At 67.6% G+C, this 56,483-nt stretch carries 54 protein-coding genes, 1 tRNA gene and 3 pseudogenes (1 of these 58 running past the window's edge); 37 read left to right on the top strand and 21 right to left on the bottom strand.

All coding sequences use genetic code 11. The features are described 5' to 3' along the window. The 8 genes from E3T34_RS13225 to E3T34_RS13185 form a co-directional block, all read right to left on the bottom strand. A protein-coding gene (locus tag E3T34_RS13225) for an SDR family NAD(P)-dependent oxidoreductase (protein WP_134343252.1) crosses the window boundary here: on the bottom strand, positions 1-156 show its beginning. The gene continues 687 nt to the left of window position 1, outside the view; the window shows 156 of its 843 coding nt (coding positions 1-156); the start codon lies at positions 154-156; the stop codon falls past the left edge of the window. A gap of 15 nt (positions 157-171) precedes the next feature. Further along, entirely contained in the window at positions 172-555 is a 384-nt protein-coding gene (locus E3T34_RS13220; RefSeq protein ID WP_134343251.1) for a Fe-S oxidoreductase, read from the bottom strand. A gap of 125 nt (positions 556-680) precedes the next feature. Continuing rightward, positions 681-2,153, bottom strand: a complete 1,473-nt coding sequence (locus E3T34_RS13215; RefSeq protein WP_104099673.1) for an NAD(P)/FAD-dependent oxidoreductase — start codon at positions 2,151-2,153, stop codon at positions 681-683. A 67-nt stretch (positions 2,154-2,220) separates the two neighbouring features. Continuing rightward, positions 2,221-3,027 (bottom strand): crotonase/enoyl-CoA hydratase family protein, encoded by an 807-nt coding sequence (locus E3T34_RS13210; protein WP_233191189.1) that lies wholly within the window; start codon positions 3,025-3,027, stop codon positions 2,221-2,223. Positions 3,028-3,071: 44 nt separating this feature from the next. After that, positions 3,072-3,917 carry an arginase family protein gene (locus E3T34_RS13205; protein ID WP_104099674.1) on the bottom strand — a complete coding sequence of 282 codons (846 nt, stop codon included), beginning with the start codon at positions 3,915-3,917 and terminating at the stop codon, positions 3,072-3,074. A 73-nt stretch (positions 3,918-3,990) separates the two neighbouring features. Continuing rightward, positions 3,991-4,638, bottom strand: a complete 648-nt coding sequence (locus E3T34_RS13200; RefSeq protein ID WP_134343250.1) for an NADPH-dependent F420 reductase — start codon at positions 4,636-4,638, stop codon at positions 3,991-3,993. A gap of 67 nt (positions 4,639-4,705) precedes the next feature. Further along, a complete protein-coding gene (locus E3T34_RS13195) occupies positions 4,706-5,437 on the bottom strand; it encodes a PspA/IM30 family protein (protein WP_134343249.1) in 732 nt (243 codons plus the stop codon). Positions 5,438-5,606: 169 nt separating this feature from the next. Then, positions 5,607-7,673, bottom strand: coding sequence for a TPM domain-containing protein (locus E3T34_RS13185; RefSeq protein WP_134343247.1), 2,067 nt, complete (start codon positions 7,671-7,673; stop codon positions 5,607-5,609). Positions 7,674-7,772: 99 nt separating this feature from the next. On the opposite strand from E3T34_RS13185, the gene E3T34_RS15915 reads away from it, so the two are divergent. The 7 genes from E3T34_RS15915 (at position 7,773) to E3T34_RS13155 (ending at position 13,037) form a co-directional block, all read left to right on the top strand. Next, positions 7,773-7,943: a hypothetical protein gene (locus E3T34_RS15915; RefSeq protein WP_166784753.1), complete on the top strand. Its 171-nt coding sequence runs from the start codon at positions 7,773-7,775 to the stop codon at positions 7,941-7,943. A 59-nt stretch (positions 7,944-8,002) separates the two neighbouring features. Next, positions 8,003-8,851: an aldo/keto reductase gene (locus tag E3T34_RS13180; RefSeq protein WP_134343246.1), complete on the top strand. Its 849-nt coding sequence runs from the start codon at positions 8,003-8,005 to the stop codon at positions 8,849-8,851. 35 nt (positions 8,852-8,886) lie between these two features. After that, a complete protein-coding gene (locus E3T34_RS13175; protein ID WP_104099679.1) occupies positions 8,887-9,459 on the top strand; it encodes a GNAT family N-acetyltransferase in 573 nt (190 codons plus the stop codon). Between the two features lie 76 nt (positions 9,460-9,535). Next, positions 9,536-10,867 carry a M20/M25/M40 family metallo-hydrolase gene (locus E3T34_RS13170; protein WP_134343245.1) on the top strand — a complete coding sequence of 444 codons (1,332 nt, stop codon included), beginning with the start codon at positions 9,536-9,538 and terminating at the stop codon, positions 10,865-10,867. A 23-nt stretch (positions 10,868-10,890) separates the two neighbouring features. Beyond that, positions 10,891-11,334 carry a DUF1294 domain-containing protein gene (locus E3T34_RS13165; RefSeq protein ID WP_104099680.1) on the top strand — a complete coding sequence of 148 codons (444 nt, stop codon included), beginning with the start codon at positions 10,891-10,893 and terminating at the stop codon, positions 11,332-11,334. A gap of 402 nt (positions 11,335-11,736) precedes the next feature. Beyond that, positions 11,737-12,684 (top strand): hypothetical protein, encoded by a 948-nt coding sequence (locus E3T34_RS13160; RefSeq protein WP_134343244.1) that lies wholly within the window; start codon positions 11,737-11,739, stop codon positions 12,682-12,684. After that, a complete protein-coding gene (locus E3T34_RS13155) occupies positions 12,681-13,037 on the top strand; it encodes a GntR family transcriptional regulator (protein WP_347232367.1) in 357 nt (118 codons plus the stop codon). The genes E3T34_RS13160 and E3T34_RS13155 overlap by 4 nt, the downstream gene beginning before the upstream one ends. Before the next feature lie 60 nt (positions 13,038-13,097). Here the strand turns inward: E3T34_RS13155 and E3T34_RS13150 are convergent, their stop codons facing one another. The 3 genes from E3T34_RS13150 to E3T34_RS13140 form a co-directional block, all read right to left on the bottom strand. Further along, positions 13,098-13,451 (bottom strand): hypothetical protein, encoded by a 354-nt coding sequence (locus E3T34_RS13150; protein WP_134343243.1) that lies wholly within the window; start codon positions 13,449-13,451, stop codon positions 13,098-13,100. A gap of 409 nt (positions 13,452-13,860) precedes the next feature. Then, on the bottom strand, positions 13,861-14,535 hold the full coding sequence (locus E3T34_RS13145; protein WP_134343242.1) for a hypothetical protein: 675 nt from the start codon (positions 14,533-14,535) through the stop codon (positions 13,861-13,863). Between the two features lie 715 nt (positions 14,536-15,250). Next, positions 15,251-15,484 carry a GYD domain-containing protein gene (locus tag E3T34_RS13140; protein WP_134343241.1) on the bottom strand — a complete coding sequence of 78 codons (234 nt, stop codon included), beginning with the start codon at positions 15,482-15,484 and terminating at the stop codon, positions 15,251-15,253. A 319-nt stretch (positions 15,485-15,803) separates the two neighbouring features. Here E3T34_RS13140 and E3T34_RS13135 point away from each other — a divergent pair, with 319 nt between their 5' ends. Next, on the top strand, positions 15,804-17,369 hold the full coding sequence (locus tag E3T34_RS13135) for a DUF222 domain-containing protein (RefSeq protein ID WP_166785902.1): 1,566 nt from the start codon (positions 15,804-15,806) through the stop codon (positions 17,367-17,369). A 900-nt stretch (positions 17,370-18,269) separates the two neighbouring features. Here the strand turns inward: E3T34_RS13135 and E3T34_RS13130 are convergent. Together E3T34_RS13130 and E3T34_RS13125 are read right to left on the bottom strand one after the other, a co-directional pair. Then, a tRNA-Arg gene (locus E3T34_RS13130) sits at positions 18,270-18,341 on the bottom strand. A 168-nt stretch (positions 18,342-18,509) separates the two neighbouring features. Next, the gene (locus E3T34_RS13125) at positions 18,510-19,163 is read right to left on the bottom strand and encodes an iron ABC transporter ATP-binding protein (RefSeq protein WP_134343239.1); all 654 of its coding nucleotides are present in this window, start codon (positions 19,161-19,163) and stop codon (positions 18,510-18,512) included. A gap of 53 nt (positions 19,164-19,216) precedes the next feature. On the opposite strand from E3T34_RS13125, the gene argS reads away from it, so the two are divergent. The 10 genes from argS (at position 19,217) to pdxH (ending at position 32,122) form a co-directional block, all read left to right on the top strand. Next, positions 19,217-20,893: an arginine--tRNA ligase gene (gene argS / locus E3T34_RS13120; RefSeq protein WP_134343238.1), complete on the top strand. Its 1,677-nt coding sequence runs from the start codon at positions 19,217-19,219 to the stop codon at positions 20,891-20,893. 2 nt (positions 20,894-20,895) lie between these two features. Further along, positions 20,896-21,675, top strand: coding sequence for a DUF2993 domain-containing protein (locus E3T34_RS13115; protein ID WP_134343237.1), 780 nt, complete (start codon positions 20,896-20,898; stop codon positions 21,673-21,675). A 143-nt stretch (positions 21,676-21,818) separates the two neighbouring features. Continuing rightward, positions 21,819-22,106, top strand: a complete 288-nt coding sequence (locus tag E3T34_RS13110; RefSeq protein WP_104099688.1) for a hypothetical protein — start codon at positions 21,819-21,821, stop codon at positions 22,104-22,106. 207 nt (positions 22,107-22,313) lie between these two features. Next, positions 22,314-23,762, top strand: coding sequence for a diaminopimelate decarboxylase (gene lysA / locus E3T34_RS13105; protein WP_134343236.1), 1,449 nt, complete (start codon positions 22,314-22,316; stop codon positions 23,760-23,762). Then, the gene (locus E3T34_RS13100) at positions 23,759-25,096 is read left to right on the top strand and encodes a homoserine dehydrogenase (RefSeq protein ID WP_104099690.1); all 1,338 of its coding nucleotides are present in this window, start codon (positions 23,759-23,761) and stop codon (positions 25,094-25,096) included. The genes lysA and E3T34_RS13100 overlap by 4 nt, the downstream gene beginning before the upstream one ends. Then, entirely contained in the window at positions 25,096-26,217 is a 1,122-nt protein-coding gene (gene thrC / locus E3T34_RS13095; RefSeq protein ID WP_134343235.1) for a threonine synthase, read from the top strand. The genes E3T34_RS13100 and thrC overlap by 1 nt, the downstream gene beginning before the upstream one ends. Continuing rightward, on the top strand, positions 26,214-27,167 hold the full coding sequence (thrB, locus tag E3T34_RS13090) for a homoserine kinase (RefSeq protein ID WP_104099692.1): 954 nt from the start codon (positions 26,214-26,216) through the stop codon (positions 27,165-27,167). The genes thrC and thrB overlap by 4 nt, the downstream gene beginning before the upstream one ends. Before the next feature lie 545 nt (positions 27,168-27,712). Continuing rightward, the gene (rho, locus tag E3T34_RS13085; RefSeq protein WP_370327620.1) at positions 27,713-30,295 is read left to right on the top strand and encodes a transcription termination factor Rho; all 2,583 of its coding nucleotides are present in this window, start codon (positions 27,713-27,715) and stop codon (positions 30,293-30,295) included. Next, a complete protein-coding gene (gene prfA / locus E3T34_RS13080) occupies positions 30,295-31,374 on the top strand; it encodes a peptide chain release factor 1 (protein ID WP_134343233.1) in 1,080 nt (359 codons plus the stop codon). The genes rho and prfA overlap by 1 nt, the downstream gene beginning before the upstream one ends. Positions 31,375-31,480: 106 nt before the next feature. Then, positions 31,481-32,122, top strand: coding sequence for a pyridoxamine 5'-phosphate oxidase (gene pdxH / locus E3T34_RS13075; protein ID WP_174720176.1), 642 nt, complete (start codon positions 31,481-31,483; stop codon positions 32,120-32,122). Between the two features lie 51 nt (positions 32,123-32,173). Here the strand turns inward: pdxH and E3T34_RS13070 are convergent, their stop codons facing one another. From E3T34_RS13070 to cysK, 3 genes are read right to left on the bottom strand one after another with little or no spacing between them, the layout of a single operon-like run. Next, a complete protein-coding gene (locus E3T34_RS13070; protein WP_134343232.1) occupies positions 32,174-33,184 on the bottom strand; it encodes an isopenicillin N synthase family oxygenase in 1,011 nt (336 codons plus the stop codon). Between the two features lie 13 nt (positions 33,185-33,197). Continuing rightward, complete coding sequence (gene epsC, locus E3T34_RS13065; protein WP_134343231.1) at positions 33,198-33,776, bottom strand: serine O-acetyltransferase EpsC; 579 nt, start codon at positions 33,774-33,776, stop codon at positions 33,198-33,200. A gap of 29 nt (positions 33,777-33,805) precedes the next feature. After that, positions 33,806-34,744: a cysteine synthase A gene (cysK, locus tag E3T34_RS13060; RefSeq protein WP_104099697.1), complete on the bottom strand. Its 939-nt coding sequence runs from the start codon at positions 34,742-34,744 to the stop codon at positions 33,806-33,808. A 128-nt stretch (positions 34,745-34,872) separates the two neighbouring features. On the opposite strand from cysK, the gene prmC reads away from it, so the two are divergent. From prmC to E3T34_RS12990, 14 genes are all read left to right on the top strand, one after another. Continuing rightward, entirely contained in the window at positions 34,873-35,766 is an 894-nt protein-coding gene (prmC, locus tag E3T34_RS13055; protein WP_134343292.1) for a peptide chain release factor N(5)-glutamine methyltransferase, read from the top strand. Between the two features lie 40 nt (positions 35,767-35,806). Next, a complete protein-coding gene (locus tag E3T34_RS13050) occupies positions 35,807-36,610 on the top strand; it encodes an L-threonylcarbamoyladenylate synthase (RefSeq protein ID WP_104099698.1) in 804 nt (267 codons plus the stop codon). Positions 36,611-36,612: 2 nt separating this feature from the next. Beyond that, on the top strand, positions 36,613-37,836 hold the full coding sequence (locus E3T34_RS13045; RefSeq protein WP_134343230.1) for an MraY family glycosyltransferase: 1,224 nt from the start codon (positions 36,613-36,615) through the stop codon (positions 37,834-37,836). Then, complete coding sequence (locus tag E3T34_RS13040; RefSeq protein ID WP_134343229.1) at positions 37,833-38,318, top strand: hypothetical protein; 486 nt, start codon at positions 37,833-37,835, stop codon at positions 38,316-38,318. The genes E3T34_RS13045 and E3T34_RS13040 overlap by 4 nt, the downstream gene beginning before the upstream one ends. Positions 38,319-38,497: 179 nt before the next feature. Beyond that, entirely contained in the window at positions 38,498-39,280 is a 783-nt protein-coding gene (gene atpB, locus E3T34_RS13035; RefSeq protein WP_104099701.1) for a F0F1 ATP synthase subunit A, read from the top strand. A gap of 51 nt (positions 39,281-39,331) precedes the next feature. Next, positions 39,332-39,562, top strand: a complete 231-nt coding sequence (gene atpE / locus E3T34_RS13030; protein WP_174720104.1) for an ATP synthase F0 subunit C — start codon at positions 39,332-39,334, stop codon at positions 39,560-39,562. Positions 39,563-39,573: 11 nt separating this feature from the next. Then, positions 39,574-40,116, top strand: a complete 543-nt coding sequence (locus E3T34_RS13025) for a F0F1 ATP synthase subunit B (RefSeq protein WP_134343228.1) — start codon at positions 39,574-39,576, stop codon at positions 40,114-40,116. Then, a complete protein-coding gene (locus E3T34_RS13020; RefSeq protein ID WP_104099704.1) occupies positions 40,116-40,913 on the top strand; it encodes a F0F1 ATP synthase subunit delta in 798 nt (265 codons plus the stop codon). Before E3T34_RS13025 ends, E3T34_RS13020 begins: the two co-directional genes overlap by 1 nt. A gap of 86 nt (positions 40,914-40,999) precedes the next feature. Further along, positions 41,000-42,637: a F0F1 ATP synthase subunit alpha gene (gene atpA, locus E3T34_RS13015; RefSeq protein ID WP_104099721.1), complete on the top strand. Its 1,638-nt coding sequence runs from the start codon at positions 41,000-41,002 to the stop codon at positions 42,635-42,637. Between the two features lie 103 nt (positions 42,638-42,740). Further along, positions 42,741-43,643, top strand: a complete 903-nt coding sequence (locus tag E3T34_RS13010; RefSeq protein WP_104099705.1) for a F0F1 ATP synthase subunit gamma — start codon at positions 42,741-42,743, stop codon at positions 43,641-43,643. 18 nt (positions 43,644-43,661) lie between these two features. Continuing rightward, positions 43,662-45,125: a F0F1 ATP synthase subunit beta gene (atpD, locus tag E3T34_RS13005; protein WP_104099706.1), complete on the top strand. Its 1,464-nt coding sequence runs from the start codon at positions 43,662-43,664 to the stop codon at positions 45,123-45,125. A gap of 2 nt (positions 45,126-45,127) precedes the next feature. Then, the gene (locus E3T34_RS13000) at positions 45,128-45,394 is read left to right on the top strand and encodes a F0F1 ATP synthase subunit epsilon (protein WP_104099707.1); all 267 of its coding nucleotides are present in this window, start codon (positions 45,128-45,130) and stop codon (positions 45,392-45,394) included. 5 nt (positions 45,395-45,399) lie between these two features. Beyond that, positions 45,400-46,170 (top strand): YaaA family protein, encoded by a 771-nt coding sequence (locus E3T34_RS12995; protein WP_134343227.1) that lies wholly within the window; start codon positions 45,400-45,402, stop codon positions 46,168-46,170. Between the two features lie 44 nt (positions 46,171-46,214). Beyond that, positions 46,215-47,195, top strand: a complete 981-nt coding sequence (locus E3T34_RS12990; protein WP_134343291.1) for a malate dehydrogenase — start codon at positions 46,215-46,217, stop codon at positions 47,193-47,195. Positions 47,196-47,585: 390 nt separating this feature from the next. Here E3T34_RS12990 and E3T34_RS12985 read toward each other — a convergent pair whose 3' ends face one another. From E3T34_RS12985 to E3T34_RS12975, 3 genes are all read right to left on the bottom strand, one after another. Continuing rightward, positions 47,586-48,206, bottom strand: coding sequence for a DNA-3-methyladenine glycosylase I (locus E3T34_RS12985; RefSeq protein WP_134343226.1), 621 nt, complete (start codon positions 48,204-48,206; stop codon positions 47,586-47,588). Then, positions 48,203-48,703 carry a methylated-DNA--[protein]-cysteine S-methyltransferase gene (locus tag E3T34_RS12980; RefSeq protein ID WP_134343225.1) on the bottom strand — a complete coding sequence of 167 codons (501 nt, stop codon included), beginning with the start codon at positions 48,701-48,703 and terminating at the stop codon, positions 48,203-48,205. The genes E3T34_RS12985 and E3T34_RS12980 overlap by 4 nt, the downstream gene beginning before the upstream one ends. Before the next feature lie 96 nt (positions 48,704-48,799). Further along, positions 48,800-49,918: a N(5)-(carboxyethyl)ornithine synthase gene (locus E3T34_RS12975; RefSeq protein WP_166785906.1), complete on the bottom strand. Its 1,119-nt coding sequence runs from the start codon at positions 49,916-49,918 to the stop codon at positions 48,800-48,802. An 83-nt stretch (positions 49,919-50,001) separates the two neighbouring features. Between E3T34_RS12975 and E3T34_RS12970 the strand changes: the two genes are divergently transcribed. The 5 genes and pseudogenes from E3T34_RS12970 to E3T34_RS12955 form a co-directional block, all read left to right on the top strand. Then, positions 50,002-50,964 carry an aldo/keto reductase gene (locus E3T34_RS12970; RefSeq protein ID WP_104099713.1) on the top strand — a complete coding sequence of 321 codons (963 nt, stop codon included), beginning with the start codon at positions 50,002-50,004 and terminating at the stop codon, positions 50,962-50,964. Between the two features lie 180 nt (positions 50,965-51,144). Beyond that, positions 51,145-51,216, top strand: a pseudogene (locus E3T34_RS16995) (TetR family transcriptional regulator); the annotation flags it as partial. Positions 51,217-51,228: 12 nt separating this feature from the next. Next, positions 51,229-51,624 (top strand): hypothetical protein, encoded by a 396-nt coding sequence (locus E3T34_RS12965; protein WP_241977412.1) that lies wholly within the window; start codon positions 51,229-51,231, stop codon positions 51,622-51,624. A gap of 8 nt (positions 51,625-51,632) precedes the next feature. Beyond that, a pseudogene (locus E3T34_RS12960) lies at positions 51,633-53,216 on the top strand (ABC transporter ATP-binding protein); the annotation flags it as partial. Continuing rightward, a pseudogene (locus tag E3T34_RS12955) lies at positions 53,215-54,330 on the top strand (ABC transporter ATP-binding protein); the annotation flags it as partial. The pseudogenes E3T34_RS12960 and E3T34_RS12955, both read left to right, overlap by 2 nt. 79 nt (positions 54,331-54,409) lie before the next feature. On the opposite strand, the gene E3T34_RS16990 reads toward E3T34_RS12955, so the two are convergent. Both E3T34_RS16990 and E3T34_RS12945 read right to left on the bottom strand, forming a co-directional pair. After that, on the bottom strand, positions 54,410-54,619 hold the full coding sequence (locus E3T34_RS16990) for a TraR/DksA family transcriptional regulator (protein ID WP_370327646.1): 210 nt from the start codon (positions 54,617-54,619) through the stop codon (positions 54,410-54,412). Positions 54,620-54,985: 366 nt separating this feature from the next. Further along, positions 54,986-56,483: molybdopterin-dependent oxidoreductase (locus E3T34_RS12945; RefSeq protein WP_241977411.1), on the bottom strand; the 1,498-nt coding region annotated here is incomplete at its 5' end.

Genomic DNA, 56,483 nt, shown 5'->3' with positions numbered 1-56,483 from the left:
GAGAAATTCGGCACCCAGTGCCTCGGCGACCGCGGCGGTCTTGGCTGGCGAGCGGCCCACGATCACGACTCGGTCGCCGGACTGGCTGAGGGCGCGGGCGGCGGCGGCGCCGATCCCGTCGCTGGCGCCGGTGATCACGATGGTGCGTGCGGTCATTCTGGGTCCTCCGGGTTATTTGACATAGCCGCCCTTTTTGAGGCCGGCCTCGATCTCGAAGCGGTTCTGCAGCGGATTGCGGCCGGCCGCCAGGTAGAGCAGCGGGAAAACCATCCCGAAGCGCTGCCACTGATGTTTGTGCACGGCCTCGTGTTCGAGGATGGCCATCGACACGTTCTGGTTGGTCAGGTAGCAGCCGCCGACACAGGCTCCGCCGCGTCCGAATGCCCAGGAGGGCATGCCGCGAAAAACGATGAGGCCGCCTCGGCGCTCGACCTTGCCCGTGCTCCAGATGGAACCCCAGATCACGCCGACCGTGGTGGCGTACAGGTAGCCGGCCCGGCTGATGGGGGAGTCGAAGAAGATGCGGCGCACTCCTCCAGCGTAGGTGGCCCCCACGATAGAAGCCTGGGTTTCCCATGATCGATTCACAGCGGAGGTGGCGCGGGGCAGGTGGTGGAAGGTGGCGCGGGTTGGAAAGTGCGCCAGCCTCCACCGGGTGCGCCGCGAGGGCGAAAGCGCGGCTACGGGCGACCGTACTCCTCGAGCAGCCGCAGCCAGACCTCGCTCAGGGTGGGGTAGCTCGGCACCGCGTGCCACAGCCTGCGGATCGGCACCTCGCCGACCACGGCGATGGTCGCCGCGTGCAGCAGCTCCGCGACATCCGGCCCCACGAAGGTGACCCCGATCAGAACCTCACGGTCGAGGTCCACGATCGCGCGCGCCGACCCGGTGTAGCCGTCGGCGTGCACGGATGCCCCGGCCACCTGGCCCAAGTTGTAGTCCAGTACCCGGGTGCGGAACCCGGCCTTCTCGGCAGCAGCCTGGGTCAGTCCCACAGATGCCACTTCGGGGTCGGTGAAGGTGACCTGCGGCACGGCGGCATGGTCGGCTGTGGCGACGTGCGATCCCCACGGGGCGTCGTCGACGGGCGTGCCGGCGGCCCGGGCCGCGATCACGTCACCGGCCGCGCGGGCCTGGTACTTGCCCTGGTGGGTGAGGAGGGCCCGGTGGTTGATGTCGCCGACGGCATACAGCCAGTCCCCGGTCAGGTCCGGCGCGGTGCCCCGCACCAGCAGGGTGTCGTCGACCTCGAGCCAGTCGCCCGGTGTGAGGCCCACGGTCTCGAGCCCGACATCCGCGCTGCGGGGAACCCGGCCGGTGGCCACGAGTACCTCGGTCGCGGTGACCCCGCTGCCGTTGGAGAGGGTGAGTGTCACATCGCCGTCGGCGGTGCGGGCCGCCCCGGTGGTCGACACCCCGGTCAGCACGGTGACGCCCGCCCCGCGGAGGGCCGCGAGCACGAGTTCACCGGCGAAGGGCTCCTGACCGCCGAGCAAATCGCTCCGAACGATCATCGTGACCTCGGCGCCGAGCCCGGCGTAGGCGGTGGCCATCTCGGCGGCGACCACGCCGCCGCCGATGATCGCCAGACTGTCCGGGATTCCGGGGGCACTGGTGGCCTCGCGGCTGGTCCACGGCGACACGGCTGCCAAACCGGGAATATCGGGCAGCAGCGCCGCCGACCCGGTGCTGACGACCACGGCGTGCGCCGCGACCAGTACGGTCGTGGTGCCGTCGTCAGCGGTCACGGTCACTTCCCGCACGCCGGTGAGGCGGGCGTGGCCGCGCACCAGGGTGATCCCGGTCTTCTCCAGCCAGCGCACCTGGCCCTCGTCGGACCAATTGCTCGTGAAGGAGTCGCGGCGGCGCAGAACGGCCGCGATGTCCAGGTCGCCGGTCACGGCCTCGGCCGCACCGCCGACGCGCCGGGCTGCGTCGAGGGCCGCTCCGCTGCGCAGGAGCGCCTTCGACGGCATGCAGGCCCAGTAGGAGCACTCGCCGCCGACCAGCTCGGCCTCGACGATCACGGTGCGGAGGCCTGCCTGCGTCGTGCGGTCGGCGACGTTCTCACCCGCCGCGCCGGCGCCGATCACGATGACGTCGTAGCTCGTGGCGGAAGGGTCAGGTGGGGTGGTGCTGGCGGCGGCAGACATCCGTCTCTCCTTTGGTCAGTGGTGCAGATGAATGGTGCTGTAGTTCCGATGAGGTGGTGATGCCAGCCTAACGACCCACGAAAGTAGCCGGCCGGCGGCTGACGAATGCCTCCATGCCGATGCGGGAATCTTCGGTCGCGGCCAGGCGGGCCAGGGCCGGCTGCAGCCCCGCCTCGGCGGCCGCGGCACCCTCCCGCGCGGCCGTGCGGGCGTTGGCCAGCGTGGCCTGCACGGCCAGCGGGGCCTGGGCGGCGATCCGCTCGGCCAATTCCAGCGCGCGCTCGAACTGGGTGCCGTCCGGCACGACCTCCTGCACGAGCCCGATGCGGTGGGCCTCGCGGGCGTCGAACATGTCGCCGGTGAGCATCCAGCGCATGGCGTTGCCCCAGCCGGCCGCGCGCGGGAAGCGGATGGTCGCGCCGCCGAACGGCAGGATGCCGCGCGCCACCTCGATCTGGCCGAAGCGGGTGGACTCTGACGCCACGGAGATGTCGCTCGCGAGCATCAGCTCGATGCCGAGGGTGAGGCAGGTGCCCTGCACGGCCATCACCACGGGCTTGGACACGCTTGGCCCGTCGACCTGCCACGGATGGATGCCGCCGGGCGGCACCATGTCGAGGCCGTCGGGGCCAAGCCGGGGGCCGATGTCGGCCAGGTCGAGGCCGGCGGTGAAGTGGTCGCCGACCGCGTAGACGAGGCCGACCCGCAGCTCAGGGTCGCGGTCGAGTTCACCGTAGGCGAGGGCCAACTGCGTCAGCAGCGCCAGATCGGCGGCGTTGCGCTTCTCCGGACGGTTGAACCCGATCAGCAGCACGTGCCCGCGCCTCTCGGTGATGATCCTCGACGGATCGGAAACGGAGTGCTGCTCGTTCACGGATGCCTCCCTTGGCCTCGTGACGCTGGCGCGTCGGTCCCATGCTATGGCTGAGCAGGTCGGGTCAGCGCGCCGATGATGCGCAGGATGCTCGGCAGGTCGTCGGTGGCGGCCTCCGGCGAGGCCGGGGCGAAGCCGGCGATGGTGGCGCCGGCCAGTTCGAATTCGGCGCGCAGGGCGGTGATCAGCCGGTTCAGGGTGTCGACGCTCAGCCCGAACGGGTAGAGGTCGGCCAGGCCGGCCAGCGCCGACGGGTCGAGCACGTCCAGGTCGAGGTGTAGGTAGAAGGTGCCCACGCCCGTGGCGCGCAGGGCCGCGACGAGCGCGTCGGGAGGGTCGAGGTCCTCGACCGGAAGACTCACTATTCCGCGGTCCTGGATCAGGGCGTCCTCGGCCGGGTCGATGGCGCGCGCGCCGCCGATCACGACGCGTTCCAGAGGAACGCGCTCACCCGGGTCGAGGGTCAGGCCGTCGGCACCCTCGCCGGTGATGGCGCGCAGCACCATCCCCGTGAAACCTCCGGACGGTGAGGTGTCGGGGGTGTGCAGGTCGGGGTGGGCGTCGAGCCAGACCACGGCCAGGTCATCAGGATGCTGCCGCGACGCATGCTCGACGGCCGCCAGGGACACCCCGTTGTCGCCGCCGATCGTGACCACCGGGCCAGCGCCGCCGTGCAGTGCAGCCGTGAGGCGTTCGCGCACCATCATCAGGGTGGAGAAGCGGTCGATGCCGGTGTCGAGAGAATCGCCGGCCTCGACCGGCACCGGCACTTCACGGGTGACGGAGTAGGGAAGATCACCTCGGATCGCCTCCGCCCCGTCACTCAGGCGCATCGCGCGCGGAGAAACCGAACCCTGCCACTGTGGCACGACAACGAAGGAGGGAGCCATACTTCAGTATGCTCCCAGAGCTTCCCCGCGCGCGGGATTTTCGTGCTGGATCGGGCCGATCTACGCGCAGCGCCTATTGGTCGCGGTAGCGCGCAGCGGCGTCCGTCGCGTCCCGCAACTCGGCCGCGTTCAAGCGCGGGCCGTAGCCGGGGGTGTCCCGCTGGATGCGCCAGCCCTCGCTGAGCGCGCCGACGTTGACGGTGTCGTAGCCGAAGCGGTCCAGCAGTGCGGTCACGGTAGCGGCGGCGGAGGCGTCGTCGCTGGCGATGACCAGGGCGCGCCGGTTGACGGACCCGGCCGGCTGACCGTGCTCGGTGAGATCGGCGGCATAGATGTGGTTGAACGCCTTCACGATCGTGGACTCCGGCAGGCGATCGCGGAGCAGCTCGGCCGTGGTGGTGCTCTCGTCGTCGAGTGCGGCGATGTCGCCGTCGCGCTGCGGGTAGTAGTTGTTCGTATCGATCACGAGCTTGCCGGCCAGCTCCGTCGTGGGCAGGGTGTGGATCTGGTTCAGCGGGATGGTCACGACCACGAGGTCGCCGGCCGCGGCGGCCTCGGCGGGGGTCGCGGCGCGGGAGTGCGGGCCGAGCTCGCCGATCAGATCAGTGAGGGTTTCGGGGCCACGCGAATTGCTCACGACCACGTCGTATCCGTTGGCCACGCCGAGTCGTGCGAGCTGACTGCCGATGTTGCCGGCGCCGATGATTCCGAGAGTTGTCATGCTAGGGACAACGCCGGGCGCCGACGGGATGTTCCCGTCGGCGCCCGGTTGCGCTGGAGGCTCAGGGCTACTGCGTGATGGAGCCGGCGCCGCCGGATTTGAGCGCGGCGAGGCGGGCGTCGACCTCGGTGAGCTCGCCGAGGTCCTCGAGGCTCTCGAACTGGGCGTCCAGGCTCGACGCGGCCAGCTCGCTGGCGCCCCGAACGCGGGCCTCCTCGCGGCGGATCTTGTCCTCGAAGCGGCTGACCTCGCTGGTGGGGTCCATCAGGTCGATGCTCTTGACGGCATCCATCACCTTGGTCTGCGCCTCGGCGGTCTTCGACCGGGCGATCAGTTCGCTGCGCTTGGCGGAGAGCTGGTCTAGCTTCTCCTTCATCTTGTTGAGGCCGTCCTTGAGCTGGGCCACGACGGCCGTCTGCGAGGCAATCTGAGGCTCGGCCAGCTTCGCCTCTTTCTCCGACTGCATCTGACGGCCGAGGGCGACCTTGGCGAGGTTGTCGAAACGGTCGGCGTCGGCCGCGTTTCCGGCGGTGCGCAGCTGGTCGGCCTTGCGGCTCGCGGCCAGGGCCTTGCCACCCCACTCGGTCGCGGCCTCGACGTCTTCCCGGTAGTCGTCCTCGAGCAGGCGCAGATTGCCGATCGTCTCGGCGATCGCGCTCTCCGCGTCGGCGATGCTGTTGGTGTAGTCGCGAACCATCTGGTCGAGCATCTTCTGCGGGTCCTCGGCGGAGTCCAGAAGCGCGTTGATGTTCGCTTTCGCCAACTGGGAGATACGGCCAAAGATGGACTGTTTCGTCATTGTGCGGTGTCCTTTCGAGTTCCGGAGCATCGGCTGACCTCCAGTGTGTCGGTTTGTGCTGGTCAAGACGTGTGGACCGCCGTGCAGGCTGCGACGGCTGCGACGGCTGCGACGGCTGAAACGGCTGAAACGGCTGCGACGGCTGCGACGGCTGCGACGGCGCCGGTTTCTAGAACCGCCCGCCCCCGCCCCGGCGTGAGCGGGAACCGGCACCGCCGAAGCCGCCGGGCATGCCGAAGCCGCCGCCGCGCCGGCCGCCGCCGCCGCCACTGAACATGCCACCCCCGCCGCCGGAGAGGATTGTGTTGATCAGGATGCCGCCGAGCACGGCCCCCATGACCCCGTTCCCGCCGCTACCGCCGGCTCGGTAGCCGGGACCGTGGCCGCCCGGAACCTGGCCGGCGAACCCGTCCACGTCGTTCCGGGCGCCGGCGATGGAGGCCGCGGCCAGGGAGTTGGCCCGTTGCGAGGCGGCGAGAGCGGCACCCGGGTCGGTGGCGGCCAGCGATTCGGCCTCCACGAGAACCCTGCCGGCCTCGGCGACCCGGGTGCGCGCCTCCGCGCCCACCGCCCCGCGCCGGGTGCTGATGAAGTCTTCCGCGGCCGACACCTGCCCGCGCGCGGCGAGCAGGTTCTGGTTGAGGGTGGCCCGGGCGCGCTGGACGTGCGCCTCGGCGTCCCGCACGCCCTGCAGCGCGGCATCCATCGCGGTGTTGGCGGCGTCGAGCATCGCCATCACCTCGAGCGGGTTGATCCGGCCGGCCGCGGAGCGAGCGCGCACCTCGGCGAGGGTCTGTTCGGTCTGGCTGATCACTCCCGGCAACGCGGCGGCGGCCTCGGTCGACGTGGGCAGGCCGCGCGCGGTCACCAGATCGGTCTGCAGCTCGGCGACCGTGGCCGCCATCTGCCGGGTCGCGCCGGCGAGGTCGGTGCCCAGGCGGTCCACGGCGTCCAGGAGCAACCGCGCCTGGTCGACCGATACCTCGGCCGCACGGATGTCCACGGCCGCGGCCGCCGTATCGCCGGCACCCAGCCGGGTGGTGGCCCGGGCCAGAGCGGTCTCCGTGAAGGCGAGACGCTCGCGGGCCTCGGCCGGGTTGTCGGCAACCGTGCCGAGCGCCACGTCGGTGTACCGGGCGGCCAGGGCCGCCAGGCTCTCCTCGCTGCCGGCGAGCCGGGCCCGCACGGCCTCGGCGCCCTGGGACACGGCAGCGGCGACCTCAGGCGCGTTCTTCTCCAGCTGGCGCAGTTCGTCGAAGTCGTCGGCCTGCGCATCGAGGGTGAGGTTGGCCTGGCTGCAGAGGTCGATGATCGCGGCGTGCCAGGCGCGCGCCTGCTCTTCGGAGTCGGGTTCGGCGTCGTCGAGCTTCTGCTGCAGGGTGAACGCCTGGCTGAGCTGCTTCTGCGCCGTTTCGAGCGCGGCCCGGAAGGCGGTGGTGACCTCCGTGCCGTACTGGGCGATCGCGAAGCCGAGCTCCTGCTCACTGGAACGGATCGCGTCGTCGGTCTGCACGAGGGTACTCGAGGCGCGCCGCTTGAGCTCGGGCGTCGGCAGGGACTGTAGCCCGGTCGGCGCTCCGGCTCCGGCTGGCAGGGCACGCCCCCGCCCGCGTCGGGCGAGCAGGATGACCGCTCCGGCGACCAGAAGCACCAGCACGGCGATGATCACGAACACGACGATGAGAAACCCGCCGGCACCGCCGCCGGGGCTTTCGTCCCCGGGGGTGATCTCGCCGGCCGAGACCGGCTCGCCCCGCAGAGCCGCGGAGAAACCCTCGGCTGCGGCGATCGCGGCGCCGGCCCAGTCGTTCTGGCGCAGAGCCGGCTCGATGGCGACGGTCTCGATCTCCTGGAGCTGGGCATCCGTCAGGGCGGAGTCGGGGGCCACGGAAAGTTGGTACTGGCGGTCATCCGTCGCTACGGCCAGCAGCACGTCGTTGGTGCCGAGGCCGTTGTTGTCAGCCGTCTGGTCGGCCCACTGCTCGCGGTCCTCGACCCCTGTGAAACTGTCGACATAGGCCACGAAGAGGTCGGCTCCGGTCTCGGAATAGAGCTCGTCGAACGCGGCCGTGACCTCGTCGGCGCGGGCGGTGACGGCGTCGACCGTGTCGACGATGTGGCTGGCGCCGAAGTCGACCGGGTTTTGCGCCCAAGCCGCCGTGGGCGCCGACGCGCTGGACATCGCAAAGCTCAGAACCGCCGCAACCGCGACCGGAATCAACCACCGTGACCGCATGGACCCCATCCTCACACCACCATCGACACTCGGGCGTTCCCAGGTCGAGCATAGGACGGCGACACAGGCCCGTCCACCGCCCAGGCAGGAGTATCACTGTTGCCCACTGTCACGGCGGCTGGCTGGCTGGGCATCTGCCGCGGGCTGCAGATCATCGACGACACCCCTGATGGTCAGGTCGAGGTCGTCCAGCACCTCGCCGGCGCCCGCCGGGTCTCGAGCCTGTCGATCGGCCCTGAACGGGAATTCGCTTCACCGTGCGCCGTTTAGGTCAGGGTGGGGCGCGCAGTCTTCTCCGTGCGCCTCGTCGACAAAAGGAGCTCTACGACATGACCGCAGCACCGACGACATCCATTCCCCGCATCACCCTCAACAACGGAGAGACGATCCCGCAGCTCGGGTTCGGCGTGTACCAGATTGAGCCGGCCGACACCAGGCGGTCGACGCTCGCCGCCCTCGAGGTGGGCTACCGCCACATCGACACCGCCGAGATGTACGGCAACGAGCAGGGCGTCGGCGAGGCCGTGCGCGAATCCGGCCTGGATCGGACTGACGTCTTCGTCACGAGCAAGCTCAACAACGGCTTCCACTCCCGAACTGATGCCCTGGCCGCCTTCGAGCAGACGCTCGAGACCCTCGGCTTCGACTACCTCGACCTCTTCCTGATCCACTGGCCGCTGCCGGCCGTCGGAGACTTCGTCGAGACCTGGAAGGCGTTGGAGGAGATGCACGCCTCCGGGCGGGTGAAGACCATCGGCGTCTCCAACTTCCAGCCGCAGCACCTGCGGCGTCTCCTCGACGAGACCGGCACAGTGCCGGCCGTCAACCAGATCGAGGTGCACCCGTACCTGACCCAGGACAACGTGCGCGCGTTCAACACGCAGCACGGCATCGTGACCGAAGCGTGGTCGCCCATCGCACAGGGCAGGGTGCTCGGCGACCCCGTGATCACGGCCATCGCCGGCCGCCTGGGCCGCTCTGCCGCTCAGGTCACCCTGCGCTGGCACCTGCAGCGTGGCGACATCGTGTTCCCGAAGTCCGTCACCCGCAGCCGGGTCGAGGAGAACTTCGCGCTCTTCGACTTCGAATTGACTGCCGACGACCTGGCTGCGATCACAGCGTTGAACCGCGACGAGCGCACCGGCCCCGACCCGGACCAGTTCAACTGGATTCCCTGACCACCCGCAGGGGTCCGGGTCACTAGTCTGGACGGATGCCGCTCGAGACCCGCACCGCCCGCCTCCTGCTGCGCCGTTGGCGTGAGTCAGACCTGGCGCCGTTCGCCGCGATGGGGGAGGACCCGGAGGTGATGCGGTACTTCCCGTCTCGGCTGACCCGGACCCAGAGCGACGAGCTCGCCGGCCGGGCCGACCGGCTCTTCGAGACGCACGGCTACGGACTCTGGGCGCTCGAGAAACAGTCGACGGGCGACTTCATCGGCTTCACCGGGCTCGCTCCCGTGCCCGCGTTCATCCCCGGACCCGGCGGGCTCGAGGTCGGCTGGCGGCTGGCCCGCTCCTTCTGGGGCCAGGGCTACGCCACCGAAGCCGCCCGGGCGGCCCTCGATGTCGCTTTTGGGCGGCTCGATCTCGAACAGGTGCAGGCGATCACGGCGGTCATCAACGAACCGTCGCGGGCCGTGATGGAACGACTCGGGATGACCGCGACCGCCGAGTTCCAGCATCCGAAAATTCCCGTCGGCTCACCGCTCCGGGTTCACATCCGCTACGCGGTTTCCCGGGCGGCCGCCGCCCAGGCGTGCGCCGCGGCCGATCTCACCCGGTAGAGTTCAGGCACTTTACAAAAGGACTGGCCGCCACCATGGAATCGACTGTCGCGCACCATCTCCGTCCAGCGTGCGCATGAGCGACCATGAAGCCCTGACCCGCCAGACGGTGGACCTGCTGCGCGACCTCATCCGCAACGCCTGCGTCAACGACGGCACTCCCGATTCGGGCGGCGAGATTCGCAGCGTGCGTACGCTCGAGGGGTTCTTCGCCGGGTCGGGACTCGACCTCGAGGTGGTCGAACCGCATCCGGGCCGCGCCTCCCTGATCGCTCGAATCCGGGGCACCGATCCCACGGCGCCCACGCTCGCCCTGGTCGGCCACCTCGACGTGGTGCCGGTCGACGACGGCGGCTGGAGCCGCGACCCCTTCGGCGCCGAGATCATCGACGGCGAGATCTGGGGACGCGGCGCCCTCGACATGCTCTACCTGACCGCCAGTTACGCGGTCGTCACCCGGGCCATTGCGACCGGACCGTTCCGGCCGCGCGGCGACCTCATCTTCGCCGCGGTTGCCGACGAGGAAGACGGCAGCCACTTCGGCGTGGAATGGCTCACCGAGCACCGGCTCGATCTGATCGACGCGGACGCCGTGCTCACCGAGTCCGGCGGGGCCATGGTCGGGCCGCGGCCGCTGATCTCGACGGCCGTCGGCGAAAAAGGTATCGCCGGGCGGCGCCTTTCCGTGCGCGGCACCCCCGGCCATGGGTCGGCCCCGTGGGGCGCGCGCAACGCCGCGGTGATCGCGGCGGATGCCGTGGGGCGCCTGGCCCGCTACCGCGCCCCGGTGCAGATCACCGCCGACTGGCGCCGATATGTGCAGGCCCTCGACCTGGAACCCGACCTTGCCGCGCGCCTGCTCGACCCGCACCGGATCGACGGCGCCCTGAACGAGCTCGGCAGCCTGGCCGGGTTCGCGCACGCATCCACCCACACCACCATCTCGCCCAACATCGTGCGGGCCGGGGTGAAGGACAACGTCATCCCCGCGCTCGCCACGATCACCCTCGATATCCGGGTGCTGCCCGACCTGTCAGCCGCCGACGTCGACGCCTACCTGCGGGAGGCGCTCGGCGACCTGGCCGACGAGGTCACGATCGAGGGCGACGAATTCGCCGCGGCCACCCGGTCCGCGGTCGACACGCCGCTGTTCCACTCGCTCGGCAAGGCCGTGCGCCGGGCCTACCCCGACGCCGACCTGCTCCCGGTGCTCAGCGTCGGCGGCTCCGATGCGCGGTTCTACCGCCGCCGCGGCGTCCCTGCCTACGGTTTCGCGCTGCTCGGCCGGCACTGGGACTACGGCACCTTCCGGCAGCTGTTCCACGGCAACGACGAGCGCATCGACATCGGCTCGATCGCGTTGACGGTCGCGGCCCTCGACACCGTCGTTCGCGACTTCCTCGACTGAGCTGCTGCCGCGAGAAGACACAGATGAGACAGACCAAGCCCAGGCGGCAGTCCCCACGCACGAGGCAGACCGGCACGCGGCGACGGATGCCCGCCCGCACCGGTTCGGGAGCCGTCGCCTACCTCGCCATCGTCGCCTTCACGTCGATCTACCTCGTCGTCGACGCCTACCGACCGGTCTCGATCTGGGTGGCCGCGTTCTACCTGGCCGTCAGCCTCGCCTGCTTCGTCGCCTACGCCATGGACAAGACCGCAGCGGTCGCTGCGCGCTGGCGGGTGCCGGAGAACACCCTGCTGCTGCTCGGATTCGCCGGCGGCTGGCCGGGCGCGATCGTGGCGCAGCAGGTGCTGCGGCACAAAACCAAGAAGGCCGGTTTTCGGCAGGCGTTCTGGGGCACGGTGGCCCTGAATGTGCTGGCTTTCGTCGTGATCTTCTCGCCGCTGCTGCCGGATATGCTGGCCCGCTGAACCGAGCCGAGCCGAGCCGAGCCGGGGGCGCGTGCCCGGCCGCGGGTTACTCGTTCGATGTCGAGGACGGCGACGTATTTCGTGCACAATTCCGTGGTGGGCGAACTCTATACCGTCTCCTGCCCTGACATCCTGCCGACCGGACCGCCCGACCTGAAGGCGGGCAAGGGATCGCCGACCCGGATTCCCCGGTGACGCCGGCATACCCGAGACCGTACTGGTTCACCGGCACGATCCGCGAGGTGACCGTGGACGTCAACGGCGAATCACCCCAGCTCCGGAGGTCGAGCTCCGAGCTCATATGGCGCGGCGATAGAACGGCAGCACGCCGGGATCCCTGTTGTGTATTTATGCTTGTATTGATAAGGTGATACAAAACTAAGAACACAAAAAGGGGATCTGATGCTCGGTGACGTCTGGTCCAACATGATCTTCCACGTCGCCGTGTCCACGTGGACGGTAGCCGGTCTGCTCGTGGGGTCGTGCGTGCTGCTGTGGGTCTTGACCCATGTTCCCGCCGTGCAGCGTCGGCTCGTCGCCCACGCGTCAACGGTCGCCGGGCTCGGCCTGCCGCACGCCTCGCATCCGATGGTCTTGGCGGCCCAGGTGCGGAGAGTGCGGGGCTTCTCCGGCGGCGGATTCCTCGGCGTGATCGTCTCGATTTTCCTCGTGTACTTCATCGGGGCGGACCGCAGTGGTTCGGCCACCGTGTTCCTGCTTGGCGGTTTCGTGATCGTCGGGGTGCTGGGTGGCGCGATCGCAGCCGTGGCCGGCGAGGTGGCGAGGACCGGTGAGGGTGAGCGGGTTGCCCATGGGCGGCGCACCCGCTTGGCCGATTACGTTCCGCGGTGGGAACGCGTCGGCGTTCGTGGCACCGTATTCCTCAACCTGGCGGTCGTCGGTGTGCTGGTACTGCTGCCTGTTTTTTGGAAGCTGCAGCTCTCCGTCTTCCCGCAGTCCTTCAGCGTGGCGGTCGTCGTGGCCGGGCTGGCTGTGGCGGTGCTCGCGGCCTTCGAAATCGGCGGTCGCATCGTCGTCGCGCGTCCCCAGACCATGGCGTCGGAGCAGGAGCTGGCCTGGGACGATGCGATGCGCTCGGCCGCGATCCTGGATCTGGTCGCCGCCGCGTTCCTCCTCGGTGCTTTTGGTGTCTTCTTCGGCGTTCAGGAGATCGCGATGGCGGTGCGACCGGGAATCGGTGGCGGCGTAGCCTCCGTGGAGGCGTTCAACCTGTTCGGGCTGGTCGTGCTGGGAGCGGGTGCCGCGGCATCCGTTCTCACCTCGTCACGGCGTCACTTTCGGCGAACCCTCCACGCGGATGCCGGTTCGCGCCCGGTCGGCCCGCAGTGATTCTCCGCATCGACCCGCGCTCGGCGACTCCGCCGTTCGACCAGCTGCGCGTGCAGGTCATTGCGCACATCCGGAGCGGGGCCATGGTCGCGGGAACACGCCTGCCCACGGTGCGCAGGCTCGCCGCTGACCTGGTGCTCGCGCCAAACACCGTAGCGCGTGCCTACAAGGAACTCGAGGCGGGGGGGTTCATCGAGACCCGCGGCAGGGCCGGTTCCTTCGTCAAGGCCGCACCGGACTCGGTCGAACAGCAGGCGCTCGGCGCGGCAAAGACCTATGTCGAACGGCTGCGGGAGCTGGGGGTCAGCCCGGCCGACACGGTGGCGTACGTCACCACGTTCCTGCAGAACTGAGGCCCGGCCGTTGGTGAGATCGGGTGCCGGTCGCGGCCGGTGGTCATCGGTTGCCCCGGGTCAGAACAGGTGCCGCAGGTAGCGCTCCGGGGCCTCCAGGAAGGAGCGCCAGTCGCGCACCAGGTCAAGGTCTTCCCAGGCGCACGGGCGGTAACCCCAGGGCCCGACCTCGTAGATGGCGGCGCCCGGGAGCGACGCCAGGATCGGGGAGTGCGTCAAGAGGATGACCTGGGATCCGCCCGCGTCCAGGATGTCCTGCTGGTGGCGGATCAGGGCGAGAGAACCGGTGGAGGAGAGGGCCGACTCCGGCTCGTCGAGGATCCACAAGCCCGGGTAGCGGGACCGTGTCGCGACGAGGTGGAGGAAGGATTCGCCGTGCGAGCGCTCGTGGAACGAGGGCTCGCTGACAGGCATCCGTCGTCACGTAATCGCGGAGATTTTCGGGAAACGCCGGTTCGGGGGCCATGAGCGGCGTGTCGCGAAAATCTCCGAGGTTGGTGCTGCGGGCGCACCGGATGACCCGCGGCAGCCCATGCCTCCGCACCGCTCCTGCGAGATCCCGTCCGCGCTGCTCACCGAGTGGATCGCCGCCGGGTATTCGTTCGTGGCGGAGCTGACCTGCCTGCACGACGTCGAGTACGTGGACCTGCCACCAGGCACTGGCTCCAGTTCACCAGGCCGGCCGAGCTCGGCACCGCGATTCTGGCGGGCGTAGAGCGCACCGCTTGATCGCGCGGAGCGGGCGGCCAAGACGGAAAATCCAGGTCATCGAACCGAAGGTCCATGCATCCGAGAAATCGCGCTCCCGACCGGGCCGGTGCCGTCAGCCGCCAATCCAGGCGTCCACGCTGATGTCGAACCCGGCAGCGCTGCAGGCCGCGCTGATGTCGAACCCGGCAGCGCTGCAGGCCGCGCTGACACGGGCCAGAGCCTGCCCCCACTCTGTCGACAGCGGATCGATTTGCTCGCTGGCCGACGACGGCAGCAGGCCCTTCAGGGCCTCCACCTGGTCCGCCACCGCAGAGCCGGGCACGGTGTCCACGCGGGCGCTCAGTCGCGCAACGAGCCGTGCGGCTCCCTCGAACTCCTGCTGGGTTGAGGGCTCTGCGAGCAGCGAGCCGTACGCATTGTGCATCAGCGTCACAACGTCACTCACTTGGCCGCAGGTGTCCTCCGCGTTCACGGGATCCGCAGAAGGCGATGCGGTGACGAGCGAGGCATTCGTTTGAGTGCCGACGACGAAACCGACACCCAGTGCGACAAGGATGCTGAGAACCAGGAGGGCGTTGCCGTCGCGTCCCCCGGCGGGCAGCGCAGTCTCGTCGAGTACCTCCTCGAAAAACGGTTGAAGCGAACCCTCGGACGTCCCCCCGTGCATCGTCCGGGGACCAGTCTTCCTCGGTGCCGTCGACTCACCGGGGGAGCGGGGCGGCTGGGTGTTGACCTCGAATTCGGCCGCACGGATCGCGGCGGCGATCGCGGCACGGTCGGCGGCCATCGTGGCCTGCAGCTCCCGCAGTGCGGCGGTGGCCTTCGGATCGCCGACGGAGTCGCCGTTCGCCGAGAAGACGCGCTTCTGGAGGTCGCGCAGCTGGTTTGCCGGGGACGGTGAGCCATCCGGTGCCGCCTCGGCGGGGTGAGTCGCCTACCACAGGGCGTTGAGCACGTTCGTCTCTGCCGAGTAAGCGACCCGAACCGCCGCGAGGTAGGCCGGATCGCGCTGGACCAGCGAGTACGCGTCTTCGGAGCCGTGGTCACGCACCACTGAGAGCCCCCAATCGTCGATTCGGCCAGCATCGCACAGTGCCCGTTCGTTCCCCGCACTGCTTCCCTTTCCGCGTCGCGTGCCGATTCCCCGTCCGCGTCGCCGCCAATCGGCGTCGCGCCGGAACTGCGCCGCTGCGCCCGTTGCGCGCGAGACGGTTGCCGCGGCACCGGCCCGCACGGATGCCGCAGACTGGAGTAATGGAAGAGTTCGCTTTCGACGGTGACGGCCCGGTGTGTCCGGCGTGCGGGGCCGAAATGACCCCCGACGGTGTAGACACCGCTCAGGGGCTCGAGTCCTGTCACCGATGTCCGCGCTGCAGACTGGTCGTCGTCGTTCCGGGCAACTGGGTGGAGTAGGTGTCAGCCGGTAGCCATCCGGCTCGGGGCGTCACCGCATCCGAGTGCCCATGGATGCGCCGCTAGAGCGGAAGAACACCGCTGCAGACCTACTGGCCGGGAGCCCGATACGCCGGCGTTTTCTTGGCGGCGTCGAACGGCTCCGGAACCTCGATGACCCCCAGAACGCCGGTCTCCCCGAAGGCGTAGTAGAAACTCTCGACCGACCCACCCACCGATTTGAGGGCTGCGACCAGCGCCTCCCGACGGCCGGTGCCGCCTTCGCGCATGAGGCCCCTGATGCCCTCGCCCACGTAGTTCGCTCCAAATAGATACTTGCTCATGGTCAGTCCCGTCCTGTGATGTGCAGGACGCGGACATCCGGAGCAATGCCCGAGACCTGTGTGCGGCAACCCGCCGAGGCACGGCAACGACGCTCGGTCCCCGAAGTGGGGCTGCGACACATGGTAGGCCCGCCTGTTCCCGGGGGCAACGGTGCGGCCGCCCAGCCTCAGAGGGCTTTCGACCCGGTGGTCGAGCTGGGCGAGACCCGAAGCGATGCTCCCAAGATTGACAGACAGGACTTCGAAACTCAATCCTCAAAAATCCTCAATTATCTGAGAAACACTCGACTATGTGTTCGTAATGAGGTATCCTCGTAACATGACCGACCTCGCGGAAGACCTCAGGCAGGCGGCCGATGCCGTGGCCCTGCTGGGCTCGTCATGCGCTGACTTCTCGGCCCTTCCTGATGCCGAGGTGTTGGCCGGTCAGAAGCGAATCGCTTCGATCCGCCGTCTCGTCGATACCTATGCTGCCTGGATGGCGGCGACCATCGCCGAACGTTCCCGACCGGAGCTCGGGCACTCGGGTTTGGCGGCGCAGCAGGGGTACCTCTCGCCGGAGGCCCTGATTCAGAACTCGACCGGCTCGTCCAAGGGCGACGCCTACAAGCTGGTCGCAGTCGGCACCATGATGGCCGATGCCGAGGCGGCCGACAGGCTCGTCGAGGCGGCGCTCTCGACGCCCGACGCGGATGCCGCCGAGGTCGCCGAGGTCGAGGCGAAGGTGCCGTGGCAGGCGCCGATCGCCCGGGCCGTCACCGCCGGCACGCTCTCGGTTGACGCGGCCGAGTCGATCCGCGCGGGGCTCGGCCAAATCGATGCCTCGGTCACCGCCGAGAAGCTCGCGGTGGCGCTGGAAGCGCTCCTGGCGGAGGTGTCGTCGCTGAATGCCGATCAGGTGTTCAAGCAGGCGAGACGGATGCGCGACCGGCTCGATGAGGCCGGCATTGCCGCCCGCGAGAAGCAGGCCCACGACGACCGCTACCTGCGGGTCTACCGGCTGGGCAACGGCACCGTACGACTCAGCGGGCTGTTCGCGCCCGAAGACGGCGAGTTCGTGCTCTCCACCTTCGACTCGATCACGGGCCCGCGCCGCGGCGGGGTGCGATTCGTGGACGCAGAGCGGGCAGCCTGGGCAAAGAAGATGCAAGACGACCTCCGCACGACCGAACAGATCGCCGCGGACTCCCTCGTGCAGCTGCTCAAAATCGCCGGCGAGGCCGACCCGGGCCGGGTCTTCGGCGGACGCCGACCCTCGGTGCGCGTGATCGTGACCGAGAAGGCGCTGAAAGGTGGCCAGGCCGGTCAGACCGGTGAGACCGGGCAGCCGGGCCAGACCGGGCCGGCGCCGACGACCGTCCAGACTGAAACGGGCGAATCTGGGCCCGTCGAACCCGTCGAACCCGTCGAACCCGTCGAACCCGTCGAACCCGTCGAACCCGCCGAAGGGGCCGCTCATGGGCAGCTCGAGGGCAACCCGGTCCCCATCTCGCAGGAAACCATCGACCGGCTGCTCTGCGACACCGGCACCCGCGGCATCAAAGTCGACGACAACGGCCAGATCATCAACGTCGGCCGCGACGAACGACTCTTCACCGAGAAACAGCGCGCCGCAATGGCAGTACGCGACGGCGGATGCCTCTGGATCGACTGTGAGAAACCGCCAGCGTGGGCAGAAGCGCATCACATCAACGAGTGGCTCAAAAACAACGGATGTACGGACCTTGCCGACGGGGTACTCCTCTGCCATCCCCACCATCTGCTGCTGCACAACCAGCACTGGACGATCAGCCGCACCGGAACGCAGTACTGGCTTAGGCCACCGATCGAGGTAGACCCCAAGCAGACGCTGGTGGCGTTGCCGAGCAAGAGGGCAGCGCTGTAGCGCTTGGTCTCGACGGGCTCGATCCGCGTCGCGGGAACCTCGAGTGGGTTCCTAACCGGGTCTCGACGGGCTCGACCCGCGTCGCGGGCAGGGGCGGGTCAAGGGGCGGGGCAGTTGCTCCCAAACCGGCACAGGCGATCGACCGCGACGCGGGATGAGCGTGGGTTCCGCGACTTCTCAGGGAGCGGTCCGTGGTTCCCGAGCGAGCGTTCCGGGACTCCCGTGTCTTCTCGTCACTGGCTGAGCAGCAACTCTCTCCCGAACGAATTCGACGGAGATTCTGCCCGAAACTGCCCCAGGAAACCCAAAAATGTGGTTTCAGACCAGAATCTCCGTCGAATCGGTCCACCACCGGGCCCGCAGCTTCAGAGGCGGTAGCGGTATTCTCCGCGTTGCACGCGATTCCGGAGGGGCCGGGGCACGGCAACCACGCTGCTTCCGGATTCGAACGGGGGGAAGGTCTTGGTGGCAGCCGTCCCCGGCCATCGTCTGTAAGTACCGCGGTCTCGAGTCGTTGCGGTGGGGCTCCGACGACGTGCTCCCAGACCCGACCGACCGCCGCGGGCGCCGACGTCCACGTGATCCCGTCGCGCTCCTCAGCTGATCGGCGTACCCATCGGATGGCGGCGGTCCCGTCCCGGTGTGGCTCAATGGTCATCGCTGACCTGTCGGTGGCGCGGGTGACCGGTGCGACCACGGCATAGCGACGCCGAGCCTCGTCGGCGAGGGCTTCATGCCGCACACCTACCGGGTCACGCATCCGGGCGTAGGCGAGCGGCAAGGCATCAGAGTCGGCGGCGAGGAGCTGTGGGCCAGTGTGGGCAAACGGCGTGACAAAACCTTGAGATCGTGTCGCCGATTAGCCCGCGACCCGAGTGTTCGCACGGACTCTGACAGTTGTGCCCCCAGGCAGATTCGAACTGCCGCCCCTGCCTCCGGAGGGCAGTGCTCTATCCCCTGAGCTATGGGGGCCAGGGAAAACACTAGGTTATCAGCATCCGGGCAGGCGATGTTCCGCATCGAGTTCGACGGATGCGGTCGAGCCCGCCCGGCACACCATCCGAACTCGACCGGAAAGGCCGAATTCGGCAGGTTCGGGCAGGTTCAGGTGGGTTCCGCCGCGCGGTCCGCCCGGGCGTGTTACTGCAGGTTCGCGATCGCCGCGGAAACGAGTGACTCGGCGTCGCCCGGCTCGACGAACTCGCTCGAGCCCACCGTGATCCAGTAGGTGGAGGTGAAGACCTGAGCCACACCAATGCCGCCGGCAGCCGAAAAATAGCCCTCGACGGCGGGCGGCGTGCCATACGTGGGAACGATCTGGCTGGAGCTGATGGCATCGTTCTTCAGCTGCGACAGCAGCACGTCGTTGGGCTGGGTCACCGAGACCTCGATCGTTCCGTCGCTGGATTGATTGAGCAGTCCGCAATTCAGCCCCTGGTACTCTGCCGCCGTCTGACCCGCGGCGATGGTCGGCTCGAAACCGGGGGCGGTGCCGTAGCTCGGGTTGAAGGCGTAGACGTTGTCGAGGGTGAGCACCTGGTCGCAGGTAAATGTGACCGGGGTGCCTGCTGCCGTGGGGGTGGGCGTCGGCGTCGCGGTGGGCCCCGGTGTCTGCGTCGCGTCCGACGTCGACCCGGGAGTAGCTGATGGCGACGCTGCCGACGGGCTGCTTTCCGGGGTGGAACCCGAACCGCAGGCAGCCAGCGCCACGACGGCGACCGTGCCGGTGGCAAGGAGAAGGGTGGTGCGCAGGAGCCGTCCGCGCGGGAGTCTGGGCGAGAGGGAGTGAGTCACGCTTGACCTTACCAAGAGGGTTGTCTGTGACCGGGCCGGTAAGCTTGCTAGTCGTGACTCCCGCTGAGCTTTCCCAATCCCTGCTAGACCTCATCCTCCAGTTGAGCGAGCGTCGACGCGAGGCCGGAATCGACGTGACCGACGTCAACCTGACCGGGGCGGATGTCACCCTCGAGCGTCCGAGAAACCGCGACCACGGTGATTGGGCCTCCAGCATCGCGATGAAGATCGCCAAGCCACTCGGCTCCAACCCGCGCGAGGTGGCCGCCGAACTGGCTGCCGGCCTGGAACAGCTTCCTGACGTGGCCTCGGTGGACGTCGCCGGACCCGGCTTCATCAACATCCGTCTCGAGGCCGCCGCCGCCGGCGCACTCGCCAAGACCATCGTCGATGCGGGCCCCGCTTACGGCACCGGGCACCTCTACGACGGCCTCAAGATCAACCTCGAGTTCGTGTCCGCCAACCCCACCGGCCCCATCCACATGGGCGGCGTGCGCTGGGCGGCCGTGGGTGACAGCCTGGCCCGGGTGCTGCAGGCGGAGGGCGCCGACGTCACCCGCGAGTACTACTTCAACGACCACGGCTCGCAGATCGACCGCTTCGCCCGCAGCGTGCTCGCCGGCTACCTCGGCGAGCCCACCCCCGAAGACGGTTACGGCGGCGCCTACATCGGAGACATCGCCGACCAGGTCGTGGCCAGCCACGAAGGCGACATCGCGGTGCTGGCCCGCGACGAGCAGCAGGAAGTGTTCCGCAGCGTCGGCGTCGATTTGATGTTCACCGAGATCAAGGAGAAGCTGCACGGCTTCGGCGTGGATTTCGACGTGTACTTCCACGAAGATTCCCTGCACGAGTCCGGCGCCGTCAACCGGGCCATCGAACGGCTGCGCGAACAGGGCCACATCTTCGAAGAAGACGGGGCCATCTGGCTGCGCACGACCACGTTCGGCGATGACCGCGACCGCGTCATCATCCGTTCCAACGGCGAACCGGCCTACATCTCCGGTGACCTCGGCTACTACCTCGACAAGCGTGAGCGCGGTTTCGACCAGAACCTGATCATGCTCGGCGCCGACCACCATGGCTATGTCGGCCGCATGATGGCCATGGTCGAGGCGTTCGGCGACGTGCCCGGTGTGAACCTGCAGATCCTGATCGGCCAGATGGTCAACCTGCTGCGCAACGGCGAACCGGTGCGGATGAGTAAGCGCGCCGGAACGATCGTCACCCTCGACGACCTCGTCGACGCCGTCGGCGTGGACGCCGGCCGCTACTCCCTAGTGCGCTCCAGCAGCGACACTCAGCTCGACATCGACCTCGACCTGCTCGGCAAGCGCTCCAACGAGAACCCGGTCTTCTACGTGCAGTATGCGCATGCCCGTACCTGCTCGGTCGCCCGCAACGCGGCCACCGCGGGGGTGGAACGCACCGCATTCGCCCCGGAGCTACTCACCCACGACAGCGAATCGGCCCTGCTCGGCGTGTTGCAGGAATACCCGCGCGTCGTCGCGCAGGCCGCCGAACTGCGTGAGCCCCACCGTATCGCCCGCTACATCGAAGAGGTTGCCGGCTACTACCACCGCTGGTACGACAGCTGCCGGGTGATCCCGCTTGGCGACGAACCGATCACCGACCTGCACCGCACCCGGCTCTGGCTCAACGACGCCACCGGCCAGGTCATCCGCAACGGCCTCGGCCTGCTCGGCGTCTCCGCACCGGAACGTATGTAGGCATGGACGCGTCCGCCAGGAAATCCCGTCGTCGCGGGCTCGGGGCGTTCATCGTCGCGGGTCTGGTCGTGGTCGGGCTCGTCGCTGCTTTCTTCTTCGTCGACGGGGGCCTGCGCAGCTACGCCGAGGGCCAGATCGAGCAGGAGATCGCCTCGAACCTGCCCGACACCGTGACCGGGGACGTGGCCGTCTCCATCGGAGGCCTGTCGGTCATCGCGCAGTACCTCGGCGGCAGCTTCGACCGGGTGGCCCTGGAATCAGGCACCCTGACCGTGGACGGCGTGCCGGCATCCGTGCACGTCGTGGCGACGGATGTCCCGCTCGACCAATCCCAGTCCGTCGGCGACGTGCGCGGCATCATCGACCTCGAACCCGACGCCCTCAACACCCTGCTGAGCCAGGCTCTGCCGAGCAATGTCCCCGACGCCGGCGTCGAACTCGGGAAGGACGAGATCAGCTACAGCGGCAGCCTGGAGGTGCTCGGCTTCCCGATCGGCTACCGCGCCTCGGCGACGCCGAGCGTGGACGCCGACGCACTGCTGCTCACGCCGAGCGGTGCCAGCGTCACCTCAGGCGGCGGCAGCATCGATGCCGGCAACCTGCTGTCTCGTGTTCTGGGTGAGGAACCGCTCCGCATCTGCGTGGCCCAGTACCTCCCCGAGGGGGTCACCCTCGCCGGAGTGAACGTGACCGTGGATCGAGCGCGAGTCACGCTGCAGTCGAGCTCGTTGACGCTGAGCCGACAGTCGTTGACCACCCTCGGCAGCTGCACCGCCGGTTGACCCCGCACTTCACGCCCTTGCAGCACGCCGACACGCTCGCACATCGTTCGGACCGTGATCAAACCGGGGCCTGACACGACGCCCGCGGGGTCGTACACTCGAGGTATCCGCCGGTCGCGCATTCGCCTTTTCGAGGAGGCACCATGACGTTGTTGCGCATTCAACACCCCGTGCCCGACTATGGCCGCTGGAAACGTGCCTTCGATCTGGACCCGGCCGACCGCCGCGGATCGGGGGTGATCCGCTACACGATTTTCCGCTCGGTGACTGATCCGAACTTCGTCATGGTCGACCTGGAACTGGGCACCATCCGGGAAGCGGAGAAGATGCTTCTCAAGATGCGGCGCATCTGGTGCAGCAGCGGCTCGTCGGTCATGAGCGACCCGGAGGCGTGGATCGTCGACGTGGCCGAAACTGCCGCGCTGGTCTGATCGCAGCCCGCCCCGCTGCCCAGCCCGCGCAGCCCGCCACGCAGCGGGACGTAACGCGATTCGGCGTGCACCGGCGGCGTTCGCTACACTCGGAACAGGTCCCCGGTCGCAGCCGACGGCATCCTTTCACTGGCTTCAGGGACCAATCCGGGTTCGCTCGCCACTCAGTGAGACACCCACTCGACATTTCCCGTGAGGTTTTCACCCGTGGCCACCAACCCGCTCGCCCCCGACTGGCTTTGCCTGTCCGACGACGCCAATGCGCTCGCCGATGGCCTCTGGCCGGCCACCATCGACCGCACCCCGCAGGGGGAACTCCTCATCGGCGGCTGCACCGCCTCCGCCCTGGCCGCCGAATTCGGCACTCCTCTTTATCTGGTCGACGAAACGGATGCCCGCGCCCGCGCGGCCTCGCTCCGCGCCGCCTTCGAGGCCGAGTTCGCCCGCATCGGCACGAGCGTGCACATCTACTACGCCGGCAAAGCGTTCCTGTCCACCGAGATCGCCCGTTGGATGCTGGCCGAAGGTCTCAACATCGACGTCTGCAGCGGCGGCGAACTCGCCGTGGCGCTGGCGGCCGGCAGCCCGCCGAACCGGCTCGGCTATCACGGCAACAACAAATCCCTGGCCGAGATCGACGAGGCCTGCCGCGTCGGCGTCGGCACCATCGTGATCGACAGCCTGGTCGAAATCGGGCGCGTCGCCGCGGCCGCCGCCCGGCACGGCATCGTGCAGGCCGTTCGGCTGCGCGTGAACAGCGGCGTGCACGCGCACACCCACGCATTCCTCGCCACGGCGCACGAAGACCAGAAGTTCGGCGTGACGCTCGATGACGCCGCGGCGCTGGTGGGCCTCATCCGGGCCGAGTCGAGCCTGAGCTTCCGCGGCCTGCACTGCCACATCGGCTCGCAGATCTTCGGCGCCGACGGCTTCGCCGAATCCGCGTCGCGCCTCCTCGCCGTGCACGCGGCCCTGCTCGCAGGCGGCCCCGTCCCCGAGCTGAACCTCGGCGGCGGCTTCGGCATCGCCTACACCCTGGCCGACACCCCCACCCCGATCGGCGAGCTCGCGGCCAGCCTGGCCGACATCGTCGCCGCGCAGTGCAGCGCCCTCGGCATCCCGGTGCCCGTGGTCGCCTTCGAGCCGGGACGTTGCATCATCGGCCCGGCCGGAATCACCCTATACGAGGTCGGAACCACCAAGTCCGTCGACGTGGCCGGCAACCCGCGCCTCTATGTCAGTGTCGACGGAGGCATGAGCGACAACGCCCGCCCCGCCCTCTACGGCGCCGACTACACCGTGCGGCTCGCCGGCCGCGTGTCGGCGGCCGACCCGGTGCTGGTGCGCCTCGCCGGCAAGCACTGCGAGAGCGGCGACATCGTCGTCGACGCTGACTATCTCCCCGGCGACGTGGCCCCGGGCGACCTGGTGGCCGTCGCGGCCACCGGCGCCTACTGCTGGTCGCTGTCGAACAACTACAACTTCCTCGGCCGGCCGGCCGTGGTCGCGGTGGCCGGCGGCATCCCGCGGATGCTGGTGCGCGGCGAGACCATCGCCGATCTGCTCGCCCGCGACACCGGGGTCTCGGCCTCGACCGGCCCGACCACCGGCTCGACCACCGGCTCGACCGATCTACCGAAGGAACCCGCCCGATGATCGAATACCGCAATCTGCGCGTCGCACTGCTGGGAGGCGGCTCCGTCGGCGCTCAGGTCGCCCGGCTGCTGCTCGAAAACAGTGAAGAACTCGCCAACCGGGTGGGTGCCAGCCTCGAGCTCGTCGGCATCCTGGTGCGCGACGTCGACGCCGAGCGCACCGTCGAACTGCCCCGCGAGCTGTTCACCACCGACGCCGAGACCCTGATCCTCGGCGCCGACGTCGTCATCGAGTTGATGGGCGGCATCGAGCCCGCACGCTCATACATTCTGATGGCGATCAACTCGGGGGCGGATGTCGTCACCGCCAACAAGGCGTTGCTGGCCACCCACGGGCCCGAACTCTTCGCCGCCGCCGACCAGGTCGGTGCACAGCTGAAGTACGAGGCGGCCGTGGCCGGTGCGATCCCGATCGTTCGTCCGCTCGGCGAGAGTCTCGGCGGCGACCAGGTCAACCGCATCCTCGGCATCGTGAACGGCACCACCAACTTCATCCTCGACCGGATGGACACTGAGGGGGACACCCTCGAGGAGGCTCTCGCCCTGGCCACCGACCTCGGCTACGCCGAGGCCGACCCGACCGCCGACATCGGCGGGTACGACGCGGCGCAGAAGGCGGCCATTCTGGCCAGCCTCGCCTTCCACACGACCGTGCCGCTCGCATCCGTCTACCGCGAGGGCATCACCGCCATCACGCCCGCGCAGATCGACTCAGCCCGCAAGGCCGGCTACGTCGTGAAGCTGCTCGCCATCTGCGAACGCCTCGTCGACGCCGAAAGCGGCCAGCAGGGCGTCTCCGCCCGGGTCTACCCGGCCATGGTTCACCGCAGCCACCCGCTCGCCTCCGTGCACGGCGCCAACAACGCGGTTTTTGTCGAAGCGGAGTCGGCCGGCAGCTTGATGTTCTACGGCGCCGGCGCCGGGGGAGTGGAGACGGCGTCCGCCGTGCTCGGCGACCTGGTGTCACTGGCCCGCCGCCACATCGCCGGTGGCCCCGGCGTTCCCGCGTCCCAGCACGCCGACCTGCCGGTCTTCGACATCGGCCAGATCGTCACGCGCTACGCCGTCACCCTGGAAGTTACCGACGAACCCGGCGTTCTCGCCACGCTCGCCAGCGTGTTCAGCGACCACGGCGTGTCCCTGGCCCTGGTCGAGCAGTCGATGACGCCGGCCCAGCCGGGCACCGCGAGTCGCTCCGCCGTCTCCGCCACGGCTACCCTAGTTATCGGAACGCACGAGGCTACGGAGGCCGCCCTGGCGGCCACCGTGACAGACCTCGCCGCGAACAGATTTGTCACCAATGTCGCATCCGTTTTGAGAGTTGAAGGAGCCTGATGTCCAGCGAACGAGAGACTCTGCCGAAACCAGTCGTGAAGACGGCTTCCCGGCAGTGGCGCGGCGTGCTGCGCGAGTACGCGGACCGCCTCAACATCACGGATGCGACGCCCATCATCACTCTCGGCGAGGGGGGCACCCCGCTGATTCCGGCTCCGGCGCTCTCCGTTCGCACGGGCGCGAAGGTCTGGATCAAGTACGAGGGCATGAACCCGACCGGTTCCTTCAAGGACCGCGGCATGACCATGGCCATCTCCAAGGCCGTCGAAGACGGTGCCAAGGCCGTCATCTGCGCGTCCACCGGCAACACCTCCGCGTCGGCCGCCGCCTACGCGACCCACGCCGGAATCCAGGCCGTCGTGCTGGTGCCCGAGGGCAAGATCGCCATGGGCAAGCTCAGCCAGGCCATCGCACACAACGCGCAGCTGCTGCAGGTGCAGGGCAATTTCGACGACTGCCTCGACATCGCCCGCGACCTCTCCGCGAATTACCCCGTGCACCTGGTCAATTCGGTCAACCCCGACCGGATCGAAGGCCAGAAGACGGCCGCCTTCGAGGTCGTCGAGGTGCTGGAAGACGCGCCGGACATCCACATCGTCCCCGTCGGCAATGCTGGCAACTACACCGCCTACACGCGCGGGTACACCGAAGAGCTCGAGCGCGGCGCCACTACGAAGCTGCCGCGCATGTTCGGGTTCCAGGCTGCTGGCAGCGCCCCGATCGTGCTCGGCCACCGCGTCGACCACCCGGAGACCATCGCCAGCGCCATCCGCATCGGCAACCCGGCATCCTGGGACCTCGCCCTCGCCGCGCGTACCCTGACCGACGGCTACTTCGGCGCGATCAGCGACGAAAAGATCCTCGAGGCCTACCGCATCCTGTCGGCCGAGGTCGGCATCTTCGTCGAGCCGGCCTCCGCGATCAGCGTCGCCGGCCTGCTCGAACGCGCCGAAGCCGGGCTCATCCCGGCCGGCTCCACCGTGGTACTCACGGTCACCGGCCACGGTCTGAAGGACCCGCAGTGGGCGCTCCGCACCGCAGACGGCTCCGACGTCAAGCCGACCATCGTGCCTGTCGACACCGCCGAAATCGCCAGCGTCCTCGGGCTGGTCCAGAAATGACCATCGCCGAGGCCCTCTCCGGCAAGTCGGTGCTCTCGGGCCGTTCCGTCACCGTGCAGGTGCCGGCGACCACGGCCAACCTCGGCCCCGGCTTCGACACCCTGGGTCTGGCCCTGGCACACCACGACCACCTCCAGGTCTCCGTTCGCGATGAGCCGGGCGTCACGGTCGAGGTGCACGGCGTCGGAGAAGGCGTGGTGCCCACCGATGAGACCAACCTCGTCGTGCGCGCCCTCATCCACGCCTTCGCCGCTTACGGCCAGGAACTGCCCGGACTGAACCTCGTTGCCCACAACGAGATCCCGCACGGCCGCGGCATGGGCTCGTCCGGCGCCGCCATCGTCGCCGGGATCATGGCCGCGAAGGGCCTGCTCGAGGGCATCGTCGACATCGACGCGGAGGCGCTTCTGGCCCTCGCGACTGAGATGGAGGGGCACCCCGACAACGTGGCGCCCGCCCTGTTCGGTGGTCTCACGATCGCGTGGATGACACCCGAGGGACCGCGTCACAAGAAGCTGATGGTGCACCGCGGCGTCAAGCCGCTCGTGTTCGTTCCGGAGCACGCCATGTCCACGGCGCTCGCCCGCAGCCTGCAGCCCGAGAGCGTGCCGCACGAAGACGCCGTCTTCAACCTGTCGCGCTCGGCCCTGCTGATCGCGGCCCTGATTCAGAGCCCCGAACTGCTCCTCGCGGCCACCGAGGACAAACTGCACCAGAGCTACCGTGCCGCCGCCATGCCGGAGACCAACCGGCTGATCACCCTGCTCCGGGAGCACGGCTTCGCCGCCGTCGTCTCCGGCGCCGGCCCATCGATCCTGGTGCTGGCCAGTGACCCAGGGCAGCGACTCGTCGCGGCCGAGCTCATCGCCGCCGAGTCCGAAACGCCCTGGCAGGCGCTGATGCTGGCCGTCGACGTGCTGGGTGCAACCGTCACCCGCACCGAGCGTTAGAGAAGCGAGTCCGAATCGATCGGTTGTGTCGCTCCCGGTCGGTCAGTCGACTGCACCGCCCGGGCAGTGTTCCTCGCAGGCGCAGCGCCCGATCCGGTGGTGAACCAATTCGACGGAGATTCTCGTGTGAAACCGCTCTTTCGGGTGAATCAGGTGCGATTTGGGCAAAATCTCCGTCGAATTCGTTCGGGACGCAGGCCGGAGCACCGAGCCGGTTGGACCCGGCAGCGGTGAATCATCGCTGACGGCTGTGAGGACTCACTCAGGTCAAGGAGTATCTGAAAGCCAAGGACACGCCGTATCCGGTCGGTCCTCGGCGTTCTTACGTTCTGCTACAGTAAAAGTGCACCCGATGGAACCGCGTAACGCCCGGCTCTCTTCTCCGGTGCATTCCCTGTAACTCACTGCTATCGCATCATCTATGCGTAGCTGTGTGTGTTCACTTCAATCCACATCACTTTGGGATTGGACCACCCGCAGCGCGTGAGACGCCGCAACAGCTTCCCTGGCCCGCTCGCATGACGCCAGGGGAAAGGACAATTTTCGTGACTGACGTCAACCTCCTCACCCCCGGTGCGGATTCCTCGCACCTCACCACCCTTCGCGTCGCCGAGCTTCTGGCTCTGGCGCTCGAGTTGGGTATCCCGGGTGCATCAAAGCTCCGCAAGGGAGAGCTCGTGGGAGCAATCACCGCCGAGCAGGCCAAGAGCGCATCCTCGGGTGTCTCCGCCGAGACCACGGCCGCCGAGGCCACGGCCGCCGACACCACGGCCGCCGTTCCCGTCGAAGAGGCGATTCCCGCGGCCGACGCCGCGACCGACGCGGCCTCGACCACCGACGTTGCTGCCAACGTCACCGGTGCCGCGCCGCGCAAGCGCGTGTCCCGCCGCGCCTCCACCGCGACCGCGGCTCCCGCCGTGGCGCACGTCAACGCTGACGGCGACCTGGGCATCGGCATGATCGTTCCGGATGACGCCGCGACCCTCCGCCGTACCACTGCCCCCACCACCTATGCCGGCGCCTTGCCGGAGTCACCCGTGACCGAGACCGTAGTCCCGGCCACGAAGCCGGCCCGCCAGGCTCGCAAACGTGCCACGTCGGTCACCGTGAAGGCAGCGGCCGAAGCCGCCGCCGCCCCCATCGTGGACACCGAGGCCCCCACCATTGAGACTGAAACAACCACCGAGGCTGCTGCCCCGGTAGAGGCGGTCGCCGAGACCGCAGTCGTGGCCGAGGAGACCCCCGAGATCACCGAGGCGGCACCCGAGACCACCGGTTCCGGCCGGTCGCGTCGCGGTAGCTCACGCGGTGGCCGCAGCGGCGGCGCCCGCAACAGCATCGATGCCCGCAACAGCATCGACGCGCGCAACAACGCCGACGAATTCGCCACGGAGACCGGAACCCAGTCCGGCACCGATACCGGCACCGAGACCGGAACCGAGCAGCACGCCCCGGTCGAGACCGTCGTCACCGATCAGGCCGAATCGACCGAGCGCGGCGACCACGCCGATCAGAGCGAACTGTCCGAGCAGACGGAACAGCCCCGACAGGGCCGCAACCGCAACCGCAGCCGCGGGGGCGACCGCACGCAGGGCGCCGAGCGTAGCGCCGAGCGCGGTGAGGAGACCGCCCGTCAGCAACGCCAGACCGGCAACCGCGGCCAGGGCCAGAGCCAGGACAATCAGAATCAGGACCGCAACCAGGGTCAGGACCGCAACCAGGGTCAGGACCGCCAAGCCCAGCAGAGCCAGGATCGCGCCCAGGACCGCCAGGACCGCCAGGAGCGTCAGGGTCAGGACCGCCAGGACCGCAACCAGGGCCAAGAGCGTCAGGGTCAGGAGCGCAACGCCGGTCCCGACCGCGCCGGACTCGAAGACGACCTGAACGGCCGTAGCAACCGCAACCGTTTCCGTGACCGCAAGCGTCGCGGCGTCACCACCGGCGACGACTTCGAGCCGGAGCTGAACGACGACGACGTGCTGATCCCCGTCGCCGGCATCCTCGACATCCTCGACAACTACGCGTTCGTGCGCACCTCCGGCTACCTGCCGGGTGCGAGCGACGTCTACGTCTCGCTCGGCCAGGTCAAGAAGTACAACCTGCGCAAGGGCGACGCCGTCGTCGGCTCCATCCGCCAGCCGCACGAAGGCGATCAGAGCGGACGCCAGAAGTACAACGCGATCGTCAAGGTCGACTCCATAAATGGCCTGACCGTCGAAGAGGCCGCGAACCGCGTCGAGTTCCAGAAGCTCACCCCGCTGTACCCGACGGAGCGGCTGCGCCTCGAAACCGAGCCGGGCAAGCTGACGCAGCGGATCATCGACCTGGTCGCCCCGATCGGTAAAGGACAGCGCGGCCTGATTGTCGCACCGCCTAAGGCCGGCAAGACCATCGTCATGCAGCAGATTGCTAACGCCATCGCCACGAACAACCCCGAGGTCCACCTCATGGTCGTCCTGGTCGATGAGCGTCCCGAAGAGGTCACCGACATGCAGCGCACGGTGAAGGGTGAGGTCATTGCCTCCACCTTCGACCGTCCCGCCGAAGACCACACCACGGTCGCCGAGCTCGCCATCGAGCGCGCCAAGCGTCTCGTCGAACTGGGCCACGACGTCGTCGTGCTGCTCGACTCGATCACCCGCCTGGGCCGCGCCTACAATCTGACGGCCCCGCCGTCGGGCCGGATCCTCTCCGGCGGCGTCGACGCGTCCGCGCTGTACCCGCCGAAGCGTTTCTTCGGCGCGGCGCGCAACATTGAGAACGGTGGCTCGCTCACCATCCTCGCCTCCGCCCTGGTGGAGACCGGATCCAAGATGGACGAGGTTATCTTCGAGGAGTTCAAGGGCACGGGCAACATGGAGCTCCGCCTGTCGCGCCACCTGGCCGACAAACGCATCTTCCCCGCGGTGGATGTCAACGCATCCGGCACCCGGCGTGAAGAAATGCTGATGAGCGCGGACGAAGTCAAGATCACTTGGAAACTGCGACGCGCCCTCGCCGGGCTAGAACAGCAGCAGGCACTGGAGGTCATCCTCGGTCGTCTCAAGGAGACCACGTCCAACGTCGAGTTCCTGATGCAGGTTCAGAAGTCGATGCCGACCCTCGGTGGGTCAGACAAGGACCACTGATGTTCGAGTCTGTCCTGACTCTGCTGGCTGAGCACGATGAGCTCCAGTCTCAGCTGGCGGATCCCGAGCTGCACGCGAACCCGGCCCGATCGAAGAAGGTCAACCGTCGCTATGCCGAGCTCAGCCGCATCATCGCGGCCTGGCACGAGTGGAAAGAGATCGGCGAGAATCTCGATGCCGCGCGGGAACTCGCGGACGAGGACGCCGACTTCGCCGCGGAGATCCCCGGTCTGGTGGAGCAGCTGGAAAACGCGGCCGAAAAGCTGCGGCGCCTGCTGATTCCGCGCGACCCGCTCGACGCCCGCGACGTGATCATGGAGATCAAGATGGGGGAGGGCGGTGCGGAATCCGCACTATTCGCCGCCGACCTGCTCCGCATGTACCTGCACTATGCGGAGTCGAAGCGCTGGAAAACCGAGATCATCGAGCAGACCACGAGCGACCTCGGCGGCATCAAAGACATTCAGCTCGCCATCAAGGGCAACGTGAGCGACCCTGCCGAGGGCGTCTGGGCGCACCTCAAGTACGAGGGGGGCGTGCACCGCGTTCAGCGAGTGCCGGCCACCGAGTCGCAGGGACGCATCCACACCTCCGCCGCCGGCGTGCTCGTCTTCCCTGAGGTCGACGAGCCCGAAGAGGTCGAGATCAGTGCGAACGACCTCAAGATCGACGTGTACCGGTCGAGCGGCCCCGGCGGCCAGTCCGTGAACACGACCGACTCCGCCGTGCGCATCACACACCTTCCGACCGGCATCGTCGTGGCCATGCAGAACGAGAAGAGCCAGCTGCAGAACAAGGAAGCCGGCATGCGCGTTCTGCGTGCCCGCGTTCTTGCCCGGCAGCAGGAAGAAATCGACGCCGCCGCCTCCCTCGTGCGCAAGGGCCAGATCCGCACCATGGACCGGTCCGAGCGCATCCGCACGTACAACTTCCCGGAGAACCGGATTGCGGACCACCGCACCGGCTACAAGGCCTACAACCTGGATACGGTCATGAACGGCGCCCTCGACGCCGTGATCGACTCCTGCATCACGGCCGACGAAGCCACTCGGCTGGCCGAGATCGGTGATCACGACTGATCAACCCCGCACGCAGCGGTTGCCCAGCCGTCGGTCTCTCGTAGTCTGGAGAGAACGGAGGCTGGGCTTTTCGCATCCACCGTTCGACAACGAGGCGAGGATGCTGATGGAATCCCTGACGAGTCACACCGACTACGGCGCTGTGAGCCTGACCGAGGCGCAGGTGAACTCTGACCCGATGCTCGAGTTCGCGACCTGGCTGGCGGCCGCTGAGGGAGCCGGGCTGTATGAGCCGAACGCCATGGTCGTCGGCACCATCGACCCCGACGGGCGGCCGAGCAGCCGCACGGTTCTGCTCAAGGGGCTCGACGGCAGCGGGTTCGAGTTCGTCACCAACTACGACTCGCGCAAGGGGCGCGCGCTCCGGAAAAATTCCGGTGTGACGCTGCTATTCCCCTGGTATCCGATGCAGCGCCAGGTGATCGTCTACGGCACTGCCCACGCCACGGATGCCGCCGTCAGCGACGCCTATTTCGCGCGTCGTCCGCGGCCCGCCCGCATCGCCGCCCTGGCCAGTGAGCAATCGGAACCGATCGTGAGCCGCGAACTGCTCGAAGAGCAGGTGCGCGCGGTCGAGCGGCGTTACCCCGACGACATGGAGATCCCGCGGCCCACCGACTGGGGCGGGTTCCGGGTCATTCCGCACGCGATCGAGTTCTGGCAGGGCCGCACGTCCCGGCTGCACGACCGCCTGCGTTTCACGGCGCTGGAGGGCGGCGGCTGGGCGCTGGAGCGCCTCCAGCCGTAGCGCCCGCCAGGGCAGCGACGATCGCTGCGCCGGCAACGGCGGCTGCGGTGGCTACTCGGCGAGGTCGGAGTAGTGGATGGCCGCCACGTCCGGGTGCGCGCGCAGTCGGCTCTTCAGGGCGTTCTCCCCGTAGGTAGAGAAGATCGGGTTGTTCGGGTCGGCTGTGACCCCGGGCGCCTCGAGGGAGTCCGGCAGGCTGAGCAGCGGGATGGTCGCGTCGAGCGCGGGGCCGAAGAAGAACGGAATCGAGACCCGGTCGTCTCCGATCAGAGGCGAGATCACTCGGTGCACGGTGGCCTTGAGGTAGCCGTTCGTGGCCACCTCCAGCAGCTCGCCGATGTTGACCACGAAGGCGCCGTCGAGCGGGGGAGCGTCGATCCAGTCGCCATCCTTCTCCACCTGCAGGCCACCCTTGCCGGGTTCGACGAACAGGAGGGTCAGCACCCCGGAGTCCTTGTGCGCGCCGACGCCCTGCCGGGGAGTGGGATCGGATTTGCCGGGGTAGCGCACGATCTTGATCAGGGTGAACGGCTTCTCGGCGAAGGCCGCGTCGAACACGTGCTCGTCGGCACCGAGCGACAGCGCCCAGGCCTGCATCAGGCGGAGGGCGACCGCGGTGAGCTCTTCGCGCCAGAGGGTCATCACTTCTCGTAGCGCGGGGAGAGTGGACGGCCACTGGTTCGGTCCCTCGAGACGCCGGTAGGCGGCATCCGTGGGCCGCGGAAGTGCCGGGCGCTCCGGCCCGATGTCAATCTGCTCGCGCCAGTCAACCGTACCCTGGGTGAGCTCGCCGCCCACGCGGGTGTAGCCGCGGAAGTGCGGGCTCCTCAGATTCTCGATCGCCATCTTGTCGGCTTCGGGGAGGGCGAAGAAGGCTCGGGCGGTGCGCATGACCCGATCCGTGAGGTCCGCGGGCACGCCGTGACCGGTCAGGTAGAAGAACCCGAAGGAGTGGGTGGCCTCCCGCAGATCGGCTCGAAAAGCCTCCGCCTCCGCATCGCCCCGGTCAAGCCGCGAGAGGTCGAGTACGGGGAGGGTGAGGGCGGCGGTATCGGTGGTCATTGGTCTCTGTCCCTCAGTCGTCGCCGGGCAGCAGCCCGCGGGCGGATTCGATGGTATCGGTCTTGGCCGGCTGCACGATGGCCGGGATCCCCAGCAGCAGCGACTTGGGTGGGGCATCCCGGGTCACCACCGCGTTGGCGCCGATGGTACTCCAGGCGCCGATGACGATGGGCCCGAGCACCTTGGCGCCGGCGCCGATCGTCACCCCATCGTGCAGGGTGGGGTGCCGCTTCTCCCCCCGGGCCACCCCGTGCCGGGTCTTCCCGCCGAGGGTGACCCCGTGGTAGAGCATCACGTCATCGCCGATGTCCGAGGTCTCCCCGATCACCACGCCCATGCCGTGGTCGATGAACAGCCTTCGGCCGATGCGGGCGCCGGGGTGGATCTCGATCCCGGTCAGGAACCGGGTGAACTGCGACAGGAGCCGGGCCGGGAACCGCAATCCGGCCTCCCACAGCCGGTGGGACACTCGATACGACCACACGGCGTGCAGACCGCTGTACGCCAGGAACACCTCGATGTTGCTGCGGGCGGCCGGGTCGTGGGCGCGCGCCATCGCCAGGTCCTCACGGATGCTCGAAAAGACACCCATTCGCTGCGTCGCCGGCCCGGTTTCGCCGACTAGTCCAGCAGGTCCTCGTAGAGCACCGTGGAGAGGTACCGTTCGCCGAAACTCGGCATGATGGCCACGATGGTCTTGCCGGCGTTCTCGGGGCGCTTGGCCTGTTCGATTGCCACCCAGACAGCCGATCCGCCGGAAATGCCGGAGAGGATGCCCTCATCCGTTGCCAGCGCGCGCGCCGTGGACACGGAGTCGGCGAGCGTGACGTCGGTGACCTCGTCGTAGACGTGCGTGTCGAGAACGTTCGGTATGAAGTTGGCGCCGAGACCCTGGATCTTGTGCGGTCCGGGCTTGCCGCCGGTGAGGATGGGGGAGTCGATCGGCTCGACGCCGACGATGCGTACGGATGGCTTGCGTTCCTTGAGCAGCTGGCCGGTGCCCGTGATGGTCCCTCCGGTGCCGATTCCGGCGACGAGGATGTCGACGGCTCCCGCGGTATCGTCCCAGATCTCGACGCCGGTGGTCGCATAGTGGATGGCCGGGTTGGCCGGGTTGTCGAACTGGCGGGCCAAAATCGCCCCGGGGGTGGCGGCCGCGATTTCCTCGGCCGTCGTGACCGCGCCGCGCATGCCGTCGGAGCCCGGCGTCAGCACGATCCGGGCGCCGTAGGCGCGCAGCAGCTGGCGGCGTTCGCGGCTCATGGTCTCCGGCATCGCCAGGATGACCGTGTATCCGCGGGCGGCGCCCACCATGGCGAGAGCGATCCCGGTGTTGCCGCTGGTACCCTCGACAATGGTTCCACCCGGAGCCAGCTCGCCCGAGGCCTCGGCCGCATCGACGATCGCGATCCCGATCCGGTCCTTCACACTGCCCGAGGGGTTGTAGAACTCCAGTTTCACCAGCACGGTCGCGTCGAGGCCGGCGGTGAGTCGGTTTAGCTTGACCAGAGGGGTCTTGCCGACTGCAGCAGTGATATCGGAGTAAATCTGTGCGGGCATCGGTGGTCGCCTTTCGATCGGGGTCAGGAACCTCGCCCAGCCTACGGCTCCGGCATTGGGCGTGTGCGTGCGTTACATTTCAATACGTGACAACTTCGCACGGCCACCATTCCATTCCCATCAGCTCAATTCCTACCGACATTGTTCCCACCGACATTGCCGAATTGCGCACCCGGGCCATCGACTCCCTTTCCCAGGCGGGGATCAGCGACCCCGACGTCGACGCCGATCTCCTGATCGGTCACGTTCTCGCCCAGAGCCGCGGCCAGGTGCAGGCCGCCGCCATCCTGCGCACCGCCCTGGGCTCCACGGATGCCGCTGCCATCCGTGAACTCGTTCGTCGCCGCTGCCTGCGCGAGCCGCTGCAGCACATCACCGGGCGGGCACCCTTCCGCTCCCTCGACCTGTTCGTCGGACCGGGCGTGTTCGTTCCCCGCCCCGAGACGGAGCAGGTGGCGCAGTTCGCCATCGACGCGCTCCGGGCACTGCCCGACGCGGAGCCGATCGGGGTGGACCTCGGCACCGGTAGCGGCGCGATAGCCCTTTCCCTGGCGGTCGAGGTGCCGAACGCGCGCATCTGGGCGGTCGAGAACTCGCCGGAGGCCTTCCCCTATACCTCCCGCAACTTCGAGCAGGTAGCCGCGCCGAATGCCACGCTGGTGTTCGGCGACCTCACCGAAGAGCTCACCGAACTCGACGGAACCGTGGCCGTGGTCATCTCCAACCCGCCCTACATTCCGACGGATGCGATCCCGCGCGACCCCGAGGTAAGCCTCTTCGACCCGGCCCGCGCCCTGTTCGGCGGCCCCGACGGGCTCGACGTGGTGCGGCACGTCTCCCGCACGGCCCTGCGCCTCCTGCGTCCTGGCGGCCAGATCGTGATCGAGCACGGTGAGTTGCAGGGGGCGCAGATCCGTGCCCTCCTGGCCGCCGACGGCTGGCGCGTCCCGGCCACTCACCGCGACTACACCACCCGCGACCGCGCCACCACGGCCCTCGCCCCCGTTCCCGCCGATCGGTGAGGGCGGTTCCCTCTGGGCGGCTGCAGTAGAATCAGGCACAATGACTCGCATCTATGACTGCTCGGTTGACACGGAATACGCGGCCGGCATGAGGCTCGCGCGCTCGGCCATCGGTCGCGGCGCGCTCGTTGTCATTCCCACCGACACGGTCTACGGCGTCGCCGCAGACGCCTTCGACCCGGAGGCGGTGCAGCGCCTTCTCGACGCCAAGGGCCGCGACCGTTCCTCGCCGCCGCCCGTGCTGATCCCCGGAATTCCCACCCTCGACGCCCTGGCCCAGAACATTCCGCAACCGGTGCGCGAGCTCGTCGCCGTGTTCTGGCCCGGTGGTCTGACGGTGGTGCTGAACGCCCAGCCGTCGCTCGCCTGGGACCTCGGTGACACCCGCGGCACGGTGGCCCTGCGGATGCCGAGCAACCCGGTTGCCCTCGACCTCCTCTCCGAGACGGGACCCTTGGCCGTGTCATCCGCCAACACCAGCGGCCGGCCCTCCGCGATCGACGCGGAAGGCGCCGAAGAGATGCTCGGCGGCAGCGTGGCCGTCTACCTCGACGGCGGAACGGCCGGACTCGGCTACGAACCCATCGGCGACCGGCCCGGGGATACCTCGTCGACCATCGTGGATGCCTCCGGCTTCGACTCCAACGGTGGCAAGGTCGTCATCGTGCGGAACGGCGTGATCTCACGGGAGGCCATCGAAGGCGTCATCGGAGAGGCGCTCGCGCCGATCGGGTTCGGCGCGCCTGCGGACAAGCCCGCTGCCGAAACCACCACCGAGTCGGCCACCGAGCCCGTCACCGAAGTGAGGGCCGAACCGGTCGATCCCACGGCAGACGCTCGATAGCCATGACCGTCTTCGTCCTGCTCAGCCTGGTCTCGGCCCTGGTGACCTTCGGGTTCTCAGTTCTTGTACTCAAGCTCAGTCACCGCTACCGCCTCTACCCGAAGATCCGCGAGCGCGATGTGCACACGCGGCCCACGCCCCGCCTCGGCGGAATCGCGATCTTCGTCGGCATCGTCGCCGCCTTCGGTGTGGCCTACCTGGTTGCGGCCCGCTTCGCGCCGCTGCGACTCATCTTCAGTGACCCCCAGCAGATCCTCGCCATCCTGGGTGCAGCCCTGCTGATCGTGCTGCTGGGAGTGGCCGACGATCTCTGGGACCTCGACTGGATGACCAAACTGGCCGGGCAGTTCATCGCTGCCGGCCTCATCGCCTGGCAGGGCGTGCAGGTGTTGTCGCTGCCGATCGGCGGCCTGACCGTCGGGTCGTCCTGGATGTCGATCCTGATCACCGTGATCGTGATCGTGATCGTGATGAACATGATCAACTTCATCGACGGGCTCGACGGACTCGTGGCCGGCGTCGCGCTCATCGCGAACGGAGTGTTCTTCCTCTACAGCTACCTGCTGGCCCGGGACACCTCCCCGAGCAACTACTTCAACCTCGCCTCACTGATCGCTGCCGTCCTGGTGGGTGCCTGCGTCGGCTTCCTGCCGCTCAACTGGCGGCCGGCGAAACTGTTCATGGGTGATGCGGGCGCCCTCCTGGTGGGTCTGCTGATGGCCACGTCCGCGATCGCGATCACGGGCCAGGTCGACCCGACCGCCGTGAACCGGTCGCAGCTCTTCCCGGCGTTCATCCCGATCATCCTGCCCGTCGCCATCCTGATCATTCCGCTTCTCGACTTCGGTCTGGCGGTGTTCCGGCGCGTCCGGGCCGGCAAATCACCCTTCAGCGCCGACCGCAAGCACCTGCACCACCGGCTACTGGACATGGGCCATTCGCACCTGCATGCCGTTTTGATCTTCTACGGCTGGACCGCGGCGGCATCCGTCGGTTGCCTGCTCTACTTTCTGCTCCCGGTGTATTTCGGGCTGCCCACCTGGTATGCCACAATTTTCCTGATCGTCGCGCTGCTGATCTGCACCCTCGTCACGCTGGCTCCGTTGAGTCGGCGCAAGGCCGTCGAGTCCGCCAGCCAACTCGCCCGAACGGCCGAACACAGAGAAGAAATCGCCCGACTCGACCGCCTCGATGAGGCGTCGGCGACGGTGGAGGAAAACGTATGAACGCACCCGATCCCACCAGCTTGCCCACCACGCTCCGAGCGGTGCCATCGAACGCCAGGGGAGTCCTGACCGCAGTCCTTCGATACACAGGCTTCCTCGCGATTGCCATCGCGATCGTCGGCGGCGGACTCGGCTACCTTTTTGCGTCAACCGAAGGCCTCATCAGCGCCTTCATCGGCACCGCGCTTGCCGTGCTGTTCGCTTCGATCACTGCCGTGAGCATCATCGGGGCCATGCGGTTCGACATTGCCGCTTTTTTCGGCATCGTGATGGGGGCATGGCTGCTGAAAATCGTCGTGTTCATCGTGATACTCGCTCTGCTTCGGGATGCTTCCTTCGTGCAGACGACAGTTCTGTTCATCACCGTCATTGCCGGAGCCATCGGCACCATGATCGTCGACGTCCTGGTGGTCTTCCGCTCCCATCTGGGCTACGTGAGTGACGCCGTGCTCCCAAAAAAATCCGACCACCCCAGGTCCTGACCGGAACAGGGACGGTCGATTAGTCGCCGTGAGCGAAAGTTGATAGAGTCAAAAAACTGTCACCGGCCGCAGTGTGATCCACTGCGCCACAGACCACACTTGACCATTGTCGCCGTTGTGCATCCGCACAGAAACAGGAGATAGCGCTGTTGTATTACGCTGCGAACTTACTGGTTCCCATGGCTACCGGCGATGAGTTTCAGGCTCCGGGCATCAGTGAGTTCCTTGGTCTCCCCGCGTTGTTCTTTGAGGGAACGCCCTTCGAGATCAACCGGATCATCCTGGTCCGCATCCTCGCCGTAGCCGTGATGCTCCTGCTCTTCTGGCTCGCCTTGCGCAAACCATCCCGAGTCCCTGGCCGCGGTCAGAGCATCGCCGAGCTTGTACTGGGTTTTGTCCAGGTGCAGATCGCCGATCAGATCCTCGGCAAGGAGATGGGTCGCCGTTACCTGCCCCTGTTGGCCGGCATGTTCTTCGGCATCCTTGCGATGAACGTCACGGGCGTAATCCCGGCCCTGAATATCTCGGGCACGGCACTCATCGGCATGCCCCTGCTGCTCGGTCTCGTCGCCTACGTCGTGTTCATCTACGCGGGTATCAAGCAGCTCGGCGCCGCCAAGTTCTTCAAGAATTCGCTCTTCCCGGCCGGTGTGCCGTGGCCGATCTACATCTTGCTCGCCCCGATCGAGTTCATCAATATCTTTATCGTGCGGCCGATCTCGCTCGCTTTGCGACTCCTGCTCAACATGATGGTCGGACACCTCCTGCTCGTGCTGTGCTTTGGGGCGACGAGCTTCTTCATCTTCACTGCAGGTGGCTGGTTGGGGCTCTTCGGAATCGGGACGCTGGCGTTCGGGTTCATCTTCACTTTCGTCGAGTTCGCCGTGTTCATCCTCCAGGCGTACATTTTCACCCTCTTGACCGCGGTGTACGTCCAACAGGCCGTGGCTGAAGAGCACTGACACACACAACTGCGTCGACCGACGTCGTTTTCGATTGAAAGGACACACATAGTGGAATCCACCATTCTTGCCGAGATCACCGGCAATATCGCCACCGTAGGCTACGGTCTTGCCGCGATCGGCCCGGGTATCGGCATCGGTATCGTCGCCGGAAAGACCGTTGAAGCCATGGCTCGCCAGCCCGAACTCGCAGGCCGTCTCCAGGTCACCATGTTCCTCGGCATAGCGTTCACGGAGCTCCTTGCATTCATCGGTGTAGCCGTCTTCTTCATCTTCGTCTAGGGATCGCCACCATGCCTGAGCTTGTTCTGGCAGCAGAAGCGGAAACGAATCCGTTCCTTCCTGCCATCTACGACATCACCTGGTCGGCTGTTGTCTTCCTGGTCGTCATGGTCTTCTTCGTGCGCTTCGCGATCCCGCGCTTCCGCCAGATCCTCGACGATCGTGCGGAGGCCATTGAGGGCAACATCGCCAAGGCAGATGATGCCCAGCGCAAGGCCGAAGCTGCTCTCGAGCAGTACACGACCCAGCTGGCCGAGGCGAGGGCCGAGGCCGGCAGGATCCGCGACGCCGCCCGCGTCGACGGACAGACGATCGTGAACGAGCTCAAGGAGCAGGCCGTCATCGCCGCCGCTCGGGTAACCGCGACGGCGAAGGCTCAGATCGTGGCCGAACGACAGGCCGCAGTGATCTCCCTGCGCAGCGAAGTCGGCACACTGGCCATCGACCTGGCCTCCGGCGTCATCGGCGAAAGCCTGACCAACGACGAAAAGGCCAGCGGCATCGTCGACCGATTCCTGGCTGACCTCGAGGCCTCGGAGAAAGTGATCCGGTAATGGGTAGCGCCACCAGGGAAGCCTTAGTCTCAACACGGGCGGTTCTGTCCCGTCCCGGGGGAACGAACGACCTCGCGACCGGCGTCAATTTGTTGAACTCCGGTCGTGTGATTGGCCACACGTCACAGCTCCGGTCGGCTTTGGTCGACCCGTCAGCGGATGCGGCGGCGAAGGCCACCCTCGTGAGCGCAATCTTCTCGGGCGCAATGACGCCGACCGCGCTGGAGCTGCTTCAAGCCGCCTCCGCCGCACGCTGGTCGAACCACACCGATCTTCTGGCCGGCATCGAAGACCTCGGCCTGCGGGTGATTGCGTCTTCGGCCACTGTCCCCGGGCAGGTCGCGGAGGAACTGTTCGCGTTCGGCAAGACCGTGTCGTCCAACGGCGAGCTCGAGCTCGCCCTCGCCTCAAAGCTCGGCACCACAGCGGCCAAGGTGAGTGTTGTTGACGCCCTCCTGGCCGGCAAGGTCTCCGAACAGACGCTCGCGATTGTTCGACACCTGGTGCAGCAGCCCCGCGGCCGCCGCATCGGAGAATTGCTGCGCTACGCCGCATCCATCGTCGCGGACCAGTCAGACAGCTCGATCGCCACGATCACGTCGGCCGCCGCGTTGGCTCCGGAGCAGGTTGATCGCCTTCGAGCCAGCCTCACGGTGCGCTATGGGCGTCGGCTCACGATCAATGAGGTTGTCGACCCCGAAATTGTCGGGGGCGTCCGCGTTCAAATCGGTGACGACGTCATCGATGGCAGCATTGCCACCCGTCTTAAAGATCTGAGAATCCAGCTCGCTGGCTGACCGCTTCAGTCAGTACCACACACCTCGGGACGGCAGCGTCTCGTGCACGACAGAACCTGTACACCCAGTACAGAAAAGGGAAGATGATGGCAGAACTAACGATCAGCCCCGATGAGATCCGTGACGCTCTCCAGGACTTCGTGAAGTCCTACGAGCCGAACAAGACCGCGACGACCGAGGTTGGCTACGTCACCACGGCCGGCGACGGCATCGCGCACGTCGAGGGCCTTCCCAGCGTGATGGCGAACGAGCTCATCACGTTCGCGGACGGCACCCTCGGCCTCGCCCAGAACCTGGACGAAGACGAGATCGGCGTCGTCGTTCTCGGCGAGTTCGCCGGCATCGTCGAGGGCATGGAGGTGCACCGCACTGGTGAGGTCCTCTCCGTACCCGTCGGCGACGGCTACCTCGGCCGCGTCGTCGACCCGCTGGGGGCGCCCATCGACGGGCTCGGCGAGATCAAGAGCGAAGGCCGCCGCGCGCTGGAGCTACAGGCACCCGGCGTGATGGACCGCAAGTCGGTTCACGAGCCCATGCAGACCGGAATCAAGGCCATCGACGCCATGATCCCGATCGGACGCGGCCAGCGTCAGCTGATCATCGGAGACCGCCAGACCGGCAAAACCGCGATCGCGATTGACACGATCATCAACCAGAAGGCCAACTGGGCGACGGGCGACGTGAACAAGCAGGTTCGTTGCATCTACGTCGCCATCGGTCAGAAGGGTTCCACGATCGCCGCCGTCAAGGGTGCGCTCGAGGATGCCGGAGTCATGGAGTTCACGACCATCGTCGCGTCCCCGGCCTCCGACCCGGCCGGCTTCAAGTACCTCGCCCCGTACACCGGCTCGGCCATCGGTCAGCACTGGATGTACGCCGGCAAGCACGTCCTCGTCATCTTCGACGACCTGTCCAAGCAGGCCGAGGCCTATCGTGCGGTGTCGCTGCTTCTGCGCCGCCCGCCGGGACGTGAGGCGTACCCCGGTGACGTGTTCTACCTGCACTCCCGTCTGCTCGAGCGTTGCGCCAAGCTGTCCGACGCCCTCGGTTCCGGATCGATGACCGGCTTGCCGATCATCGAGACCAAGGCGAACGATGTCTCTGCCTACATCCCGACCAACGTGATCTCGATCACCGACGGCCAGATCTTCCTGCAGTCCGACCTGTTCAACGCCAACCAGCGTCCCGCGGTCGACGTGGGCATCTCGGTCTCCCGAGTCGGCGGTGACGCTCAGGTCAAGTCGATCAAGAAGGTCTCCGGCACTCTGAAGCTCGAGCTGGCGCAATACCGGTCGCTCGAGGCCTTCGCGATGTTCGCCTCCGACCTCGACGCGACGAGCCGCCGCCAGCTCGGTCGTGGCGCACGCCTGACCGAGCTGCTCAAGCAGCCGCAGTACTCGCCGTACCCCGTCGAAGACCAGGTCGTCTCGATCTGGGCCGGCACGAACGGCAAGTTCGACGAGGTGCCCGTGGCCGACGTCCTGCGCTTCGAGCGTGGCCTGCTCGACCACCTGGGCCGCACCACGAGCGTACTCACGACACTGCGCGACACCAACGTTCTCGACGACGCGACCATCGCGACGCTCGAGATCGAGGTCGACAAGTTCAAGCAAGGATTCCAGACGGGCGAGGGCAAGCCGCTCGCCTCGGTGGGCAAGGAAGTCTTCGAGGCGATTCCCGCTGACAAGGTCAACCAGGAAAAGATCGTCAAGCACCGCCGCTAAGTGACATCGGCCGCGCTCCCGACTCGTTCGAGCCGCGGGGCGCGGCCGGCATCACTCGATCGTCCGCACCAATTCAGCACTGACAAGGAAGCACAGGAGACACATGGGAGCGCAACTTCGGGTCTACCGGCAGAAGATCAAGTCTGCCCAGACGACTAAGAAGATCACTCGGGCCATGGAGTTGATCTCTGCCTCGCGCATTCAAAAGGCCAAGGCTCGCGTCGCCGCGTCAACCCCGTTCGCTCGTGCCGTCACGCAGGCGGTGTCCGCGGTAGCGACGTACTCGAATGTCGCCCACGTGCTCACGACCGAACCGGAGAAGATCGAGCGCGCTGCGGTCGTCATCTTCGCCTCCGACCGTGGTCTCGCGGGGGCGTTCAGCTCGCAGGTGCTGCGTGAGGCCGAATCGCTCAGCGAGCTGCTGCGCAGCCAGGGTAAGGACATCGTCTACTTCCTGGTGGGTCGCAAGGCCGCGTCGTACTTCAATTTCCGCCGCCGCGTCTCCGAGCGCATTTGGACCGGTTCCACCGATCAGCCGCAGTACGAGACCGCATGCGATATCAGCGACGCGCTGCTCGAGGCCTTCCTCCGCGAAGCGGACGACGGTGGCGTCGACGAGATTCACGTCGTCTACAACCGGTTCGTCAGCATGGTCACCCAGCTTCCTCAGGTTGTCCGGCTGCTTCCCCTCGAGGTCGTGGAGGGCGGTGAGGAGCCTGGTGATAATCAGGTCCTGCCACTCTATGAGTTCGAACCGGACGTTGAAACGGTGCTGGACTCGCTCCTGCCCGTCTACATCGAGAGCCGTATCTTCAACTCCATGCTGCAGTCCGCCGCAGCCGAGCACGCCGCACGTCAGAAGGCCATGTCATCGGCCTCCGACAACGCGGACAAGCTAATCAAGGACTACACCCGGCTGTCCAACAACGCCCGGCAGACCGAGATCACGTCGCAGATTTCCGAGATCGTGGGTGGAGCCGACGCGCTCTCATCCGCCAAGCACTAAACCAGAGAAGAGAGAGCTATGACTGACACCGCAACCGCGCCAGTCCATGCACCGGTCGAGACCGTGGCCGTGGGCCGGATCGCCCGGGTCACGGGCCCGGTCGTCGACATCGAGTTCCCGCACGACTCGATTCCGGGCATGTACAACGCACTGAAGACCACCATCGTCATCGGTGATGTGTCGACCGTGATCACGCTCGAGGTTGCCCAGCACTTGGGCGACGACCTCATTCGCGCCATCGCGCTGAACCCGACCGACGGTCTGGTTCGTGGCCAGGAGGTCCGGGACACCGGCTCGCCCATCACGGTTCCCGTCGGGGACGTTACCAAGGGGCGCGTGTTCAACGCCATTGGCGAGGTGCTCAATGCGGAGCCCGGCGAGAAGATCGAAATCACTGAGCGCTGGCCCATCCACCGCAAGCCACCGCCCTTCGACCAGCTGGAATCCAAGACGCAGCTGTTCGAGACCGGCATCAAGGTCATTGACCTGCTAACCCCGTACGTCTTGGGTGGAAAGATTGGCCTGTTCGGTGGTGCCGGCGTCGGCAAGACCGTTTTGATCCAGGAAATGATCCAGCGTGTCGCGCAGGACCACGGTGGAGTGTCCGTGTTCGCCGGTGTCGGTGAGCGCACCCGTGAGGGCAACGATCTCATCCACGAGATGGAAGAGGCGGGCGTCTTCGACAAGACCGCCCTCGTGTTCGGCCAGATGGACGAGCCGCCGGGGACGCGTCTGCGCGTCGCCCTCTCCGCGCTCACCATGGCCGAGTACTTCCGCGATGTTGCCAAGCAGGATGTGTTGCTCTTCATCGACAACATCTTCCGGTTCACTCAGGCTGGCTCTGAGGTGTCGACCCTTTTGGGCCGTATGCCCAGCGCTGTGGGCTACCAGCCGACCCTGGCCGACGAGATGGGCATCCTGCAGGAGCGCATCACGTCGACCCGTGGCCACTCGATCACGTCGCTCCAGGCCATCTACGTGCCTGCTGACGACTACACCGACCCGGCCCCGGCGACCACGTTCGCCCACCTCGACGCCACCACCGAGCTGTCGCGTGAGATCGCTTCGAAGGGCCTCTACCCGGCCGTCGACCCGCTCACCTCGAGCAGCCGTATCCTCGACCCCCGCTACCTGGGTGCCGATCACTACAACACGGCCGTTCGCGTCAAGGCGATTCTGCAGAAGAACAAGGAACTGCAGGAGATCATCGCGATCCTCGGTGTCGACGAGCTTTCCGAGGAAGACAAGGTCACCGTCTCCCGCGCACGCCGCATCCAGCAGTTCCTGTCGCAGAACACCTACATGGCCAAAAAGTTCACGGGCGTCGAGGGGTCCACGGTATCGCTTAAGGACACCATCGAATCCTTTACGGCGATTGCCAATGGTGACTTCGACCACGTGGCCGAGCAGGCTTTCTTCAACGTCGGAGGCATCGCCGACGTCGAAGAGAAGTGGGCGAAAATCCAGAAGGAGAACGACTAGTCATGGCCGATTCTTCGCTCAAGGTCAGCGTCGTCGGGGCGGACCACGAGGTGTGGTCCGGCGAGGCGAGCATGGTTGTCGCCCGCACCGTCGAAGGCCAGATCGGAATCCTCCCCGGGCACGAGCCCATGCTGGCCATCCTGGCCAGCGGTGAGGTGCGCGTGACCCTGAGCGGCGGCGAGAAAATCGTCGCCGAGGCGGCGGACGGCTTCCTGTCGGTCGCCAACGATGTGGTCACGATCGTCGCTCGCAAGGCAGAACTCGTTTAGTCAGTGTGCTGATCCTTCTGCCGCCGTCCGAGACGAAACGTCACGGGGGCATCGAATTACCGCTTGACCTGCAGAGCCTCACGTACCCGTCGCTTGGACCCAAGCGGCGGGTACTTGTGCGTGCGCTGCAGTCGCTTGCGAAGCATCCGGATGCGATGATGTCGGCCCTAAGACTGGGTCGCACGCAGTCCGCGGAGGTGGAGCGCAATCGCGTGCTGTCCTCCGCCGCCACAATGCCGGCCATCGACCGGTACACCGGCGTCGTCTATGACGCCCTCGACGCCGCCAGCCTCTCCCCGCTGGAACGCGACTGGGCAGGCCGGAACGTCCTCGTGCATTCCGCCCTGTTCGGGCCGGTCGGCGCTCTCGATCTCCTCCCGGCCTACCGGCTGTCCTGCGATTCCAGGCTGCCGGAGCTGCCTCTGAAGAAGCACTGGGCGGGCGCTGTGGGTTGCGTTCTGGCGGGGTCAGCGGGGCTCCTGCTGGATCTCCGCTCGAACGGGTACGTGGCGCTCGGCCCCGCGCCGGTGCGGCCCGACGCGGTGTTTCTGCGCGTGGTCACGGAGACGGCGGACGGCCAGACGCGAGCCGTGAACCACTTCAACAAGACGGCCAAGGGGAACTTCACCCGGGCTCTGATCCGGCACGGTCGGTCCTTCGACACCGCCGTAGAGCTGCTCGACTGGGCACCGGGGGCAGGCTTCGATTTGCGCCCGGGAGCGGTCCGGGAACTGAATCTCGTCGTCGCCGCCGAGGTTGCCGCAACCCGAGGCTGACGCGGGCACATTCCGGCCCTAGGCTGGCTTTCGTGTCCACACCAATGAATGTCACCGTCACCGGCGCCGGCGGACAGATCGGCTATTCGCTGCTCTTCCGGATCGCGTCCGGAGACCTCCTCGGCCCGACCGTTCCCGTCAACCTGACCCTGATGGAGATCCCCTCGGGGCGCGCAGCAGCCGAGGGCACCGCCCTCGAACTGCAGGACTGCGCGTTCCCTCTCCTGCGCTCCGTGACGGTCACCGAAGACCCCGTGCGCGCCTTCGACGGCGTCAACATCGCCCTCCTGGTCGGATCCCGCCCTAGAGCCGTTGGAATGGAGCGCGTCGCGCTGCTCGAAAGCAACGGCCGCATCTTCGGTCCGGTGGGGGCCGCCCTCAACGCGGGCGCGGCATCCGACGTGCGCGTGCTGGTCGTGGGCAACCCCGTCAACACCAACGCCCTGGTGACGAGTGCCTTCGCCCCCGACATCCCCGCCGACCGGTTCACCGCCATGACGCGACTGGACCACAACCGCGGCATCGCTCAGCTAGCAAGCCGGCTGCAGGTGCACGTCGCCGAACTCGACGGTCTCACCATCTGGGGAAACCACTCCGCCAGCCAGTACCCGGATGTCTTCCACGCCACCGCCGGGGGATGTCCGGTCTCCGAGCTGGTGGCGCAGGACTGGCTCGTCGACGACTTCATCCCCCGGGTGGCGAACCGAGGCTACGAAATCATTCAGGCCCGCGGGGCATCGTCCGCGGCCTCCGCGGCCAGCGCAGCCATCGACCACGTTTACGACTGGGTCAACGGGACCGGTGAGCGGTGGACCTCGGCGGGCGTCAGCTCCGACGGCTCTTATGGCGTCCCGGAGGGGCTCGTATGTTCCTTCCCGGTTCGGGCTGTCGACGGCCGCTGGCAGATCGTGCCGGACCTGGCTATCAACGCGTTCTCGCGGGCGAGGATCGACGCGTCCGTCGCGGAGCTGATCGAGGAGCGCGAGGCCGTACGGGCACTCGGCCTGCTGCCGTCCCTCCGATAGACGCGCGAGTCCTGATGGCTGGGGGGCGATGAGGATTCGCGGATGGGGGCTTCGAAGCGGTTGTTTTCGATGCACACGTCGGAGAGCCGTGACCGCGAAAGGGAGGGGGATGAACGTGCGCTCCGACCGCCGTATGTCTGAGTCCGAGGCCTCGCGGCGACTCCGTCGAATTGGTTCGACACCGGACACGGCGCTCCGCCCGTGATGAACGGCGTCCACACGGTGCAGTCAGGGCTGAAGTGCAGGCGCGACAGAACCAATCGTTCAGGACTTACTCGCCTCGAGGAGCACCTCACGCACAACAGCCCGTGGCCGTCAGGGCGGCGGTTGGCAGCGTGGCGGCTGACAGGGCGGCGATCGGCATAGCGTCAGCCGAAGGCGTTGTGGTGGTCAGGCGTCGTTCGACCGATGGCATCCGCTCAGGTGGTCGTCGACGAGGCCGGCCGACTGCATCAGGGCGTACATGGTGGTGGGGCCGACGAACGTGTAGCCCCGGGTGCGCAACTCCCGGCTCAGTGCCATCGATTGCATTGTGGTCGCCGGGACCTCGCCGAGCTCCCGCAGCCGGGGGCCGCGGGGTTCTGGCGCGAAGCTCCAGATCAGCTCGGTCAGGCTCTCGCCGAGGTCTCGGGTGACCCGGGCGTTCCGGATGGTGGCCTCGATCTTGCCGCGGTGCCGGATGATGCTCGCATCCGCGAGGAGCAGGGCGACGTCGACGTCGTCCATCACGGCCACGCGGTTGACGTCGAAGTCGTAAAAGGCGGCCCGGAAGGCCGGCCGACGTCGCAGGATGGTGATCCAGGACAGGCCGGCCTGGAACCCCTCGAGGCACAGCTTCTCGAACAGCAGCCTCTCGTCCCGGAGCGGACGCCCCCACTCTTCGTCGTGGTAGCGCTGGTATTCGGGGTCGCCGCCGACCCAGCCGCAGCGGGTGAGCCCGTCATCGCCGAGCTTCAGTGAGGCGGATGTCGTGGCCTCGGCTGGCAGCGCGCTGGTCGCCGGGGTGCTCATGAGCGGTGCTCGATGCCCTCGTGGTCGAGGAGCCAGACCTTGGTGGGCACTCCGCTGCCGCCGCTGTAGCCGGTGATGCGACGGTCGGCGGCGAGCACCCGGTGGCAGCCGATCAGGATCGGAACGGGGTTCGCCCCGACGGCGCCGCCCACGGCCCGGCCGGACCCCGGCTTGCCCAGCGATCGTCCCAGCTCGCCGTACGAGGTCGCCTCGCCGAAGCCGAGCTCGGACAGTCGCTGCCAGACGCCCTGCTGGAACGCAGTGCCCCCGCTCGGCGCCACGGGCAGGTCGAAAACCGTGCGGGTGCCGCCGAAGTACTCCGCCAATTGGCGCGTGGCCCGGTCGAGCAGGGGCGACGGGGCTTCCGGGGTCTCGTCGAGGGGCAGCTGTCCGTCGCGTTCGATGGAGAGGGAGAGGATGCGCTCGGCGTCACTCGTGAGTTCCAGCCGCCCAATGGGGCTGGGCAGCCGGATCAGGAAGGTTCCGATGGTCGTCATGCCTCGACTGTAGTCGGCGGCGCCCTGCGCACAGCGCGGGTTTCGGACCTGGCGTGGGAAGAGCGCCGGGCTGGGCTGGGGAGGAGCCGGCCGGCTTCAGGCGAGCCGGGTGTGGGGATATTCGGGGGAGCGGTGCTGGAATGCCAGGATGTCGGGATTCCGGATGATCCCCTCGTGGATCTCGATGGCCCGCCGAAGGGTCTCGTTGGCGGTCCAAGCGGCCTCGCCCGCAAGGACCTCGCGCAGGTACGGCAACAGCGCCTCGCTGATCTCCCAGGTGGCGGAGTTCCAGAGGTACGACGGGCTGTGGTCGACCGCGTAGTAGGTGACGTTGGTGCCGACCCGGAAGGTCGGTTCGTCGAACGTCGTCGATTTCGCCCAACTGAAACCCATGCCGGTGTCGCAGGACACGTCGATGATCAGCGAGCCCGGGGCCACCATCGAGAGATCATCGTCGCTCAGGAAGATGAGCGGGGCATTTGGGTCCTGCAGCACGCAGTTCACGATGACGTCATGGCCGGCGAGAAACTCGGGCAGCGGCACCCGTTCGTTTCCCGGCAGGGCGAAGTTCCCGTTCGTGCCGTCGCCGTGGTCGAGCTGCACGATCTGGGCGGAGTGGATCGGGGAGCTGACCGCGGTCACGTCGCGATTGGTCAGCACCGTGACATCGTAGACACCGAGGGCGTTGAGCGCCGTCACGGCGCCCCGGGCGGTGGCCCCGAAGCCGATCACCGCGGCACGCTGCTTGCGGCCGTAGTCACCCGTCGAACCGATCAGGGACAGGGCGTGCAGCACGGAGCAATACCCGGCGAGCTCGTTGTTCTTGTGCAGCACGTGCAGGTGGAACTCGCCGCCTCCGGTCCAGTGGTTCATCGCCTCGAACGCGATCAGGGTCAGCCGCTTGTCGATGGCAAGCTGGGTGAGTTTCTCATCCTGCACGCAGTGCGGCCAGCCCCAGAGCACCTGTCCGTCGCGCAGTGCCGCGACATCCGCCAGCAGAGGCTTTGCGAGCAGGATGACGTCGCACTCCCGGATGAGGTCCGCGCGCGAGCAAAGCCCTCCCACGAGCGGGGCCAGCTGCTCGTCCGACACACCGAACTGCTCGCCGTAGCCGCGCTCGAGAAACATTCGCTCCCGGAGGTCCGGATCGATCCGTTCGACATGTGACGGATGAATGGGCAAGCGCCGTTCATTCGGCTTACCGGAACGCGACATGACGCCGAGCGTGAAACGACTCACTGACACCCCTTTGTAGTTGAGTCCTGTCTAGCACAGGCCGGCGAGCCTAATGTGGAGGGATGGAGCAGATGGAGTACCGCAGGCTGGGCAATTCGGGGCTCATGGTGTCCACGATCGGGTTGGGCTGCAACAACTTCGGACGCGCCGGAACCGCGACGGAGAGCCAGGCCGGAACCACCGCCGTCGTCAACGCGGCCGTCGACGCCGGGATCACCCTGTTGGACACGGCCGACATCTACGGCGCGGAACGCGGCCTCAGCGAGACCCTGATGGGTTGCGCGCTGCGGGGCAAGCGCGACCAGATCGTGCTCGCCTCGAAGTTCGGCATGGACATGAACGGTCGGAATGGACCCGACTGGGGCGCCCGCGCCTCACGTCGCTACATTCGACTGGCCGTCGAGGCGTCCCTCCGGCGCCTGCAGACCGACTGGATCGACCTCTACCAACTGCACCAGCCTGACCCGAACACCCCGATCGAAGAGACCCTGCAGACCCTCGACGACCTCATCCGCGAGGGAAAGGTGCGCTATATCGGCCACTCCAACCTGGCCGGCTGGCAGATCGCCGAGGCGGAGTTCACCGCCCGGCTGACGGGGCATCCGCGGTTCGTTTCGGCGCAAAACGAGTACAGCCTGCTGGTGCGTGACGCCGAAGACGAGGTGCTGCCGGCCGTCAACGCCTACGGGCTCGGCTTCCTGCCGTTCTTCCCCCTCTACAACGGGCTTTTCACAGGCAAGTTCTCTCGTGCGGGCGGCCCCGCCGACAGCCGCATCATGATGGTCCGGCCGCACCTGGCCCGGAACGCGCCCTGGGACGTCATCGAAAAGTACGAAGCGTTCTGCGACCAGCGCGGCGTGACCATGCTCGCAGCCACCTTCGCCTGGCTGCTGGCCCAGCCGGGGCTCACCAGCATCATCGCCGGAGCAACCCGCCCGGAACAGATCCTGCAGAACGCCACCGAGGGCAGCGCGTGGAGGCCGTCGCCCGAGGACGTGGCCTGGATCTCGGACCTCTTCGCCTGAACCGTCCTCTCTGGAACCCGAACCCCGATTCCACTTTGTGAGTGAGCGCGCACTCATAAAAGCTGGGGGGATGTCCGTCAAACCTGCGCGCGCGAAAGCCCTGTCCGTCGAGGACCGGCAGTCGATGATCCTCGACGCGGTCACGCCGCTGCTGATCGAGCACGGCAGACCGTCACCACTCGACAGATCGCCCAGTGCGCCGGGATCGCCGAGGGCACCATCTTCCGAGCCTTCGACAGCAAGGACAACCTGCTCCGGGCGGCCATGGACCGTCAGCTCGACCCCGAGCCGTTCCGTCTCGAACTTGCCGCGCTCGACCGTGAGCTCCCGCTCGAGGAACGGGTGCGCGCCATGGTCTCCCTGCTGCGCCGCCGCTTCGCGCAGGTCTTCGCGCTGATGACGGCGGTGGGCTCGATGGGCAGACCCCACACCCACGACGTCGCGCACGAGTTCACCGTGCTGCTCGCCGACGTGCTCGCGCCTGACCTCCTGCGCCTCACGGTTGCCCCGGAGCGTTCAGGGCAGGTCATCCGGATGATCGCGCTTGCGGCATCCGTGCCCCACATCACGGCCGGCCCCGACTTCGACGACGATGAGCTCACCGCCCTCATCCTCTACGGCATCATCGGCTTCCCGACGCCGCCGAACGCCCCCTGCTAGGAGATCCGATGCTCTGGAAACTGCTCGTGAAATACCTGCGGCCGTACCGGCGGCTGCTGGCAGCCGTCGTCGTGTTCCAGCTGGCCCAGTCGATCGCCTCGCTCTATCTGCCCACCCTCAACGCCGACATCATCGATGAGGGCATCGCCACGGGAGACACCGTGTACATCCTGCGCATCGGTGGTCTGATGCTGCTGATCACCCTGTTCCAGATCGTGTGCGCGATCGTCGCCGTCTTTTTCGGCGCGAAGGCCGCCATGGGGCTCGGACGCGACCTGCGCGGCGCTGTCTTCACCCGGGTCGGCGAGTTCTCCGAGCAGGAGGTCACCCGGTTCGGCGCCCCGTTGCTGATCACCCGGTCGACCAACGACGTGCAGCAGGTGCAGATGCTCGTGCTGATGACCGCCACCATGATGGTCACCGCACCGATCCTGTCCATCGGCGGCGTGATCATGGCCGTCCGGCAGGACGTGCAGCTATCCTGATTGATCGCCGTGAGCGTGCCCGTGCTGTTGATCGCGGTCGGGCTGATCATCGCGCGGATGGTGCCGCTGTTCCTCCTGATGCAGACCCGCATCGACACGGTGAACCGGGTGCTGCGGGAACAGCTCACGGGCATCCGCGTCATCCGGGCGTTCGTGCGCGAAGACGTCGAGTCCGTGCGGTTCGGCAAGGCGAACGTGGATGTCACCGACACCGCCCTTCAGGCCGGCCGCCTGATGGCCCTGATGTTCCCGGTCGTCATGCTCGTCCTGAACGTCTCCAGCGTGGCCGTGATCTGGTTCGGGGCGTTCCGGATCGAGGACGGGTCCATGCAGGTCGGCACCCTGGTTGCCTTCCTTAGCTACCTGATGCAGATCCTGATGGCCGTGATGATGGCCACGTTCATGGCCGTGATGATCCCGCGGGCGACCGTGTCGGCCGACCGGATCGGCGAAGTGCTCGAGACCGATTCCAGCGTGCGCCCGCCGCGCCACCCCGTCGTCGACAGTATCGGCCGCGGAGAGGTGGAACTCGTGGACGTGGGCTTCGCCTACCCCGGCGCCGAGCAGCCGGTGCTCTCCGACGTGAGCTTTACCGTGCATCAGGGGCAGACCACCGCGATCATCGGCAGCACCGGATCGGGCAAGACCACCCTGGTCAACCTGCTGCCTCGCCTCTTCGACGCCACCAACGGCAGCGTGCGGGTCGGCGGGGTGGACGTGCGCGAGCTCCACCCTGACCTGCTCTGGGGCAGCATCGGGCTGGTGCCGCAGAAGCCGCATCTGTTCTCCGGCACCGTGCGCAGCAACCTGCTCTACGGCAAGCCCGACGCCACTGAGGCGGAACTCTGGGAGGCACTGACCATCGCGCAGGCCCGCGACTTCGTGGCGGAGATGCCGGACGGCCTCGATGCCCCGATCGCGCAGGGCGGCATGAATGTGTCCGGCGGGCAGCGGCAGCGCCTGGCCATTGCCCGGGCCCTGGTCAAACGGCCCGAACTCTATATCTTCGACGACTCGTTCTCCTCGCTCGACTTGGCGACGGATGCTCGGCTGCGCGAGGCACTGGCCGTCGGCACGGGTGGCGCCACCATGGTGATCGTCGCCCAACCGCCTCCCGCTGCGCTACTTCGACACGGTGCAGCGAGGCGAGGTGCTCAGCCGGGTCACCAACGACGTGGACAACGTCTCACAGAGCCTGCAGCAGTCGCTGAGCCAGGCCGTCACCTCTCTGCTCACCGTGGTGGGCGTCATCGTGATGATGTTCCTGCTCTCGCCTCTCCTGGCCCTGATCGCCCTGGTCACAGTGCCGCTGACCCTGGTCACGACCGTCCTGATCGCCCAGCGCTCGCAGAAGTTGTTCGTCGCCCAGTGGACCCACACCGGCGAGCTGAACGGCCAGATTGAGGAGACCTTCACCGGCCACGCCCTGGTCAAGGTGTTCGGCCGCCAGAAGGAGGTCGAGCAACGCTTCCGGGCCAAGAACGACGAGCTCTACGAGGCCAGCTTCGGCGCCCAGTTCGTCAGCGGCCTGATCATGCCGGCGATGACATTCATCGGCAACCTCGTCTACGTCGGGATCGCCGTCGTCGGCGGCCTCCAGGTGGCATCCGGGGCCATGCAGCTCGGCGATGTGCAGGCGTTCATCCAGTATTCCCGCCAATTCACCCACCCGCTGGCCCAACTCGGGTCGATGGCGAACCTGTTGCAGTCCGGCGTCGCCTCCGCCGAGCGGGTCTTCACCCTGCTCGACGCCGATGAGCAGAGCCCCGACCCGGAGCGTGCCGAGGCACCCACGACCGCCCACGGCCGGCTGGTCTTCGAGAACGCCTCGTTCCGCTACACGGCGGACAAGCCGCTGATCGACAACCTGAGCCTGGTGGCCGAGCCCGGCCAGACCGTGGCCATCGTGGGCCCCACCGGGGCAGGCAAGACCACCCTGGTGAACCTGATGATGCGCGTCTACGAGCTCGACGCCGGCCGGATCACGCTCGATGGCGTGGACGTGCGCCGAATGGCCCGCGACGACCTGCGTGGACGTATGGGCATGGTGCTGCAGGACACCTGGCTGTTTGGCGGCACGATCCGCGACAACATCGCCTACGGGCGTCCAGATGCCACGGAGAAGGAGATCCTGGACGCGGCGACCAGCTCCGTCGACACGCGCACCGAGGTGCTCGTGCAGAAAGCGATGCGCGCCCTCCGCGCCGTCCGGAACGAATTCGACGGAGATTTTGCCCAAAGCGGCCCTAGAATGACCAAAAACCGCTCTGGAGACCAGAATCTCCGTCGAATTGGTTCAGTCAGGCCCGGCGGTGCGCCTCCAACTCGCGCGCGCAGTCGATGCACAGCTCCGCGGACGGCCGGGCCCCGAGTCGTTCCCGGCCGATCGGTTCGCCCCGGCGGGTGCAGAACCCGTAGCTGCCGTCCACGATGCGCGCCAAGGCCTGGTCGATCGCCGCAGACTGCGCCGCCAGGTCGCTGTGCACACCCGAGATGCGCGACCACTCCATGGTTAGGGTGGGTCCTTCGGGGTCGTGCTCGTCGTCGGCGGTGCCGGTGTTTCTGGCCTTGATCACACCGTCGAGGGTGGTGCCGATCCGGCCGAGCGTGATGTCGAGGTCGCGGCGCTGATGGCGGAGCAGCTTCTCGAAGTGCCGCAGGTCGGCGGGGGTCAGTTTCGTCCGGGTGGGCATGGGCGTCTACTCCGCCGCCGGGGGGCGACGTGAGCCGCCGGCGCGCACTGTCGATCCGTCATTCCGGTGCATGATTCCCGTCCTCTCAAGCCGGGCACGGCAATGCGCCGGCACGCTGCGTGGTTCTCGCTGTTGAAGATACGCCCGCGCCGGCCGGCTGCCGCGGGACTGCGAGGGGTCGCTTCAGGCGACCGTGACCGGGATATCGTGCAGGCCGGTGGCCCCATCGGGGATCACGTCCCGGCGCACGGAAGTCTGCACCAGGCCCGCGGCATCCGTCGCCCGCACCCGCAGGGTGTGCCGCCCGGCCGATGCCGGCCAGACCCAGCTCCACTGGCGCCAAGTGTCGGCCGAGATCGCGTCGGCCAGGGTCGCGTCGTTCCAGGCTCCGTCGTCAACTTGCACCTGCACGCCGCGGATGCCCACGTACTGCGACCAGGCCACACCCGCCACGATCACCGGTCCGGCCGCGACGTCGGTGTTCCGGCTCGGCACATCGATCCGGGAGGAGAGCTTGACCGGTCCTCGGGCGGTCCAGCCGCGCGTCGTCCAGTAGGCGGTCTCCCGGTCGAAGCGGGTCACGTTCAACTCGACCACCCATTTCGTGGCCGACACGTAACCGTAGAGCCCGGGCACGACCATACGCACCGGGTAGCCGTGCTCGAGGGGGAGCGGCTCCCCGTTCATCCCCACCGCGAGGATCGCATTGCGGTCGTCGGTGAGAACCTCCAGCGGGGTGCCCGCGGTCCAGCCGTCCTCGCTGCGGGAGAGTACCATGTCGGCCCCGGCGAGAGGCCGGGCCCGCGCCAGCAACAGGCGGATCGGGTAGCCCAGCCAGGTCGCGTTGCCGATCAGGTCGCCGCCGACGGCGTTAGAGACGCAGGCGAGAGTGGTCGTGCTCTCCTCGAGGGGCAGGGCGAGGAGCTCGGCGAAGTCGATCTCGATCTCCCTCTCGACCATCCCGGTGACCGTCAGCGTCCAGGTTCCCGGGTCGATCCGGGGCACCTGCAGGGCGGTGTCGATGCGGTAGAAGTCGGCGTTCGGGGTGATCAGCGGAGTGAGGCCGGGGAGGTCCAGAGCGGCACCGTCTGGGATCGGGGCACCGGGAACGGCCGCGGCCGGCAGTGTGAAGCGCGCGCGCGCCGCATCCGTCGCCCGGATACCGGCCGAGATCAGCTGCCCGCCGGCCGCGGCGAGCACGCCCAGGCCGGCGCTGGCCCCGGCCCAGACCAGGAACCGACGGCGGTCCGGAGCGGATGCTTCGGCGCCTCCGGGCGTGCGGCGCAGCTGGGCGACCATCACCGTGAGGAGCACGGCCGAAACGACCATCGCCAGCACTGCGGGCATCGCGTCGAGGGCGGCGGTGTTCTCCCGGGACAGCACCGCGAAGACGGCCAGCGCGCCGGCCAGGGCCACGAGGACCCGGCCGATCGGCGCCCGCCGGAATTCCAGCACCCCGGCGGCGGCGGCCAGCACCACGGCACCGAGCGCGACGCAGAACACCAGTACGACCTTGTCGGCCGTGCCGAACAGGGCGATGACGAGTTCCTTCAACCAGGCCGGGGCACGGTCGATGACCAGCGCGCCGACGGCGAAGATCGGGCTGCCCACCGGGGCGAGCAGGGCGGCCGTCAGCTCGGCCGCGCCGAGGCCGGCCAGGGCGGCGGCCACGCCGGCCGTC

This window comes from Cryobacterium sp. TMT1-62 (genome assembly GCF_004403145.1).
In the GTDB taxonomy this organism is placed as follows: Bacteria; Actinomycetota; Actinomycetes; order Actinomycetales; family Microbacteriaceae; genus Cryobacterium; species Cryobacterium sandaracinum.
This window is presented reverse-complemented; position numbering and strand designations above follow the sequence as displayed.

Excerpts from the sequence above, each read along its gene's own strand:
- E3T34_RS13170 (WP_134343245.1), top strand. The coding sequence starts at position 9,536 with ATGAGCGACCATGAAGCCCTGACCCGCCAGACGGTGGACCTGCTGCGC.
- E3T34_RS13070 (WP_134343232.1), bottom strand. The coding sequence starts at position 33,184 with ATGACCACCGATACCGCCGCCCTCACCCTCCCCGTACTCGACCTCTCG.
- E3T34_RS13175 (WP_104099679.1), top strand. The coding sequence starts at position 8,887 with ATGCCGCTCGAGACCCGCACCGCCCGCCTCCTGCTGCGCCGTTGGCGT.
- E3T34_RS13205 (WP_104099674.1), bottom strand. The coding sequence starts at position 3,917 with ATGGCTCCCTCCTTCGTTGTCGTGCCACAGTGGCAGGGTTCGGTTTCT.
- E3T34_RS13215 (WP_104099673.1), bottom strand. The coding sequence starts at position 2,153 with ATGTCTGCCGCCGCCAGCACCACCCCACCTGACCCTTCCGCCACGAGC.
- atpA (WP_104099721.1), top strand. The coding sequence starts at position 41,000 with ATGGCAGAACTAACGATCAGCCCCGATGAGATCCGTGACGCTCTCCAG.
- E3T34_RS13160 (WP_134343244.1), top strand. The coding sequence starts at position 11,737 with ATGCTCGGTGACGTCTGGTCCAACATGATCTTCCACGTCGCCGTGTCC.
- pdxH (WP_174720176.1), top strand. The coding sequence starts at position 31,481 with ATGGAATCCCTGACGAGTCACACCGACTACGGCGCTGTGAGCCTGACC.
- E3T34_RS13185 (WP_134343247.1), bottom strand. The coding sequence starts at position 7,673 with ATGCGGTCACGGTGGTTGATTCCGGTCGCGGTTGCGGCGGTTCTGAGC.
- E3T34_RS13050 (WP_104099698.1), top strand. The coding sequence starts at position 35,807 with ATGACTCGCATCTATGACTGCTCGGTTGACACGGAATACGCGGCCGGC.
- E3T34_RS13135 (WP_166785902.1), top strand. The coding sequence starts at position 15,804 with ATGACCGACCTCGCGGAAGACCTCAGGCAGGCGGCCGATGCCGTGGCC.
- E3T34_RS13040 (WP_134343229.1), top strand. The coding sequence starts at position 37,833 with ATGAACGCACCCGATCCCACCAGCTTGCCCACCACGCTCCGAGCGGTG.
- E3T34_RS12990 (WP_134343291.1), top strand. The coding sequence starts at position 46,215 with ATGAATGTCACCGTCACCGGCGCCGGCGGACAGATCGGCTATTCGCTG.
- E3T34_RS13045 (WP_134343230.1), top strand. The coding sequence starts at position 36,613 with ATGACCGTCTTCGTCCTGCTCAGCCTGGTCTCGGCCCTGGTGACCTTC.
- E3T34_RS13165 (WP_104099680.1), top strand. The coding sequence starts at position 10,891 with ATGAGACAGACCAAGCCCAGGCGGCAGTCCCCACGCACGAGGCAGACC.
- E3T34_RS13115 (WP_134343237.1), top strand. The coding sequence starts at position 20,896 with ATGGACGCGTCCGCCAGGAAATCCCGTCGTCGCGGGCTCGGGGCGTTC.
- E3T34_RS13020 (WP_104099704.1), top strand. The coding sequence starts at position 40,116 with ATGGGTAGCGCCACCAGGGAAGCCTTAGTCTCAACACGGGCGGTTCTG.
- E3T34_RS12975 (WP_166785906.1), bottom strand. The coding sequence starts at position 49,918 with ATGTCGCGTTCCGGTAAGCCGAATGAACGGCGCTTGCCCATTCATCCG.
- E3T34_RS16990 (WP_370327646.1), bottom strand. The coding sequence starts at position 54,619 with ATGGAGTGGTCGCGCATCTCGGGTGTGCACAGCGACCTGGCGGCGCAG.
- E3T34_RS13010 (WP_104099705.1), top strand. The coding sequence starts at position 42,741 with ATGGGAGCGCAACTTCGGGTCTACCGGCAGAAGATCAAGTCTGCCCAG.
- thrC (WP_134343235.1), top strand. The coding sequence starts at position 25,096 with ATGTCCAGCGAACGAGAGACTCTGCCGAAACCAGTCGTGAAGACGGCT.
- E3T34_RS12980 (WP_134343225.1), bottom strand. The coding sequence starts at position 48,703 with ATGACGACCATCGGAACCTTCCTGATCCGGCTGCCCAGCCCCATTGGG.
- E3T34_RS13180 (WP_134343246.1), top strand. The coding sequence starts at position 8,003 with ATGACCGCAGCACCGACGACATCCATTCCCCGCATCACCCTCAACAAC.
- E3T34_RS13025 (WP_134343228.1), top strand. The coding sequence starts at position 39,574 with ATGCCTGAGCTTGTTCTGGCAGCAGAAGCGGAAACGAATCCGTTCCTT.
- E3T34_RS13200 (WP_134343250.1), bottom strand. The coding sequence starts at position 4,638 with ATGACAACTCTCGGAATCATCGGCGCCGGCAACATCGGCAGTCAGCTC.
- E3T34_RS12965 (WP_241977412.1), top strand. The coding sequence starts at position 51,229 with ATGGACCGTCAGCTCGACCCCGAGCCGTTCCGTCTCGAACTTGCCGCG.
- E3T34_RS12985 (WP_134343226.1), bottom strand. The coding sequence starts at position 48,206 with ATGAGCACCCCGGCGACCAGCGCGCTGCCAGCCGAGGCCACGACATCC.
- E3T34_RS12970 (WP_104099713.1), top strand. The coding sequence starts at position 50,002 with ATGGAGCAGATGGAGTACCGCAGGCTGGGCAATTCGGGGCTCATGGTG.
- cysK (WP_104099697.1), bottom strand. The coding sequence starts at position 34,744 with ATGCCCGCACAGATTTACTCCGATATCACTGCTGCAGTCGGCAAGACC.
- E3T34_RS13110 (WP_104099688.1), top strand. The coding sequence starts at position 21,819 with ATGACGTTGTTGCGCATTCAACACCCCGTGCCCGACTATGGCCGCTGG.
- atpB (WP_104099701.1), top strand. The coding sequence starts at position 38,498 with ATGGCTACCGGCGATGAGTTTCAGGCTCCGGGCATCAGTGAGTTCCTT.
- prfA (WP_134343233.1), top strand. The coding sequence starts at position 30,295 with ATGTTCGAGTCTGTCCTGACTCTGCTGGCTGAGCACGATGAGCTCCAG.
- E3T34_RS13150 (WP_134343243.1), bottom strand. The coding sequence starts at position 13,451 with ATGCCTGTCAGCGAGCCCTCGTTCCACGAGCGCTCGCACGGCGAATCC.
- E3T34_RS13195 (WP_134343249.1), bottom strand. The coding sequence starts at position 5,437 with ATGACGAAACAGTCCATCTTTGGCCGTATCTCCCAGTTGGCGAAAGCG.
- E3T34_RS13000 (WP_104099707.1), top strand. The coding sequence starts at position 45,128 with ATGGCCGATTCTTCGCTCAAGGTCAGCGTCGTCGGGGCGGACCACGAG.
- E3T34_RS13100 (WP_104099690.1), top strand. The coding sequence starts at position 23,759 with ATGATCGAATACCGCAATCTGCGCGTCGCACTGCTGGGAGGCGGCTCC.
- E3T34_RS13140 (WP_134343241.1), bottom strand. The coding sequence starts at position 15,484 with ATGAGCAAGTATCTATTTGGAGCGAACTACGTGGGCGAGGGCATCAGG.
- atpD (WP_104099706.1), top strand. The coding sequence starts at position 43,662 with ATGACTGACACCGCAACCGCGCCAGTCCATGCACCGGTCGAGACCGTG.
- epsC (WP_134343231.1), bottom strand. The coding sequence starts at position 33,776 with ATGGGTGTCTTTTCGAGCATCCGTGAGGACCTGGCGATGGCGCGCGCC.
- thrB (WP_104099692.1), top strand. The coding sequence starts at position 26,214 with ATGACCATCGCCGAGGCCCTCTCCGGCAAGTCGGTGCTCTCGGGCCGT.
- E3T34_RS13145 (WP_134343242.1), bottom strand. The coding sequence starts at position 14,535 with ATGGCCGCCGACCGTGCCGCGATCGCCGCCGCGATCCGTGCGGCCGAA.